Raw genomic sequence first — 57,043 nt, forward strand, 5'->3', positions numbered from 1 at the left:
GGGGGGGGGCCTGGTGAACTGACGAAGAGAGAGACGCTCACGGGCCACCAGGGCCGCCCCGCCGATCTGCTCTCCCGGCTCGATTTCCTGATCCTCGACAAATTCGGCGCGGCGGGATCAGCAGGGCGTATTCATGCCACACAGGACGCGGGAGCTTCTCGTCCGGCAACGAACGGCCCCGATCAATGCGCTTGGCGCCCATCTTGCCGAATACGGGATCGCCACGGCCGCTGAGCCTGGGTGGTGCGAATGCCCGATCCTGACCGCCGCGCCCCTGGCGCGTCAGGCCGCGGAGCCGCCGAAGCTCCTTCTGCCGCATGGGGAATAGCCTGAGCGCGTCCTGTTGCGGCAGGTCGCAGGGGGGCATTTCGTTGCCGTTCGCGACGCGTCCGAGCTCATGGCCTAGCGGCTGGGGCAGGCGGCGCCACAATTGGTCAGTTCAGATCGCCCTGCCACCCGATATCACTTCGGGCGCGGTGGACGCTCGCGCCGAGACCTGCCCGGCCGGGCCGCTTTCGAGAATGCGGTGAAGCGTCCGCGTCAGGTGGCCGAGGTCGCTCCGTCCCAGTTCGCGCTCGAGATGCGCGTGCAGGTCCGTCTCGATCGAGGACAGGTCCATGAAGACCTGTGCGCCCTTTTGCGCCGTGTAGAGCAGAACCTTGCGGCGGTCGTTGCTGTCGGGAGCCCGATAGACCAACGAGGAGGTGACCATCCGGTCGACGATCTTGGTCAGGGTCGGCGCGTCGACGAACAGCGCGGCGGCGAGACTGCCCATCGAGCGCCCGTCGCTTTGATGCAGCGCCTCGAGGATGCGATACTGCTCGACCGACAGGCCAGCCGCCTTTACGCGTTGGGCGATGAAGTCCTCGACGCAGCGATGAACGCCACGGATCAGATTCGAAAGGTGCATCACTGGCCTCCGAGCAAATCACTTTCCCATTCAATAATTGAAATTCGCATAATTGCCAACTGTCGCTGGATCAAGCGATACCGCTCAATATTTCAGCAGGTAGGTCAATAACTGTGTCCTGCATGCTTTCCGGCCCAGTTCGGCTTTCCTTTTCGCGGGCTCCTCACGGACCTTTTATCTGAATGGCATCGCGCGCAGGGGAAGCCCACCCTTCCTCGTCCACCTGAAGACCGGACTCGAAGGGGTCGCGCGAGGATGGAGTGTGAGACCCTTGAACACGGTGCAGATCAGCCTCCTGATCCAGCAAACCGGGCCCGCCGGCATCTGGTCGCCATCCGCCGAGGCCTGCGCGCGCCTCGCGGTGAGCGAGATCAACCGTCAGAGCGGCATCCTCAGGCAGCACGTCGAGCTGGTCGTCGAGGATGCGGGCACCACCGATGCCGACGCCCGGGCCGCCGCCCGCCGCGCGATCCGCAACGGGGCGCAGGGGATCGTCGGCATGCTTCCGAGCTATGCCCGCCACGCGGTCGCGGCTTCGACCTTCAACGTGGTCCCTTTCATCTACACGCCGCAATACGAGGGCATCGCCCCCGAGGCGCAGACCATCACCACCGGAGAGACGGCCGAAGAATTGCTGGCGCCGGGGCTGCGCTGGCTGTCCGATCATCGCAACGCGCGCCGCTACTTCCTGTGCGGCAGCGATTACGTCTGGCCGCGCACCAGCCTGTCGATCGCCCGCTCGATGATCCCGCGCGTCGGCGGCGAGGTGGTGGGCGAGGCCTACATGCCGGTCGGGACCGACGATTACGACTCCCTGATCGCGCGGATCAAGCGCGCCAAGCCTGATGTCGTGCTGCCCTATTTCCTCGGCGGCGACGGGATCGCGTTCAACCGCGCCTTCCACGAGGCCGGCCTCTGCCCGCACGTCCTGCGCTTCACCTCGGCGATCGACGAGACCATCGTCTACGGGCTGCCGCCTGAGGCGACCGAGAACCTCTTTGTCAGTTCGGGCTACTTCGCCTCGGTGCGTTCGCACAACAACGGCGCCTTCCTGGAACGCTACCACACCGCCTATGGCGATGCGCCGCCGCCGGTCAATTCCTTCGGCCAGTCCTGCTACGAAGGCATCTACAGTCTGGCCTCGCTGGTCGAGCGGGCCGAGGTCTTCGACGCGCGGGCGATTCACCGACTCGCGGGGCGCATCCAGCAGCAGCGCACGGCGCGGGGCTCCAAGTCGAAAGCGGTTGTCGGGGGGCGTCACCCGATCTTCCTCGCGCGACTGGATGGCTATGATTTCAAGCTCTTAGCCGTGTAAACAACAATACTTGACATTTCAATAATTGCGTAATCATCTAATATGGCACCCTGCCATAGGAGACCATGCAATGAAGTTGTCGCGTCGTAATTTCCTCAAGCGTTCCACCATCGCTTCCGCCACCGTCCTGGCGAGCCCCGTTGTCTTCCGCCAGTCCGCCTTCGCCTCGGACAAGCCGATCCTGCTGGGCAGCCTGCTCGACCTGTCGGGCGGCCTTGCGGCCTCGGGCGTGCCGATGAAATATGCCCTCGAACTGGCGGTGGAAGAGATCAACGCCGGCGGCGGCCTGCTGGGTCGTCCGGTCAAGATCGTCGGCTACGACACCCAGTCGAACATCCAGCTCTATTCGCAATATGCCCAGCAACTGGCGCTGAAGGACCGCGTTGACGTCGTCCACGGCGGCATCACCTCGGCCTCTCGCGAGGCGATCCGGCCGACCTTCGACCGCTACCGCCTGCTGTATTTCTACAACGTGCTCTACGAGGGCGGTGTCTGCGACCGCAACACCTTCTGCACCGGCACCACGCCGGCGCAGACCGTGCAGAAGCTGGTGCCCTACGCGATGGATCACGCCAAGGGCAAGACGGCCTACATCATCGCCGCCGACTACAACTACGGCCAGATCACCGCCAAGTGGATGACCAAATACGTCCAGGACAACGGCGGAAAGGTGCTGGAAACCGACTTCTTCCCGCTCGACGTGACCAACTTCGGCTCGGCGATCTCGAAGATCCAGGCGGCCAAGCCCGACCTGCTGCTCTCGGCGCTGGTCGGCGGCAACCACACCGCCTTCTACCGCCAGTGGGAATCGGCCGGCATGAAGGGCCAGATCCCGATCGCGTCGACCACCTTCGGCCTGGTCAACGAGCCCGAGACCCTGGCCCCGGCGGTCAGCAACGACATCGTCGGCGCCTACGGCTACTTCCAGGAACTGGACACGCCCGCGAGCACGAAGTTCGTCGAGGCGATCAAGAAGGCCCATCCCGACAGCCCCTACATCTCGGAACTCGCCTCGGCGACCTACGAGGGCGTCCATCTCTGGGCCGAGGGCGTGCGCAAGGCCGGCGACATTGACCGCATGAAGGTGATCGAGGCGCTCGAGGGCGGCGTTTCCTTCGAAGGCCCCAGCGGCATGGTCAGCCTCGACAAGGCCACCCACCACACCACGCGCAACGCCTACCTGGCGAAGGTGGCGGACAAGAAGTGGGACGTTCTGGAAACCTACAAGGACGTCGAGCCCTCTGACACGGCGAGCGTCTGCGACCTGGTCAAGAACCCCAACGACAACAAGCAATACGTCATCGAGCTGTAAGGCCGGTCGGCAAGGGCGGCCGCGCGACCGGCGCGGCCGCCCCTCCTTACGTCTCAGACACGCGCGAACAAGGGGCTTCCCGCAATGGACATCTACATCATACTCGGGCTCAACGTCCTCAACGGCGTCGCCTCTCTCTTCCTGCTCTGCGTCGGGCTGGCGATCATTTTCGGGATGATGAAGATCGTCAATCTCGCCCATGGCGAGTTCATCATGCTGGGCGCCTACGCCACCGTGATCGCCACCAATGCAGGCGTGAACATCTGGATCTCGATGCTGGTGATCTCGCCGCTCTTCGTCGGCATCGTCGGACTGGTGATCGAGCGTTTCCTGATCCGCTACCTCTACGGCCGGTTGGTCGATTCCATGCTCGCCACCTGGGGCCTCAGCCTGCTGATCACCGGGATCGTCACGACGATCTTCGGCAACACCATCAAGGGCGTGCAGACGCCGATGGGCGGCTTCTCGGTCGGCTCCTACAGCTCGAGCTTCTATAACCTGTTCATCTTCGCCATGGCCCTCGTCGTGATCGCCATCGTCTTCGCGGTGATGCGCTTCACCCGGCTCGGGCTGATCGCGCGGGCGACGATGCAGAACCCGGCGATGTCGGCCGCGCTGGGGATCAACCCCGACCGCGTCTACATGCTGACCTTCGCCGCCGGGGCGGCGCTGACGGGGCTGGCGGGCGGTCTTATCGCGCCGGTCGCGGGGATCACCCCGGGCATGGGCGCGGCCTATGTCGCCAAGGCCTTCATCACCGTCGTCGGCGGCGGGACCTCGATCCTCTCGGGCTCGCTGTCGGCCTCGTCGCTGTTCGGGTCGATCGACCAGATCGGCTCCTACCTGACGACGCCGGTCTACGGCCAGGTCATCGTCTTCACCACGGCGATCATCCTCATCCGCCTGCTGCCCCAAGGCATCTCGGGCCGCTTCTTCAAGGGGCAACTCTGATGACCAGGAACCTCTCCCTCCTTACGCAACTGGCCGCGCTGGCGGTCGTGATCGTCCTGATCGTCCTCGTGCCGAGCTATGTCGACCTGTTCACCGTGATGCAGATGACGCTGTTCGCCTCGATGGGGGTGCTGGCGCTGTCGCTGGCCTTCATCTGGGGCTTCGGCGGCATCCTGTCCTTCGGCCAGACCGCCTTCTTCGGGCTCGGAGCCTATGCCTACGCAGTGGCCGCGATCAACTACCAGGATTCGACGCCGGCGATCGCCCTCGCCGTGCTGGTGCCCGCGCTCTTCGCCATGGCGCTGGGGTACTTCACTTTCTACGGCCGGATCTCGGACGTCTATTTCGGCGTCATCACCCTGACCGTCACTCTGATCCTGTTCAACGTCGCCAACTCGACCTCGGGCCAGGAATACCACATCGGCACGGCGCAGCTGGGCGGCTTCAACGGCATTCCCGCGGTGCCGACCTTCAACATGCCCTTCGATCCCGCCAACCCGCTCTACCCCGAGCAGGGCTGGTACGTGACCGCCGGCGCGCTGGTCTTCGTCTACGGCCTGCTGCGGCTGGTGCTGGGCCGGCGCTTCGGCCGCGTCGTCGTCGCGGTGAAGGAGAACGAGACCCGCGCCTCGCTGCTGGGCTACGACCCGCGGCTGATCAAGCTGATCGCCTTTACCATCGGCGGCGCCGTCGCGGGACTGGCCGGCGCGCTCTACGTCAATTGGGGCGCCTTCGTCAGCCCCAACGTCTTCAGCCTGTCGCTGTCGGCCGAGATCATCATCTGGGTCACCGTCGGCGGGCTGGGCACGCTGCTCGGCCCGGTGATCGGCGCGGTGCTGATCCAGTACATCGTCGCCAGCATCGGCTCGCAGCAGGTGGTCAACGCCAACCTCGTCCTCGGCGCCGTGCTGCTGTTCTTCGTGCTGATGTTGCCAAAGGGCCTTCTGCCCTCGGCCCGTCACCTCGTCACCGAGGGGCTGCACCGTCTGCGCAAGCCCGACGCCGCCAAGATCGAGCCCACCGCGGCGCAACCCGCAGGGAGCAAGTGAGATGAGCGAGAACAACCCTCCCCTGATCCAGACCGAGAACCTGACCATGCGCTTCGGTGGCGTGGTCGCCAACGACAACATCAACTTCAGCCTGCGCGAGATGGAGCTGCGCTGCCTGATCGGGCCCAACGGAGCCGGCAAGAGCACCTTCTTCAAGTCGCTGACCGGCCAGCAGATCCCGACCTCCGGCTCGATCGCGTTCCGCGGCCAGCCGATCGCCGGCAAGCTGCCGCACGAGATCGCGCGCATGGGGATCGGCATCAAGACCCAGGTCCCCAACGTCTTCAACGGCCTCTCCGTGCGCGAGCATTTCTGGCTGGCGGCGCGACGCAAGTCGATGCCCAAGGAGCTGATCCACACCGTCGACGAGATCCTCGAGCTCACCCGCCTGGGCGACTACGCGGAAAGCATCGTCGGCACGCTGTCGCACGGGCAGCGGCAATGGGTCGAGATCGGCACCGTGCTGGCCGCCAAGCCCGAGCTGATCCTGCTCGACGAGCCGGCGGCGGGGATGACGGACGAGGAGACCTTCCGCACCGCCGACATCATCCGCGACATCAACCGCACCCGCGCGATCGTGGTCGTCGAGCACGACATGGAATTCATCCGCCAGATCGCCAAGACGGTAACCGTCTTCCACCAGGGCCGGGTTCTGATGGAAGACACGGTCGACGCCGTTCTCGCCGACCAGCGGGTGCGCGACATCTATCTCGGAAAGAAGGTGGCGGCATGAGCATGCTTCTCGAGGTCTCCGACCTGCGCGCCGGCTATGGCCGCATTCCCATCCTCGCCGGGGTCACCATGGCGATGGCCGAGGGCGAGTATCTGGGCATCCTGGGCCATAACGGCATGGGCAAGACGACGCTGCTGCGCAGCCTGATGGGGCAATTGCCCGCGACCGGCGGCACGGTGCGTTTCGCCGGCGCCGATGTCACCCGCAAGAAGACGCATGAACGCTCGCGCATGGGGCTGGGGCTGGTGCCGCAGGGGCGCGAGATCTTCCCCGAGCTGTCGGTCATGGACAACCTGCGCATGGGGCTCGCCGCTGCGCCGACCGAGGACCTCTCGGTGATCGACGCGGTAATCGAAGACTTCCCCCGGCTGACGCCGCTGCTCGACCGTCGCGGCGGGGCGCTGTCGGGCGGCGAGCAGCAATTGCTGGCGCTGGCGCGCTGCCTGTGCACCAAGCCCAGGCTGGTGTTGCTGGACGAACCGACCGAGGGCATCCAGCCCTCGATCATCGAGGAGATGATCGAAACGCTGCTGACACTTAAGAAACGCTGGTCGCTGTCGCTGGTGGTGGTCGAACAGAACCTCGAATTCATCACCTCGCTCTCCGACCGGATCCTGAAGATCCAGAAGGGGCGCATCACGGGCGAAACCAGCAGCGCAGAAATCCTGTCCGGGCAGGTCGGCATGGAAGCGATCTGACCCGGGGCCCGGTCGGGCCCGCTCCCCACCCGAAATTCAGACCTGAAGCAACCTAGTTTGATAGGAAAGGATACCTCATGGCTATCACCCGCCCCACTGTCGAGGACGTCGTCGACCTGGCGAAGTCGCTGCACATGACCATGTCGCCCGAAGAGGCCGCCGAGTATCACGCCCTGATGGGCGGCATGTTCGACATGTATGACGTGATCGACGCGCTGCCCAACCCGACGCCGCCGGTCAGCTATCCGCGCACCCCGGGCGCCAAGCCCGCCCCGGCCGACAACCCCTACAACGCCTGGGCCTGCAAGAGCGAGGTGACCGGTGCGGCCGAGGGCAAGCTCAAGGGCAAGACCGTGGTGCTGAAGGACAACGTGGCGCTGGCCGGTGTGCCGATGATGAACGGCTCGACCACGCTGGAAGGCTTCGTGCCCTCGGCCGACGCGACCATCGTGACCCGCATGCTCGACGCTGGCGCCACCATCGTCGGCAAGGCGACCTGCGAGCATTTCTGCCTGTCGGGCGGCAGCCACACCTCGGACCCCGCTCCGGTCCACAACCCGCGCAAGATGGGCTATTCGGCCGGCGGCTCGTCCTCGGGCAGCGCCGCGCTGGTGGCCGCGGGCGAGGTCGACATGGCGATCGGCGGCGACCAGGGCGGCTCGATCCGGATCCCGGCCTCCTATTGCGGCATCTACGGCATGAAGCCGACCCACGGGCTGGTGCCCTATACCGGCGTCATGCCGATCGAGAACACCATCGACCATACCGGCCCGATGACCGCTTCGGTCGCCGACAACGCGCTGCTGCTCGAGGTCATCGCCGGGGCTGACGGGCTCGACCCGCGCCAATACGCGCCGCAGACCGCGCCCTATACCGAGGCGCTGGACAAGGGCGTGAAGGGGCTGAAGATCGGCCTGCTCAAGGAAGGCTTCGAACTGCCCAACATGCAGGCTGCCGTGGCCGAAAAGGTGCGCGCGGGCGCCGACAAGCTCGCCGGCCTGGGCGCCGATGTCGCCGAGGTCTCGCTGCCCGAGCACCTGACCGCCATCGCCGCCTGGAACCCGGTCACGCTGGAAGGCTTCGTTGCCCAGATGATGCATGGCAACGGCATGGGCTTCAACTGGAAGGGCCAGTATGATGTCGGCCTGCTCGACGCCCACGCCGCCTGGCGCGAGAAGGCGGACGACCTGTCGGAGACGCTCAAGCTGTGCATGCTCGTCGGCCAATGGGGGCTGAGCCACTACCGCGGCCGCTACTACGCCAAGTCGCGCAACGTCGCGACCCAGGTCAAGGCCGCCTACGACGCGCTGTTCGGCGACTACGATCTGCTCTTGATGCCGACGCTGCCCTGCGTCTCGACCAAGCTGCCCGAGCCGGGCGCTCCGCTCGAGGAGATCGTCACCCGCGCCTTCGAGATGACCAACGCCACCAGCCCCTTCGACGTCACCGGCCACCCGGCGATGTCGATTCCCTGCGGCTTGGCCGACGGGCTGCCGGTGGGCCTGATGCTGGTCGCCCGTGACTACAACGAGGCCACGATCTACCAGGCCGCCAGCGCCTTCGAGGGACTGGGTGACTGGACGACCTTCTGAGTCGATGCCCGACAGGCGGCCCGGCACGACGCCGGGCCGCCGCCGTTTCGAACCGACCGGACAGGAGCCTGCGATGCTGACGATTACCGCGGTGATCCGCGCCACGAAGGGGGCCGAGCAGACCATGCGCGACGCGCTGCTGGAGGTTGCCGAGCATGTGCGTGCCAACGAGCCGGATACGATCGGCTTCCACATCTCGCAAGACCTCGAAGATCCGTCCGTCTTCACCACCTACGAACGCTTTGCCGATCAGGCTGCCATGGACCGGCACAACGGTTCGGAGGCGGTGGCGCGCTTCTTCGCCATCGCCCAGCCGATCCTCGATGGCGAAGTCGTGCTTGTGGCCGGTTCCGAGATTTCAGCCAAAACCTGACCGCCCGCGGCCAGCCACTTTTATTGGATGCGAAAGCCGGCGCCGCATCCGGCGCCGAGAAAGGACCGACATGAGCACGACATCCGAGAAACCCGCCCTGGCGCTTGGCGCGATGAGCGTCGCCGCGATCCGGGAAGGCCTCGCCAAGGGCAGCTTCACGGCGGAAATGCTGGCCGAAGCCGCGATCGCGCAGATGCACGCGCTGAACGGCACCTACAACGCCGTCATCTTCGAGAACGACGCCGCGCTCGAGACTGCGCGCGACATCGACCGGCGGCTTGCCGCGGGCGAGGCGGTCGGGCCGCTCGCCGGTGTGCCGGTGGTCATCAAGGATCCGATGGACATGGTCGGCTTTCCCACCACCGCGGGTTGGCGGCTGCTCTATTCCGGGACCGGTGGCGTCGATCTGATGCCCGAGCGCGACAGCCCGGTCGTCGCCCGGATGCGGGCCGCGGATGCCGTCATCATCGGCAAGACCAACGTCCCCGTGCTGAGTGCCTCGGGCACCCATGCCAATGACAGCTGGGCCGGCCCGACGATCAACCCGGTCGTCACCGACCGCGTGCCTGGCGCGTCGAGCGCGGGCAGCGCGGCCGCCGTCGCGACCCACATGGCCGTCATCGGGCTGGCCGAGGAGACCGGGGGCTCGATCCAGAACCCGGCCTCGGCGCAGGACCTCGTCGGGATCAAGCCGACGCTGGGCCTTGTCCCCAGCGCAGGGGTGGTGCCGCTGTCGGGCTATCGCGATGTCGTCGGGCCGGTGGCGCGTTGCGTCGCCGATGCCGCCGAATGCCTGACGGTTCTTGCCGGCTTCACGACCGAGGATCCCAAGACCATCGCCTCGGTCGACAAGATCCCGCGCGCCGGCTACGCGGCGGGGCTGAGCCCCGACGCGCTGCGCGGCAAGCGCCTTGGCCTCTACGGGCCGGGATGGCGGCCGAACGAACTGTCGCCCGAGGCCGCCGCGCTCTATGCGAGCGCCAAGGCGGAGCTCGAGGCGGCCGGGGCGATCCTTGTCGAGGATCCCTTCGCCGGCACAGGTTTCGCCGCGCTCCGCCAGGTGACGCCGGGCACGCCCCATTTCGACGGCCGCGGACTTGAATCTCTGCCCTATGACATGTCGCTCTATCTGCGGCGTCTGGGGCCCGACGCGGCGATCAAGACCTGGGACGAATTCGTCGAGGCGACCAAGGAAGAGGACGTGTTCGCCAAGGACGGCCCCCTTGGCTTCCTGCCCGCGCTGGCGGATTTCGGCCCTGCGCGCGCCGATCCCCTGACACCGCCTGCCTTGCCCGAGTTCATCGAACTCAAGCGCAGCTACCTGGAGCTGATCGACGAGGTCTTCGCGCGGCACGCGCTCGATGCGCTGGTCTTCCCGCAGATGTCGCAGGAACTGCCGGGGCTCCATTCCGGCGAGGTGCTGATGGACACCACGGTGGGCGAGATCAACATCGCGGGCATTCCCGGGGTGACGGTGCCGGCGGGCTACTACGCCTCCGGCGCCCCGTTTGAGTTGATCTTCCTCGGCAAGCAATGGAGCGAGGCTACGCTGGTCGGCCTGGCCTATGCCTACGAGCAGGCGACGCTGCACCGCCAGCCGGCGGTGGACTGACCCCGGGCACGGACGCCTGGCCGCGTCGGGGCGATCGCACGTCGAGCCTGTTCGCGGCCGGGAGGCGGTGCCGTGGTGGTGTCAGACAAATGCGAACGTGTCACCACAAGGGCAGTGACGCTGCCCCTTGTTCAGCGCAAAGGCCAGGCCACTCGGCAAGAGCGGCGGCGCGGGTAGTGCCCTTCGCCGTCGACATTCACCAACAGCTTGTCGAGATGCCAGCGCCACCGGCTGAACCGCATGCCCGCGCCCCGCCGCTTGCGGATCTCGGACGCGAATAGCGGCCCGAACCTGTTCCACCGGAACCGCACCGTCTATTGGCTGATGTCGATCCCACGCGCGTGCGGCAGATCCCCGATGTTTCGCAGCGAGAGCGGGAATCGGACTTGCATCATCACCGTCAGGCGAATGACTTCGGGCGACGCCTTGAAATGGCGGATCGGGGAGCGCAGTGCGATTGCCGGACACGACGGCGCCCCTTGGGGCGCTCGTTTCAGCCGTGCCTGGCGCGCGCGGTGGCGAGGGCCGAGAACCAGCGGCGACGGCGTCCCCGCCAGCTTGGCAGAAGGGGGGCGGTTTCCGCCGCACGGGAACGCCCAGCCTTGCCCCGAGCCCGGCGTCGCCGCTGATGCCCCCCGCGAGTTCGGCAAGCCCTGCCACGAGCCCAAACGCTCGGCCGGCCGCCAGGCGGGGTTCATTTCGTCAGGCTCGCGAACAGCTCGGGGAGCTTTTCGGGCAGCCGGCTCACATGCTCGACGATCGTGTAGTTGTTGGCGCCGAAGATGCGTTTGACATAGGCGTCGGCCTCGGGATCGAGGGTGAGGCAGTAGGTGAGGATACCCTTCGCGCGAAGGTCGTCGACCGCCTTGCGGGTGTCGTGGCGCAGGTGCTGGGGATCGCGCTCGTCGATGTCGGCGGGCGCGCCGTCGGTGACGAGGAGGATGAGCTTGCGCCGCTCGGGCTGGCGCAGGAGTTGGGCGCCGGCATGGCGCAGCGCCGCGCCCATCCGGGTCGACAGGCCGCCCTTCATCCCGTCGAGCCGCGCCTTGGCGTCATCGTCGAAGCGCTGACCGAAGTCCTTGAAGCGGGTGTAATGCACGTCATGGCGCCCATCCGAGGCGAAGCCGTGTATTGCATAGGGGTCGCCGATGCCCGAAATCGCGGTGGCGACCAGCGCCGCGGCCTCGCGGGTGAGGTCGAGCACGGTCTTGTCGCTGTCCGCCACCGGATCGTTGGTGCTTTCCGACAGGTCGAGCAGCACCGTCACTGCCAGATCGCGCGACTTGATGACGTTGCGCATGGTGATGCGCGGGTTCGGCTGCGCGCCCATGCGGATCGCGACCATGGCGTCGACGGCGGCGTTCAGGTCGATCTCGTCGCCGTCCTCCATGTTGCGCAGCCGTTGCACGCCGGCGGGGCTGAGCATGTCGATGATCTTGCGGATGCGGTGGGCGACGGGCTTGTGCTCGGCCAGGATCGTCTCGACCGTCGCCGGATCGCCGCGGCGCGCGCGGCGCTCGTAGACCGTCGCCCAGTCGGGGCGGTAGAGCTGGAGTTGATAGTCCCATTCGGGATAGTGGACGGGCGGCGAGATCGGCTCCTTGCCCCACATGTCGTTGAAGCTGGTGCTGGCCTCGCCGGCATCCTCATAGGGCATGAACTCGTCGCGGCAGACCCAGATCTCCTGGGCGTCGTCGCCGGCGAGCTCGGCATCGACCTCCTGCGCCATCTCCAGCACCGAGACATATTTGCGCAGCTGGCGCTGGCTGGCGGGGACATACCCCTCGCTGCTGTCCCAGTCGAATTCCTCGAAAGCCCAGACGAAACGGTTGTCGTCGCGATAGGGGATGCGCAGCGTATTGAGGACGCGAAGGCTCGGCACCTCGCGGCGCGCGGCAAGGATGTGGTAGAGGTCGAGCCCCAGATGCCAGGAGACCCCGTTGTCCTCGGCCCGGTCGGCGATCCCGGCATGGAAGCGCGCGCCCAGAGCGTCGAGCTCGGCATCGCCGGTGGCGGCGCCGGGATCGGCCAGCAGCCGGGCGAAGCGTTCGAGCTGCAGGACTGTCGGATGCTCGACCGCACCCGCGTGCTCAATCGCCAGCAGCCGGCCCCAGAGCTTGGCCAGCCCGGGGAAGTCGCGTGCCGCCAGCCACTCGACGCGGGCGTCTTCGATCAGGCCGATGAAGACCATTTGCGCCGGGCTGAGCTGTTCGGCAGAAATCGCGGCCGCGGCATAGTGCAGATGCGCGGCCTGATGGGCGGCCATCGCGCGGTAGATCTCGGCCCCCGCGACGCCGGCGATGTCGTCCACCGCATCGGGCAGGTGCATCACGTGATGCTCGACATAGGGGCGGAACCCCTCGTAATCGGCGGCGGCGGGGCGCAGGAAGAAGTCTCGCCCCCAGAGCGCGCGCAGGTAGAAGTTGAGCTTGCGCTGGCTGTCGATGAACAGCGTGCCGCGCCGCTCCTGCTGCAGCATCCGGCGGGCGTCGGGGCTTTCGAGCGCGAAATATCGGCTCAGGTTGGGCAGGTCGCGCCGATAGGCATCGGCGCCGAAATTGGCCCAGCGGCGCAGGCCCGACAGGGTCAGCTTGGACAGCAGTTCGTCGATCTGGCCCAGCATCGGGCGCAGCCCGCGCGCGGCCTTGGCCGACAGCTGGTGGATCAGGCCGAGATAGCCGCGCAGCAGCTCCGGGTCGCCCAGCCGGCGCGCTGCCGTCGGCAGCGAGGAGAACAGCAGCGCGATCACCTCGCCCGAGGTCATCGAGCTCAGCTTCATCGCCGCGCCGGCGCAGTCGCGGATCACGTCCTCGCCGCATTCGCGCACCACCGCCGGCATGTTCTCGAGCCAGGCCAGCACGAGGTCGTGGCCGCGGCCGAGATTGCACAGCCCTCTGGCCGCCTCCATGTAATCCGCCAGCCCGGCCGGACTCATCACCCGCACCGCCTCCCGGAAGGACGGTTCGAGCGTGTCGAGGACCTCGGGCGGCGCCTTGGCGAAGCAGGCGCGGTAGTCGTCAAGATCGAGGGGCATGCCGCGCTCCGTCGCTAGCAGACGAAAAAGGTCTCCACCGCCGCCTGCAGCGTCTGGCGCATGTCGGGATCGTCGGTGAGCGGCGTGACCAGCGTCATCTGGCAGGCGGCCTCGGGGGCGACGCCCTGGGCGATCATGTGGCCGGCATAGACCAGCAGGCGGGTCGAGATTCCCTCGTCGAGCCCGTGACCCTTGAGGTTGCGGGTGCGGTGGGCGACCTGGACCAGCTTGTTGGCGGTCTCGGTTGCGACCCCGGTCTCGTGGGCCAGGATCTCGGCCTCCAGCTTCGCTTCGGGATAGTCGAAATCGAGCGCCGCGAAGCGTTGCTTGGTCGACTGCTTGAGGTCCTTCATCAGCGATTGGTAGCCGGGGTTGTAGGAGATCACAAGCTGGAAGTCGGGATGGGCCTCGATCACCTCGCCCTTCTTGTCCAGCGGCAGCATGCGGCGGTGATCGGTCAGCGGGTGGATGACAACGGTGGTATCCTGACGCGCCTCGACCACCTCATCGAGATAGCAGATCGCGCCGATCCGGGCGGCGGTGGCCAGCGGCCCGTCCTGCCAGCGGGTGCCGTCGCGGTCGAGCAGGAACCGGCCGACGAGGTCCGAGGCGGTCATGTCCTCGTTGCAGGCGACGGTGATCAGCGGCCGGCCCAGCTTCCACGCCATGTATTCGACGAAGCGGGACTTGCCGCAGCCCGTCGGGCCTTTCAGCATCACCGGCACGCGCCGGGCATAGGCGGCCTCGTAGAGCGCCACTTCCGAGCCGACGACCCGGTAATGGGGCTCGGTCTTGACCTCGAATTGCTGGATATCGTGCTTGACCATGTTTTCCTCCCCGGTGTCCGCAGCCGGCCCGCGCGGGCGGGCCGGGCGCTCGCGTTCAGACCGGCTTGCCGCGGTGGATCACCATCTCGGCGCCTTTCGACTGGGCGTAGTTGTCGTAGCCGACCAGCCGGACGTGATTGGCCGGATGCGCCTTGTGGCAGGCTTCGGCCTCGGACAGGATGCGGTCGACATCGGTCTCGCCGAACATCGGCAGCTTCCACATGTACCAGTAATGGCTCATCGCGTTCTCCGGCTCGGTATGTTCGACCGCCGGGTTCCAGCCTTTCGAGACGATGTATTCCACCTGCTTGCGGATCTGGTCGGCATCCATCGCCGGCAGGTAGGAGAAAGTCTCGAACTTGCGGCTGGCGACGTCGCCCAGCGACGATTTGTAGTCCTGCATCTCGCTCATTGTGCGGGTCCTTTCCAAATTCGGGTTGGCGGGCCCCCGGGTGCGCCCCGGGGGCGGGGAAGAAGGGATCAGCGGTGTTGCACGTCGAGCTTGTCGACGGTGTCGAACTCGAACTTGATCTCCTTCCAGGTCTCCATCGCGGTGGCGAGCTCGGGGCTCGACCTGGCGGCCTTGGTCAGGATGTCCTTGCCTTCCTTTTCGAGCACCCGGCCCTGGTTGCGGGCCTCGACGCAGGCTTCCAGCGCCACCCGGTTGGCGGCGGCGCCGGCGGCGTTGCCCCAGGGATGGCCGAGCGTGCCGCCGCCGAATTGCAGCACCGCGTTGTCGCCGAAGATCGTCACCAGCGCCGGCATGTGCCAGACATGGATGCCGCCCGAGGCGACGGCGAAGGCGCCGGGCATCGCGCCCCAGTCCTGGTCGAAGAAGATCCCGCGCGAGCGGTCCTCCTTGACGTGGCGCTCGCGCAGCAGGTCGATCCAGCCCAGCGTCGAGGCGCGGTCGCCCTCGAGCTTGCCGACCACGGTGCCGGTATGCAGGTGGTCGCCGCCCGACAGCCGCAGCATCTTGGTCAGCACCCGGAAATGGATGCCGTGATTGGGGTTGCGGTCGATCACCGTGTGCATGGCGCGGTGGATATGCAGCAGCATGCCGTTGTCGCGGCACCAGTTGGCGAGGCCGGTATTAGCGGTGAAGCCGCCGGTCAGGTAGTCGTGCATGATGATCGGCGCGCCCAGCTCCTTGGCGTATTCTGCGCGCTTGTACATCTCCTCGGGCGTCGGCGCGGTGACGTTGAGGTAATGGCCCTTGCGCTCGCCGGTCTCGGCCTCGGCCTTCTGGATCGCCTCCATCACGAAGTCGAACCGCTGGCGCCAGCGCATGAAGGGCTGCGAGTTGACGTTCTCGTCGTCCTTGGTGAAGTCGAGCCCGCCACGCAGGCCCTCGTAACAGGCCCGGCCGTAGTTCTTGGCGCTCAGCCCCAGCTTGGGCTTGATCGTGCAGCCCAGCAGCGGGCGGCCGTACTTGTTCATCACGTCGCGCTCGACCTGGATGCCGTTCGGCGGGCCGCCGCAGGTCATCACATAGGCGAGCGGGATGCGCACGTCCTCCAGCCGCAACGCCCGCACCGCCTTGAAGCCGAAGACGTTGCCGACCAGAGAGGTCAGCACGTTGACCACCGAGCCTTCCTCGAACAGGTCGATCGGGTAGGCGATGAAGGCGTAGAAGGCCTCGTCATTGCCGGGCACGTCCTCGATCGCGTAGGCGCGGCCCTTGTAATATTCCAGATCGGTCAGCAGGTCGGTCCAGACCGTCGTCCAGGTGCCGGTCGAGCTTTCGGCGGCGACGGCCGCGGCGGCCTCCTCGCGCGGGACGCCCTCCTGCGGGATGACCTTGAAACAGGCCAGGAAGTCGGTGGCCCGGGGGGTGTATTCGGGCATCCAGTAGGTTTCGCGATATTCCTTCACCCCGGCGGTGTAAGTCCTGCTGTGGTCTTTCGGCATCTGAGTGGCTCCTCCCTCATCGGCATGCGTTGAGAGAGTCGTAATTGACCGGTGAAATAGAGAAAACTAAATTGTTTTTATCAAAGCTATAGGGGTTTATTTATGGCAAAGCTCATCCTGCCGACCGTGCAGCAGATGCGGCTGTTCGAGGCGGTGGCGCGGCATGGAAGCGTTACCCGGGCGGCCGAGGAGGTTCACCTCACGCAGCCCTCGGTCTCGATGCAGGTCAAGGCGCTCGAGGAAAAGATCGGCATGTCGCTGACCGAGCAGGTCGGCAAGACGCTGCACCTGACCCGTGCGGGGCAGGAGGTGGCGCAGGCCGGCCGCGACATTCTCGACCGGCTGGCCGAGATGGAGACCGCGCTCGAAGACCTGCATGGCGCGGTGGCGGGGCCGCTGTCGGTGGCCGTCGTCTCGACGGCGAAATATTTCCTGCCGCAACTCCTTGGCCGCTTCAAGCGGCGCTTTCCCGAGGTGGCGCCGCGGCTGACGATCACCAACCGCGAGACCGTGCTGGCGCGGCTGGCCGAGAACCGCGACGACCTCTACATAATGGGCCTCCCGCCGCAGGAGGACGCGGTGGTCGCCGAGCCTTTCCTGGAAAACGTGATCGTCTTCGTCGCCCGGCCGGACCATCCGCTGGCGGGGCGCAAGGCGATTCCGCTGGCCCGGATCGCCGAGGAGAACGTGATCCGCCGCGAGCCGGGATCGGGCACCCGCCAGGCGGTGGAAAAGCTCTGCCGCTCGGTCCGGGTGAGCCTTGAGACCCATATGGAGTTCGACGACAGCGAGGCGATCAAGCAGGGGGTGATCTCGGGACTCGGGATCGCCTATCTCTCGCTGCACTCGCTGCGGCTGGAACTGGCGGCGGGCGAGCTCGCGGTGCTGGATGTCGAGGGCTTCCCGCTGCGCCGGCGCTGGTATGCCGCCCATCGCCGGGGCAAGCGGCTGTCGAATGCGGCGCAGGCGTTTCTGGACTACCTTCTTGTCGAGGGCGAGCAGGAAGTCGCCAAGTCGAACCCGTCCCCTGCCGGGGCGTCGCCGCGCGAGATGGGCGGTCTTGCCGGAGAGGCCGCCCGGGGGTGAGCCTTCGCCGCTGAACTGGTCGCGGCAGGCGGGACTGTCCGCCGCGCTGGGCTGCAACGCCTTGCAGGCTTCGCCGCCCTTGGCGTGGCCGCGGTCTTCCTGGTCCTGTCCGGCGACGCCCAAACCATGCCTTGCATGTCCGTGCCGCTCGCAAGCCGGCGCTCCCGAACCGGCTCGCGCATCGCCTCGCCGCGGCCGGGGTTGGGCCGGCCCCTGCCGTCCCGCACCCGCGTCATCCTCGACGAGATCGCCGCCGCCGGGATCGCGCGCGACGATGGCCGCCTCCCGGAGCTGCCGGCGCGGCGATCCTTTCCAGCCCCCCCAACAGTCCTTCCGGGCCAGGGCAGGGCGCGGTTTGTCTCTGCCTCCCCCGGGCCTAGCTGCCGTCTCGCGGAGGGGGGGACACGCCGACATAGCGTGCCCGCGGACGGATCAGCCCGTCCTCGTCGCGCTGCTCCAGCGCGTGGGCGATCCATCCCGCCGTCCGGCCGATCGCGAACAGCGCCAGCGCCGCGCCCCGCGGCAGGGCCAGCGCGCGCCGGATCGCGACCAGTGCGAAGTCGAGATTGGGATGGCGTCCGGCGCTTTCGGCCATGGTCGCGACCAGCGTCTCGCGCCCGGGCTCCGGCGGCAGCAGGCCGAGCAGGGCCCGCGCCCGGGGATCGCCGTCGGGATAGAGGCGATGGCCGAAGCCGGGCACGCCGTCGCCGCGCCGGAACCGGGTCTCGATCAGGCCCGCCACGTCGGCCGGGGCGGAGATCTCGTCCATCAGCGCCTCGACGAGGCTGGTCGTGCCGCCATGCAGCGGCCCGCCCAGGGCCGAGAGCCCGGCGCTCAGGCAGGCCCCGAGCGAGGCGCCGGTCGAGGCCACCACCCGGACCGCGAAGGCCGAGGCGTTGAGTTCGTGATCCGCCGCCAGCACCAGCGCCCGGCGCAGGAGTTCGGCGCCCTGCCGGTCCACGCCCCAGACCTGCGCCAGCCTCTCGTGGGTCGGCATGGCCTGCGGCGGGCTCGCCGTGGCCGCCCCGGTCATCGCGCGCAAAAACTCCGCCGCGCCGGGCCAGAGCCAGCGGCTCTCGCGCTGCCAGGCAATCGCCCGCCCCGCGGCGACCAGCGGCAGCAGCATCTGGCAGCGTTCGCTCAGCGGCAGTTCCGCGGCCCGGGCAAGCAGCGCCTCGTCCCAGGCGGTCCCGGCCTCGGCCATGTCCTTCCCCGCCGCGAACGGATCGGCCTCGCCACAGTCCCAGAGCAGCCGCGCCGTCTCTTCCAGCGTCGCGTGTTCGGCCCATTGCGCCGCATCGTGGCCGCGGTAGTAGAGCCGCCCGCCCTCGATCAGCGTGATCGCCGAGGACAGCACCGGCAGCCCCCAGTCGAGCGTCGCCGCGGCGACCTCGCGCGGGCGGCGCCCGACGGTCTTGCGCCTGGCCAGCGTGGCGATGTCCCCGGCGCTGTAGAGCCGCCGCCGGGGATCGTCCGGGGCAGGGGCCGTGCGGACCAGTCCCCGGCTGACATAGGCGTAAAGCGTGGCGCGGCTGACGCCGAGGGTTTCGGCGGCGGCCTCGGCGTCGAGGAACGGGGAACTGTCGGTCATGGATTTACATTGATTGATTGAATCAAGATTGACGATATATCTTGAAACGCCATCCTCCGCGCTGTCAACCACGAGGATTGCACGAGGATTGCCATGACCGACCAAGCCATTTCCCCCGCGCACAGCACGCCCGGCCTCGACGATGTCATTGCCGCGGAAACCGTTCTCAGCCATGTCGACGGCGCCGCCGGAGAGCTCATCATCCGCGGGCACGCGCTCGACAGCCTGGCCGACTGGCGCTTCGAATCCGTTCTCGCCCTGCTCTGGGCGGGGCTCGCCCCCGAGGCGATGGAGGCCGAGGCGATCCGCGCCGCCCTCGGCCCGGCGCGGGCGCAGGCCTTCGCGCTGATGCAGCCGCTGCTGCCGGCGACGGACGGGCTGTCGCAGGTCGAGGCGCTGCGGCTTCTGCTGTCGGCGCTCGCCGACGGTGCGGAAACGCCCCACCACCTGCTTGCCACCGCCGCCGTGCCGGTCTTCGCCGCCGCGATTGCCCGCCGTCGCGCGGGCGAGGCCGCGGTCGCGCCCGACCCGTCGCTGGGCCAGGCGGCGGATTTCCTGCGCATGCTGCACGGCGTGCCGGCCGCGCCCGAGCAGGTGCAGGCACTCGACAGCTACCTCGTCACCGTCGCCGATCACGGGCTCAACGCCTCGACCTTCGCCGCGCGGGTGATCGCCTCGACCCGGGCGGGGATGTTCTCGTCGGTGATCGGCGCGCTCTGCGCCCTGAAAGGCCCGCTGCATGGTGGCGCCCCGGGGCCGGTCCTCGACATGCTCGACGCGATCGGGACCGAGGACAACATCCGCCCCTGGCTCGCGGCGGCGCTGGCGCGGGGCGAGCGGCTGATGGGGTTCGGCCACCGCATCTACCGGGTGCGCGACCCGCGGGCCGACGTGCTCAAGGGCGCCGTCGCCCGGCTGCGCGACGGGGCGGGGCGCATCCGCTTCGCCGAGGCGGTCGAGGCCGAGGCGCTGGCCCAGCTGGCCGAGAAGAAGCCGCTGCGGCCGCTGCAGACCAATGTCGAATTCTTCACCGCGCTGGTACTGGAGGCGGTGGGCTTCCCGCGCGCCAGCTTCACCAATGTCTTCGCCGCGGGCCGGATGGCGGGCTGGACGGCGCATGTGATGGAGCAGGAACTGGCCGGTCGCCTGATCCGCCCCAAGTCGCGCTATGTCGGCCCGGTCCCGGAAGTCGCCGCCTGACCGCGCGACGGGCCTTGCCACCAGCGCCTCGCGGGGAGACCCGCGAGGCCGCGAACGGTCCTGCTCAGGCCGTGTCGCCCGCCGTGATGGTCCGCAGGATCGAGACCACGCGCCGCTTGAAGGTCTCGCGGTCGGCACCGTCCAGGGCGTCGAACTCGAGCACCTGGAAGGCGATCCCCAGCCCGGCCAGGAACGCCGCCGCCAGCACGACGCCCTCGCGCCCGCCGGAATCGCGCCGCCCCCGCAGCGGATCGAGGAATTCGGTATTGGCGACCTGCCGCAGCGCCGCCATCGCCTCGGGGCTGGCGACCGAGTGGAGCAGGATGCTGAGCCCGGCCCCGAGCTTGCCCGGCACGGCCGCGCGCCGGGCCAGAAGCATCTCGGCCATCGTCGCGGCGAGGTCGTCGCAGTCGCGCAGAACCTCCATGTCGGCGCGGATCGCGCTGCGGAACGCCTCGTTGAACAGCTCGAGCTTCGAGCCGAAGCTGCGATGGGCCTGGGCGACGTCGACACCGGCCCGGGCCGCGATCTCGCGCAGCCCCACCGTCTCATAGCTGTTCTGCGCGAAAGCCTCGCAGGCCGCCGCCAGGATGCGCTGACGCGAGGGCAGGCGGGAGGTGCTGGCAGGTTGGCTGGTCATGTCCGTCATCTTGTGTCTTGCAATGCGCGCCGCGAACGGGGCAATCAACAGCTGTTGACGGCAGAATACACCGATTTTCCGAACCTCTTGTCAATTTGAAGGAATGTCGCAATGGCCCGGCCGAGCAGCAAATGGGGACTGGTCGGCCTGGCGGCGGTCATCGTCGTCGCGGCCAAGGCGGCCGGGCGGATCGGCAGGTTCCTGGTCAAGGAACGCGAGGTCGTCCATGCCGGCCAGCCGCTGGCCGAGCTCGACAGCCGCCAGGTCGGCGTCGCGCTGGTCCAGGCCCGGGCCGAGCGCAAGCGGGCGGTGCTGGCGGTCGACACGGCGAAGAACCGGGTCCGGCAGGCCGAGGCCGAGCAGCGCGCGGCGGCGGCGGCGGCCGAGGAGGCCCAGGCCGCCAACGACGTCGCCCGGAAGCAATACGAGCGCACGGCCAAGCTGGCCGAGAACAGCACCGCCTCGCAGGCGACGCTGGATGCCGCCCGCGCCCGGGCGCTGAGCGCCAAGGCCGCGAGCGCGGCGCGCGGCGGATACGGGACAGCCGTGTCGAGGTGCTGGGCGGCGACATGGCGGATGCCGGCCATCGCGGCCGGATCGGGCCGCGCATCGCCTATATGCCGCAGGGGCTGGGCCGCAACCTCTATGCCTCGCTCTCGTTGCGCGAGAATGTCTATTTCTTCGGCCGTCTCTTCGGCCAGGACGACGCGGAGCGCCGCCGCCGCATCGACGCGCTGCTCACCGCCACCGGGCTCGCCCCCTTCGCCGGCCGGCCGGCTGGCAAGCTGTCGGGCGGGATGAAGCAGAAGCCGGGGCTGTGCTGCGCCCTGATCCACGACCCGGATCTGCTGATCCTCGACGAGCCGACCACCGGCGTCGACCCGCTGTCGCGGCGCCAGTTCTGGGAGCTGGTCGCGCGGCTGCGCGCCACCCGTCCGGGGATGAGCGTCATCGTCGCCACCGCGCTGCCGGCGATGGTGCCGGCGGTGCAGCTCTCCGGCCTGGTCGACCCGGTCTCGTCGCTCGAGATCATGCTGTCCAAGGTCGGGTCGATGGGGCTGGTGGTGGTGGCGACCGCCGCCTCGCTGGTCTTCGTCGTCGAGGGCGTGCTGCAGGTGCCGGTCGCGGGGGCGCTGCCGCTCTACCTGTTCGGCACCGCGCTCGAGCTCTTCGCCGTCACTTCGCTGGGGATCATGCTGGCGACGCTGGCCGGGTCGATGCCGCAATTCGGGCTGCTCCTGGTGATGGTGCTGCTGCCGCTGCAGGTGCTGTCGGGCACCCTGACCCCGCGCGAGAGCATGCCCCGCTTCATCCGCGACCTGATGCTGCTGGCGCCCGACATCCATTTCGCCGCCTTCTCCGAGGCGGTGCTGTTCCGCGGTGCCGGCCTCGCCATCGTCTGGCCGCAACTGCTGGCCATGGCGGTGATCGGCGCCGCGCTGTTCCTGATCGCGCTGGGCCGGTTCCGGGCGTTCCTGAGCTGGAGCGGCCCGTGCCGGCCCGTGCCGGCCCGGGAGGGTCCGGGAGGGCGCGGCGCGCGGCCGCTCCCCTTGACCCTGCGGAAGCCCCGCAGGCAATTCATGCCGCCGATCGGGGCTTCGCCCGCAGGCGCGGGGCAGACGCCCCGGGCGGTCAGGGGGCGTCTGAATATTCCTTGCGCAGCTCGCGCTTGAGGATCTTGCCGGCGGTGTTGCGCGGCAGATCCTCGCGGAAGATCACCCGCTTGGGGATCTTGAACGGCGCCAGCGTTTCCCGGGCGTGGAGCAGCAGTTCCTCTTCCACCACCGCATTGCCGTCGCGCAGCACGACGACGGCGGTGACCGCCTCGATCCATTTCTCGTGCGGCAGGGCGATGACCGCCACCTCCGAAACCGCGGGATGGCTGAACAGCGCCTCCTCGACCTCGCGGCTGGCGACATTGGTGCCGCCGGTGACGATGATGTCCTTCACCCGGTCGACGATGGTCAGGTAGCCCTCTTCGTCGACGACGCCGACATCGCCGGAGTGGAACCAGCCGCCGGCGAAGGCCTCGGCGGTCTCCTCGGGCTTGCCCCAGTAGCCCAGCATCAGATGCGGCGAGCGGTGGACGATCTCGCCATGCGCGCCCGGGGCGACGTCGTTCATCGCCTCGTCCACCACCCGGGTCTCGACATTGAGCACCGGCCGGCCGGCCGAGGCCGGGCGCGCGTCGTGCTCCTCGGGCCGCAGCACGGTGGCGAGCGGGGCGATCTCGCTCTGGCCATAGCAGTTGAAGGGCTGGATGCCGGGCAGCCGCGCGCGCAGCTCCTGCAGCACCGGCACCGGCATGATCGAGGCGCCGTAGAACACCTGTTTCAGCGACGACAGATCGCGCTTGTCGAAATCGGGCGAGCGCAGCAGGCTGATCCACACCGTCGGCGGCGCGAAGAACGAGGTGATGCGGTGCTCCTCGATCAGCTTGAGGCAGAGCTCGGGCTGGGGCGCCTCGATCAGCACCGTGCTGGCACCGACCAGCAGCTGCGGCATGACGAAGACATGCATCTGCGCCGAATGGTAGAGCGGCAGCGCGGCCAGCGCCCGGTCGTCGGGGCCGAAGCCGAGCTCGTGGATGCAGCTCATGTATTCCGCGGTCAGGCCACGATGGGTCATCATCGCGCCCTTGGGCGCGGCGGTGGTGCCCGAGGTATAGAGCAACTGGGCGACGTCGGTATCGTCGGTGGTGCTGTCGATCGGCGGGCCGTCCGCGCCGCCGAGCGCGATGGCGAGGACATCGAAGCCGTCGCCGCCATGGAAGGTGCCGGTCATGACGAAACCGTGGTCGGTGCCGAGCGCCTCGTGCACCTTGTCCCCAAGCGGCAGATCGAAGATCAGCGCCCGGGCGCCGGACTGGTCGACGATGTAATGCAGTTCGTGGTCGGTCAGCGCGTAGTTGATCGGCACGTGGATCAGGCCGATCCGCGTCGCCGCCAGCCAGAGCAGCAGATAGGCGTCCGAGTTGCGGCCGTAGGCGCCGATGCGGTCGCCCGGCTCCAGCCCCGCCGCGGCCAGCGCGGTGGCGACCCGGTTCACGGCGCGGTCGAGCCCGGCGAAGCTCCAGCTGCGGTCGGCGAAGGTCAGCGCCGGGCGCTCGCCATGGCGCAGCGCGGCCCGGCGCACCGCGTCGGAAATCGTGTTGCGGCGGGCGCGGGCGCCAAGCCCGGCGGCCTCGGGATGTCCGGTCGTCATGGCTCCTCCTTCCATGTCCGGGGGGAACGCCCTTTGGCCATGGGGCGGCCCGGGCGCTTGTCTGTCAGCAACTCTAACATCGGCCTTGAGCCGGACAACGTCCTCCGCGGGCTTCCGTGGCGTCAGCGGGGGAACGGCACGACATGAGACGCGTGCCCCGGCCGCCGCTCATATCGACGAGATCTTGAGCAGTTTCTCTATCTCGCCGATGACGCCGCGCCGGAACAGCAGCACGCAGGCGATGAAGGTGGCGCCGATCACCACCTGGACCCAGGAGCCGATCGAGCTCAGCACCTGCTGCAGCGCGACCACGATGAAGGCGCCGACGACCGGCCCGAAGATCGTCCCGAGCCCGCCGAGCAGGGTCATCAGGATGACCTCGCCCGACATCTGCCAATGGGCGTCGGTCAGCGAGGCGAACTGGAAGACGATGCACTTGGTCGAGCCGGCGAGGCCCGAGAGCGCGGCCGACAGCACGAAGGCGATCAGCTTGTAGCGGTCGACATTGTAGCCCAGAGACAGCGCCCGCGGCTCGTTCTCGCGCACCGCTTGCAGCACCTGGCCGAAGGGCGAGTGGATGATGCGGTAGATGAACAGGAAGCCGGCCATGAAGATCGCGGCGACGAAGTAATACATCGCCAGCGGCCGGTTGAGGTCGATGAAGCCGAGAAGATGGCCGCGCGGGATGCCCTGCAGCCCGTTCTCGCCGCCGGTGAAGGGCAGTTGCAGGGCGAAGAAATAGACGATCTGGGCCAGCGCCAGGGTGATCATCGCGAAATAGATCCCCTGCCGGCGGATCGCCAGCGCGCCGACCACGTAGCCCAGCACCGCGGCGAAGGCGGTGCCGGTCAGGATGCCGAGCAGCGGCGGGAAGCCCCAGACGGTCAGGGCGTGGCCGGCGACATAGGCGGCGCCGCCGAAGAAGGCGGCATGGCCGAAGGACAAGAGCCCGGTGAAGCCGATCAGCAGGTTGAAGGCGCAGGCGAAGAGCGCGAAGCACAGGAGCTGCATCACGAAGACCGGGTAGAGCACCGCCGGCGCCGCCAGCACGAAGCCCAGCAGCAGCAGCCAGAGCACGGTCTGGGTGACGCGGGTGCGGGCCAGGCTCCTGGCCGAGATGTGGTCGTCGAATTCGCCGATTTCGGAAACCGTCACTGCTCTTGCCCCCGTCCTATCGCGTGCGCCCGAAGAGTCCGGCCGGCCGCACCAGCAGCACGACCACCATCAGGAAGAAAATCACCGTGTTTGCCGCCGGCGCGTAGAAGACCTTGGTGATCCCCTCGATCAGCCCGAGCGCGAAGCCGGTCACCACCGCTCCCATTATCGAGCCCATGCCGCCGATCACCACCACCGCGAAGATGATGATGATCAGGTCCGCCCCCATCAGCGGGCTGACCGAGTAAATCGGCGCGGCGAGCACCCCGGCGAGGCCGGCGAGCCCCGAGCCGAAGCCGAAGGTCAGCGTCACCATCAGCGGCACGTTGATGCCGAAGGCCTTCACCAGTTCCGGATTCTCGGTCCCGGCCCGGAGCAGCGCGCCGATGCGGGTGCGCTCGATCACGTACCAGACCGCCAGGCAGACCGCGATCGAGAACAGGATCACGAACAGCCGGTATTTCGGGAACATCATGAAGCCGAGGTTCACCACCCCGCGCAGCGCGGCCGGCTGGCCCGGATAGGGCGTGCCGGAGGCGTTGAAGAAGTTGATGAACAGGCCCTGCAGCACCAGCGTCACGCCGAAGGTCAGCAGCAGGCTGTAGATCGGGTCGAGCCCGTAGAGCCAGCGCAGCATGAAGCGTTCCATCAGCATGCCGAAGCAGCCGACGATCAGCGGCACCAGCACCAGCGCCGGCCAGAAACCGATATGCAGCCATTCCATCCCGATCCAGACACCGAAATAGGAATAGAGGATCAGCGCCGTGAAGGCGCCGGTCATGTAGAGCGCGCCATGGGCGAAATTGACCACGTTCAGCAGGCCGAAGATGATCGCCAGCCCGAGGCTCAGCATGGCGTAGAACACGCCGTTGTTGAGCCCGAGCATGCCCTGCGCGAGTATCAGCCTGATCATCGGATCCATGTTGCGCCCCGTTCTCCTGGCCTGCCGTTTCGGTTTCCTGCCGCCATCCGCCGCCTCACACGCTGAGGTAATGGTTGAGCCGGTCCATGCTGGCCTCGACCTCCGCGCCCTCGATCCGGTCGATCACCTTGCCATGCTCGATGACGTAGTGGCGATCGGCCAGCGGCGCCGCGAAGCGGAAGTTCTGCTCGACCAGCACGATCGTGTAGCCCTTGTCCTTGAGCCGGCGGATCGCGGAGCCCAGCGCCTTGACGATGACCGGCGCCAGCCCCTCGGTGATCTCGTCGAGCAGCAGCAGCCGGGCGCCGGTGCGCAGGATGCGCGCCATCGCCAGCATCTGCTGCTCGCCGCCCGACAGCCGGGTGCCCATCCGCCCCTGCACCTCGCGCAGGTTGGGAAACATGGCGAAGATCTCGTCGAGGCTCATGCCGCCTTCGCCGACCGCCGGCGGCAGCATCAGGTTCTCGCCCACCGTCAGGCTGGCGAAGATGCCGCGCTCCTCGGGGCAATAGCCGATGCGGCCGAGCGGCGCGATCCGGTGCGCCGGCTTGGAGATGAACTCCTCGCCGCCGATCTCGATCGAGCCGGTGCGGCGGTCGACCATGCCCATGATGGCGCGCAGCGTCGTCGTCCGTCCGGCGCCGTTGCGGCCGAGCAGGGTGATCAGCTCGCCCTCGTTCAGCTCAAGGTCGAGGCCGTGCAGGATGTGGGATTCGCCATACCAGGCGTGCAGGTCGCGGATCCGCAGCAGCGGCGGCGCGGCCGCGGTGGCGGCCGGGGAGGAGGCGGGGGAGGAGGCGGGGGAGGAGGCGGTCGTCGTCCGGGTCATGCGCTGGCCTCCTCTGCGCTGACGCCCATATAGGCCTCCATCACCGCCGGGTCCTTCGATACCGTCTCGTAGGGGCCTTCGGCGAGCACCTCGCCGCGGTTGAGCACGGTGATGGCGTCGGCGAGCTTCGCCACCACGCCCAGGTTGTGCTCGACCATGACGATGGTGCGGCCGGCCGAGACCTTCTTTATCAGATCGGTGACCGCGCCGACATCCTCGGTCCCCATGCCCTGGGTCGGCTCGTCGAGCAGCATCAGTTCGGGTTCGAGCGCCAGCGTCGTCGCGATCTCGAGCGCCCGCTTGCGACCATAGGGCATCTCGACCGCGCGGCGCTGGGCGAAGCCCTGCAGTCCGACCTGGCCGAGACGCTCCATCGCCTCCCGGTCGAGCGACTGCAGCACCTTGCGCGAACGCCAGAAGTGATAGCTGACGCCCAGCCGCCGCTGCAGCGCCAGGCGCACGTTCTCGAGCGCGGTGAGATGCGGGAAGACGGCGGAGATCTGGAACGAGCGGACGATGCCGTGATTGGCGATCTCGGCGGGCTTCCAATGGGTGATGTCGGTGCCGTTGTAGACGATCCGGCCGGCGGTCGGGGCGTGGAACTTTGTCAGCAGGTTGAAGACCGTGGTCTTGCCGGCGCCGTTCGGCCCGATGATCGCGTGGATCGTGCCGCGCGCGATCTTCAGGTCGACGCCGCGGACGGCGAGAAAGCCGCCGAAGTCGACCTGCAGATCATGGGTTTCGAGAATGTAGTCGCTCATGCCGGCATCCAAAGGGGGCAGGGGCGGAAGACCCGCCCCTCGAGAGGGGGGAGGCGGCGGAGGGTCCCGCCGCCTCCGCGGTGTTACTTGACCAGCGGGCAGCCGCCGTCGGCAAGGGAGAAAAAGGCGTCCTTGCCCGGGATCTCGCGCACCACCTCGGCCACGTCCCAGGGCCCGTCCTTGGGCGACTGCACCTTCAGCAGGTACATGTCGTGGACCAGAAGGCCGTCCTTGCGGATCGTCCCGCCGTGGGCGAAGAAGTCGTCGATCTTCATCTTGCCGAGTTCGGCGCGCACGGCGTCGGGATCGTCGGTGCCGGCCGCCTTGATCGCCTTCAGATAGGCCATGGTCAGCGAATAGTCGGCCGCGTGCGGGAAGGTCGGCGCCGCGCCGTTCGAGAACTTCTCGTATTCCGCCTTCCACTTGCGCGAGGCGTCGTCGTGGTTCCAGTACCAGGCCGAGGTGAATTGCAGCCCCTTGGCGATATCGGTGCCGAGGCTCTTGACGTCGGAGATCAGCACCAGCATCCCGGCAAGCTGCTGGCCGCCCTCGACGATGCCGAACTCATGCGCCTGCTTGACCGCGTTGACGGTGTCCTGGCCGGCATTGGCGAGCCCGATCACCTGCGCCCCCGAGGATTGCGCCTGCAGCAGGTAGGACGAGAAGTCGGTCGTCGCCAGCGGCACGTCGGAAGAGCCGACCACCTTGCCGCCGAGCGACTTGACCACCGAGGCGGTGTTGTCCTGCAGCGAATGGCCGAAGGCATAGTCGGCGGTGATGAAATACCAGCTCTTGCCGCCGTTCTTGACGATCGCGGTGGCGGTGCCGACCGGCAGGGCGTGGGTGTCGTAGCCGTAGTGGATGCCGTATTTCGTGCAGTCCTTGCCGGTCAGCGCGGTGGTCGCGGCGCCGGTGGCCATGGTGATGACCTTCTTCTCGGAGGCGAGCTTCTGCACCGCCAGCGCCACCGCCGAGTTGGTCAGGTCGGTGATCATGTCGACGTGATCCTCGTCGATCCACTTGCGCGCGGTCGACGAGGCGACATCGGCCTTGTTCTGGTGGTCGGCCGAGATCACCTCGATCGGCTTGCCAAGCACCGTGCCGCCGAAGTCGCGCACCGCCATCTTCACCGCAGCGACGGCGCCGTCGCCGCTGAAGCCGGTCGAATAGACGCCGGACATGTCGCCCAGCACGCCGATCTTGACGACCCCGTCCGAAACGCCGCCCGACCAGGCGACACCGGAAGACAGCGCGAGCGCCGCCGCCGTCATTCCCAGAGTTCCGATGAACTTCATTTCAGTTCCTCCCTTGCTAACGCCGTCTCCACGGCTCGTGTCTCCCGCAGGCCCCCGTCGCGGCTGGGGGCTGTCGGGTGCGATCCTGTTAAATCGGGCCCCGCGAGTCACCGGTCCTGCCGACGCTTCGGAGCGATCTCGCGAGCATTTGATGGCGGCCGAAACGCTCCGGCCCGCGCCGCCCCCCCCCGGCGGAGACGGCCCGATGCTGCCGCAAGCCGGGCTGCCACGCCGCGTCGAAGACGGGCTCTCCCTGTCCCGCCCGGCCGAGCGTCCTCGCCCTTGCCGGGCCCGGGGCGTCCTGTCCGATGCATGCGAGAAGGCTCACTGTCCGGCCTTCCGCCGCGACATGAAAACGCGGCACGGATGACTTGACATCGCGGCAGTTCCTCCCCAGCTCTCCCACGCTGCCGAAGCTATGCGATTACTTCCGCATGTCTATGCTATTGATTGCCCAACGGTTGTGCGGATATGCTCATGTCCGATGGCTTTCGACTGGAACGACCTGCGCTATTTTCTCTCGGTGGCCCGCACCGGCCGCCTGACGGCGGCCGCCCAGCGGATGCGCACCGATCACGCCACGGTCAGCCGCCGGGTAAAGGCGCTCGAGGAGCAGCTCGGCGCCGCCCTGTTCACCCGCTCGCCCCGCGGCTATGCGCTGAGCGAGCAGGGCGAGGCGCTGCTGCGCCATGCCGAGGCGATCGAAAGCACCGCGGCGCAGATCCAGAACGACATCGCCGGCGAGCGTTTCTCGCTCAGCGGCGCCGTCCGCATCGGGGCGCCGGACGGCTTCGGCGCCTTCTTCCTGGCGCCGCGGCTGGGGCAACTGGCCGAGCAGCATCCCGAGCTTGCTCTGCAACTCGTCGCGACGCCGCGGATCTTCAGCCTGTCCAAGCGCGAGGCCGATATCGCGATCGTCCTGTCGCGGCCGGAACGGGGCCGGCTGTTCTCGCGGCTGCTGACCGAATACAGCCTGCACCTGTATGCGTCGCGCGACTATCTCGCGGCGCAGCCGCCGGTGCGGAGCAAGGAGGACCTGAGGCAGCACTTGCAGATCGGCTACATCCCCGACCTGATCTACACGCCCGAACTCGATTACCTTTCCGGCCTGATGGCCGATCTGCAGCCGCAGTTCTCCAGCACCAACCTGTTCGCGCAGATGCGGGCGGCCGCGGCCGGCACCGGCATCTGCATCCTGCCCGATTTCATGGCGCAGCATGTCCCGGCGCTGGTTCCGGTCCTGCCCGACAGCGTCGAGATCCGGCGGACGTTCTGGTTGGTGGCCCACGAGGATTCCCGGGACGCGGCGCGGGTGCAGGCCGTCATCCGCTTCGTCGTCGAGCAGGTGGAACTCGCCAAGGGCGATTTCCTGCCCGGTCCCGGAACGGCGCCGGCGTCTGCCGGCACCGAGCTTTCGGGGCGCGCCGGCTGACCATGCCGCCGCCCCGCCTCAGAGCGATGCCGCCGCGCGTGACGCCTGGTCGTAGAGGCCGGAGAGGCTGCGCAGCACCGCGGCGACATGGCTGAGTTCGTCGAAGTCGCGCCCGCCCGCCCTGGCCGCCTCAAGAAGGCAGGCGCGCCGCAGCTTGCCGTAGCGTTCGCAAAGATCGGCCCCCTCCGCGGTGGTCTGGTAGAACATCTCCTTGCCCATCTTGCGCCCCTCGACGAGCCCGGCCTTCACCAGCTTCTTCAGCGCGTAGTTCACCGTATGCGTGTCGTCGATGTTGAGCATGAAGGCGATGTCGATCAGCCGCTTTTCCTTGGTGCGGTGATTGACGTTGTGCAGGATCAGGATGTCGAGCGGATTGAAGTCCTTGTGCCCCAGCGCCGCCATGCAATGGATCATCCAGCGCGAGAAGGCGTTGTTGGCCATCGTCAGCGCGTATTCCAGCTCGCTCATCTGCCAGCCGGGGCCGCCCTCGGCGAGATGGGCGGAGGAGACGATGGCGGTGTCGGGCGTCTTCGGGGTCGAGGGCATGGCGGGCTCCTTGCAGGGGGCCTCCACTATAGCCGTCCATGCGCCTGATGTGCAAGAAACGCGCGCGTTTCGCTTGTGAAATGCGGTCGTTACCGCCCGCATTCTTCCGTTCCTGCGGTCACATGTGGTTCGGCAGGTAGGTCGCGATGCCGGGGAAGACGACGACCAGCGCCAGCGCCACAAGCATCAGCAGGAAGAAGGGCAGCGCGGCCCGGGCGACCGTCAGGATGTTCCGCCCGGTCAGCGCCTGCAGCACGAACAGGTTGAAGCCCACCGGCGGCGTGATCTGGCTCATCTCCACCACGATCACCACGAAGATGCCGAACCACATCGTGTCGATCCCGGCCTTCTCGACCATCGGCATGATGACGGAGGTGGTCAGCACCACGACCGAGATCCCGTCAAGGAAGCATCCCATGACGATGAAGAAGACGGTCAGCGCGGCCAGCAGCGCATAGGGCGACAGGTTCAGCCCGCCGATCCATTCCGCCAGCAGCGAGGGGATGCCGGTGAAGCCCATGGCGACGGTCAGGAAGGCCGCGCCGGCCAGGATGAAGGCGATCATGCACGAGGTCATCGTCGCGCTCATCAGCCCCTCGGTGAAGCTTTGCCGGTCGAGCGAGCCCGAAAGCCAGGACAGCAGAAGCGCCAGCGCCACGCCGACGGCGGCCGCGTCGGTGGGGGAGGCGATGCCCGCGTAGATCGAGCCGATGACCCCCGCGATCAGCAGCACGATCGGGATCAGCCGGCGCGAGCGGCGCAGCTTCTCCGCGAAGGACAGCCCTTCTCCCGTCTCGGTCGGCAGCTTGTCCTTGTTGAGCAGGCCCCAGATCACGACGTAGCCGACGAAGAGCGCGACCAGCAGCAGCCCCGGCAGGATGCCGGCGATGAAGAGGCGGGCGATGGATTGCTCGGTCGCCGCGCCGTAGACGATGAGGATGATCGAGGGCGGGATCAGGAGGCCCAGCGTGGCCGAGCCCGCCAGGGTGCCGATCATCATCCGCTCGGGGTAGCCGCGGCGCTTGAGCTCCGGGATCGACAGCTTGCCGATGGTCGCGGCCGTCGCCGCGGAAGAGCCGGAGACGGCGGCGAAGATGCCCGAGCCGAAGATGTTGACATGCAGCAGTCGGCCCGGCAGCCGCTCCATCCAAGGGGCGAGGCCCGTGAACATGTCCTCCGACAGGCGCGAGCGGAACAGGATCTCGCCCATCCAGATGAACAGCGGCAGCGCCGCCAGCGCCCAGGAATTCGAGTTGCCCCAGATCGTGGTCGCCATGACCGTGCCGAGGGGCGAGGAGGTGCCCATGGTCATCGCCGCGATGCCGACGCCCATCAGCGAGAAGGCGACCCAGAGCCCGAGGCCCAGCATCAGGAACAGGATGGCGAGCAGGATCGCCGAGATGGTCAGGATCGACATGCGTTTTACTCGCTCAGCAGGCTTTCGTCCTTGCCCTCGAAGCTGGGCGCGCGGCCCGCGAGGAGCTGGAGGAGGTCATCCACGAGGGCAATGGCCAGGATCGTCAGCCCGAGCGCCAGCGGCGTCTGCGGGATCCAGATCGGCACCGGCACCATGCCCGGGGACATGTCGCCGTAGGACCAGCTGTCGTGGACGTAGAGGATCATGTGCCAGGCGGCGAAACCGGTCATTCCGGCCGCGGCCGCCAGCACCAGCGCCTCGACCGCCCGGCGCAGGGCGCGCGGCATGAACTGGATCGCCAGCGTCACACGGATATGACCGCCGCCGCGCAGGGTGTAGGCCAGCGCCAGGAAGGTCGAGGCGGCAAGGAAGTAGCCGGTGAATTCGGCATAGGACGGGATCGTCAGGCCCAGCGCGCCGAAGCCGAGCGCCGCCATGACCTTGTCGGCGGCGTTCAGGCAGACCTGCGCCAGCACGACCGCGACGATCGCCACGATGAAGAAGGCGGCCAGCCCGCCGCTCAGCCGGTAGAGCGCGTCCAGGAGCTTGCGCATCTCGATCTCCCCGGTTTGGGATGGGAAAGGGGCGGCCCCTTCGGAGCCGCCCGGTCGCTTACTTCTGGTAGGCTTCGAGAAGCGCCTTGCCCTCGGGGCCGGCCTTTTCCTTCCACTGCGCCAGCATCTTGACGCCGATCTCCTTCAGCCCCTGCTCCAGCTCGGGGGTCGGTTGCTCGACATGGATGCCATGGGCGGCGAGCGCCTTGGTCTGCTCGACCGTCTCCTTCTTCGACATCTCCCAGCCGCGGGCCTGGGCCTTGGCGGCGGCGTCGAGAACGGCCTTCTGCTCCTCCTTCGACAGGTGGTCGAAGGCGCGCTTGTTGGCGACCACGATGTTCTTGGGCAGCCATGCCTGGATGTCGGTGTAGTAGCTCAGGTAGTCCCACGCCTTCGAGTTCACGCCGGTCGAGGGCGAGGTGATCATCGCCTCGACCCGGCCGGTGGAAAACGCTTGCGGGATGTCCGGCACCTCGACCTGCGTCGGCGCGGCGCCGGCGAGCTTGGCGAAGCTTTCGAGGGTCGCGTTGTAGGAGCGGAACTTGAGCCCCGCGAGATCCTTGACCGAGTGGACCGGCTTCTTGGTGTAGAGCCCCTGCGGCGGCCACGGCACGGCGTAGAGCACCATCATCCCCTGCTTCTCGAGCAGTTTCTCGACGATCGGCTTCTGCGCCTGCCACAGCTTTTCGGCCTGATCGTAGGAGGTGGCCAGGAACGGCAGCGAATCCGCGCCGAAGGCGGGGTTGTCGTTGTTCATGATCGACAGGAAGAACTCGCCGATCTGGACCTGCCCCGAACGCACCGCGCGCGGGATCTCGGGATGCTTGAAGAGCGATCCGGCCGAGTGGATCTTGATCGTCAGCTTGCCATCGGTCGCCTTGGCCACGTCGGCCGCGAAATCGCGGTCGTTCTTGGTGTGGAAGGTCGCGTCCGGATAGGGGGTCGGCATCTGCCAGGTGTCGGCCTGCCCCTGCGCGGCACAGGCAAGCGAGACGGCGAGGGCGCCGCCCAGGTTTTTCCAAAAGCCCATGATTTTCTCCCTGTTGGTTTGCACTATGACTATACGATGTCGTCTCATTGACAATTTGTCAACGTTTTACTAGCGTCCTGAGGCACGATGCGGCGCGGCTCGGGCTGGGCCGCGCGCACGGGATCACGGCAACACTCACGAGGCGGGAACGATGGCAGAGGATGCGGGCAAGGGCAAATGGCAGTTCTGGCTGGACCGGGGCGGGACCTTCACCGACATCGTCGCGCGGCGCCCGGATGGCGGGCTCTTGACCCACAAGCTGCTGTCGGAGAACCCCGAACGCTACGCTGACGCCGCCGTGCAGGGGATTCGCGATCTCCTCGGCCTGGCGGCGGATGCGCCGATCCCCCGGGGCATGATCGGCGCGGTGAAGATGGGCACCACGGTGGCCACCAACGCCCTTCTGGAACGCAAGGGCGAGCGAACGCTCTTCGTCACCAACCGGGGGCTCGGGGATCTGCCGCGCATCGGCTACCAGAGCAGGCCGGCGCTCTTCGATCTCGACATCCGTCTGCCCGAGACGCTGGCCGTGGAGGTGATCGAGGTTTCCGCCCGCCTCGCCCAGGACGGGACCGAGGTGGCGCCGCTCGACGAAACGGCGGTGGCCCGGGCGCTTGCCGAGGCCCATGCCAAGGGCTTCCGCGCGGTCGCGGTGGCGCTGATCCACGGCTACCGCTACCCGGAGCATGAGCAGCGCATCGGCGCGCTGGCGCGGGCGGCGGGCTTCACGCAAGTGTCGCTCAGCCATCAGGCGAGCCCGCTCATCAAGCTCGTGGCGCGGGGCGACACGACGGTGGTCGACGCCTATCTGTCGCCGATCCTGCGGCGCTACGTGGCGCAGGTGTCGGAGGCATTGCGCGCGGATGAGAACGGCTGCGAGCGGCTGATGTTCATGCAGTCGAACGGCGGGCTGACGGATGCGGCGCTTTTCCAGGGCAAGGACGCGATCCTGTCGGGCCCCGCAGGCGGCGTCGTCGGCATGGTGCGCACGGCCGAGGCGGCGGGCTTCGACCGCCTGATCGGCTTCGACATGGGCGGCACCTCGACCGATGTCTGCCATTACGCCGGGAGCTATGAGCGCAGCTTCGAGACGGAAACCGCGGGCGTCCGGGTGCGCGCGCCGATGATGAACATCCACACCGTGGCGGCGGGGGGCGGCTCGATCCTGACGTTCCGCGACGGGCGGCTGCAGGTCGGCCCCGAAAGCGCGGGCGCCAATCCCGGTCCCGCCAGCTATCGCCGCGGCGGCCCGCTGACCGTGACCGATTGCAACGTCGTGCTGGGCAAGATCCAGCCCGACCATTTCCCCGCCGTCTTCGGCCCGAACGGCGACGAGCGGCTGGATGTCGGGGCGCCGCGGGCGCTCTTCGCCCGGATGGCGCGGGACATCGCGGCAGAGACCGGCGACGCCGAGATGAGCGTCGAGGCCCTGGCCGAGGGCTTCCTGCGCATCGCGGTCGAGAACATGGCCAACGCGATCAAGAAGATCTCGGTCCAGCGCGGCTACGACGTCACCGAATACGCGATGAACTGCTTCGGCGGCGCGGGTGGTCAGCATGCCTGCCAGGTCGCCGATGTGCTGGGGATGACGACGATCTTCGTGCATCCCTTCGCGGGCGTCCTGTCGGCCTTCGGCATGGGGCTGGCCGATGTCCGGGCGATCCGCGAGCACCAGTTCTCGGGCCCGCTCGACGCGCCGGAAGCGGCGGCCGCGCTGGAGCGGATCGCGGCCGAGGCCTGCGCCGAGGTCACCGGACAGGGCATCGCGGCCGAGGCGGTGAGGATCCTGCGCACCGCCCATGTCCGCACCTCCGGCGGCCACCAGACGCTGCCGGTGCCCTTCGGCCCGGCCGCCGACATGGCGGAGGCCTTCGTCGAGGCCCACCGTCAGCGCTTCGGCTTCTCGCCCGCCGGCGACGACCTCGTCCTCGATCTGCTGACGGCAGAGGCCGTGGGCGCCACCGGAGCCGCGGTGACACTGCCCGATGCCGCGCCTTCCGCTGCCGCGCAGGGCGTTGCCCGGATGCACACCGGCGGCGCCTGGCAGGATGTGCCGCTGGTCGACCGCGCCGGCCTTGCCGCCGGGGCGACGGTGGACGGGCCGGCCATCATCACCGAACCGACCGGCACCAACGTGGTCGAGGCGGGCTGGCGGGCCGAGGCGCGGCCCGGCGGCAATCTCGTGCTCAGGCGGGTCGTGCCGATGGCCCGGCAGGAGGCGCTGGGGACCAAGGCGGATCCGATCATGCTGGAGGTCTTCAACAATCTCTTCATGTCGATCGCCGAGCAGATGGGGGCGACGCTCGCCAACACGGCCTATTCGGTGAATATCAAGGAACGGCTGGATTTCTCCTGCGCGATCTTCGACGCGGCCGGAGACCTTGTCGCCAACGCGCCGCATGTGCCGGTGCATCTGGGCTCGATGTCGGAAAGCGTCCGCGCGATCCTGCGCAAGAACGCGGGCAGGATCCGCCCCGGCGACGTCTTCATGATGAACAACCCCTTCGACGGCGGCACCCACCTGCCGGACGTCACGGTCATTTCCCCCGTCTTCGATGCGGCGGGGGAGGAGATCCTCTTCACCGTGGCCTCGCGGGGCCACCATGCCGATATCGGCGGCAAGACCCCGGGCTCGGCCCCGCCCGACAGCCGCCATATCGACGAGGAGGGTGTGCTGATCGACAATTTCCGCCTGATCGCGGAGGGCCGCCTGCGCGAGGCGGAAACCCGTGCCCTGCTTGCCTCGGGCCCCTTTCCCTGCCGCAACATCGACCAGAACATGGCCGACCTTGCGGCCCAGGTTGCCGCCAACGCGACCGGCGCGGCAGAGCTTCACCGCATCATCGGCCAGTTCGGGCAGGAGGTGGTGCAGGCCTACATGCGCCATGTTCAGGACAATGCCGAGGAAAGCGTGCGGCGGGTGATCGACGTGCTCTCGGACGGGGCGTTCACCTATCCGCTCGACAGCGGGGCAGAGCTGAAGGTGGCGATCCGGGTCGATCACGCGGCGCGGCGCGCGGTGGTGGATTTCGCCGGCTCGGCGCCGCAGGACGCGCTGAACTACAACGCGCCGCTGGCGATCTGCCGGGCGGTGGTGCTCTATGTCTTCCGCACGCTGGTGAGGGCCGATATCCCGATGAACGAGGGCTGCCTGAAGCCCATCGACATCCGGGTGCCCGAGGGCAGCATGATCAACCCGGCCTATCCGGCGGCGGTGATCTCGGGCAATACCGAGGTCAGCCAGGCGATTGCCGATACCCTCTACGGCGCGCTGGGCGTCATCGCCGGCAGCCAGGGCACGATGAACAATTTCGTCTACGGCAACGACGTCTATCAGAATTACGAGACGATCTGCGGCGGCACCGGCGCCGGTCCGGGCTTCGACGGGGCGAGCGCCGTGCACAGCCACATGACCAACACCCGCATGACCGATCCCGAGGTGCTGGAAACCCGCTTCCCGGTCCGGGTCGAGGAATTCCGCATCCGCCACGGCTCGGGCGGTGCCGGGCGACATCGCGGCGGCGACGGCATCGTGCGGCGGCTGCGCTTCCTCGAGCCGATGACGGCGACGGCCCTGTCCTCGCACCGGATCACCCGCGCCTTCGGCGTGGCCGGAGGGGCGCCCGGCGCGGCGGGCCGGAACGCGGTGGAACGCGCCGACGGGCGGGTCGAGGCGCTGCGGGGCAACGATGCCGCCGAGATGGGCGCGGGCGATGTCTTCGTGATGGAGACGCCGGGCGGCGGCGGCTACGGCGCGGCATAGCGGGCCGGCCCGGGCTGCATAGCGGGCCGGCAATGCCGCGCCCCGCATTGCTGCGCCGGGCGGCGAAGGTCCGGCGGGGCGAGGCCGGTCGGTGCCGACCTGCCACGCCTGCCGGCTGCAAGGGCGGTCTCGGCCGCGACCGCCCCTTCGCCGTCAGGCCCGCATCATCTGCGTGGTGACGCTGTTCAACTCGATCGCGCCGTCCTCGCCGGCGATGACCGTGCCGCCGAGATTGACGAAACGCCGGCCGAACAGGCAACTCGGCTCGAAGGCGAAGGTCATGCCGGCCCGGATCTCGACCTCGGCGCCGAAGGTCGGCACCTCGGCCGCGATGGCGTAGCGTTCCGCCCCCGGCAGGCGGTTGAAGCCGGCGCCGAAGCCGCAGACCAGCCCGAAAGGGTTGATCGAGTGGACCAGAGGGTGGACATTGTCGCCGCCCGCCGCCTTCAGCGGCGCCTGCATCGCCTCGACGAGCGCGCCGAAGGTGTTGCCGGGCCTCAGCGCGGCCAGACCGGCCTCGTAGGAGGCGCGCGCCACGGCCTCGGCCCGCAGGTAGTCCTCATGCACCTCGCCCACGGCCACGGTCACCTGGTGCTGGGTCTCGAGCATGCCGAGCGACGAGAAGATCTCGCCGATGACGATATCGCCGTCCTCGATCACGCGGGGCGCCTGCGGCCGGTAGTTCCAGCGCGGCGGGCCGAAGCTGACGATATCCTTGCCGGAACCGAGCAGGATTTCGGCGGTGAAGCCGACATTGCGCGAACAGGCCGCCATGACGGCGGAATAGAGCTCGGCCTCGGTGACGCCCGGCCGCGTCGCGTCGCGCAGGGCCTCGGCCATCGTCTCGCCGACATTCGCCGACCATCTCAGCACCTCGAGCTCTTCGGCGCTGCGCGCGGCGGTCAGGTCGAAGAAACGATCTCCGAGCTGGACGAAATCGGCCTCGGGGAAGCTGTCGAGCACCGTCTTCCACATATGGTAGGGGATCGCCCCGTCGAAGTAGAACGGCGGATAGGGATCGAGCCCGATCACGCCGACGCGCTTCTCGCCGATACCGACCTCCTTCATCAGCAGGCTCAGCAGCATGCCGTTCGGCGCGCCGGCATAGACGTTCTCGGGCCGGACCCAGACCTCTTCGCCGCGGTCGATGGCCTGCAGGTGGTCGTTGGCGGCCAGGGCGAAGGCCAGCACGCGGGGCGCGCCCGCGCGCGGGAACACGACGATGGCGCCGGGCCGGTCGTTGGTGAAGTAGGTGTCCATCGCGAAGGGCGCCGGGAAGGCGCCCTCGCGCGAGCCGAAGACGACGAGGCCTTCGAGATCCATCTCCTCCATCATCTGGCGGGCGATGGCCCAGCGCCGGTCGCGCTCGGCGAGAGAGAAGCCGGGGACGATCGCCTGTCCGGGGGCGGCCTGGATGTTCATGTCGGTATCCTCCTCGGGGTCACGCCAGCTTGGCGCCTTCGATCTGGGCCGAGCCGAGCGGCAGCTTGGCCTTGCCGCTGAACTGGTCGCCGCTGACGGTGCCGCTGACATGGGCCTTGAGGCGGCCGATCGGGGTCGGGATCCGGGTGTCGAAGGCGATCGCATCGCCGGTGACGGTGCCGCCCGAGAATTCGGTCGTGCCGAGCGGGTTGACGAGCGTGCCAGACAGCGACGCGCCCTCGGCCTTCAGGGTCATCTCGCCGTCCTGCACGCCCACCGGGGTATGGACCTTCACCTTGTAGGTTCCGTCGATCGTCATGAGGCTTCTCCTTCGTTTCGCTTGTTCGTGGGGAAATTGCGGCGTGCCGGCGCCGGCCACGCGGCCGTCCGAGCAATGGATTTCACGGCGGTTCCGGCCGTGGTTGAGCCGGGCGGGAAGGCCGAGGCGGGCCCTCCGCGGCGTGCGATTGCGGAAGGGGCGCAGCTCGGGGCCATCGTCACCGTCCTCCTTGGCCAAAGCGGGAATGGCGCCGGGGCCGCCCCTTGCGTGTTCGGCGATGTCGGGCATCGCGATGCGAAGCCGGAAGCAGGACGGGGGTGTCCCTTTTGGCTTTAGCGCGAACGTAGATCAAAAATGAATAGTCGTCAATAACGATGAAAAATCGTAAACGACATGGGGTCAGGTCGGCGCTGACGACCCCGGTCCCGTCTTCCAGCCCGCTGGCAAAGGGGCGCCCCCGGCCCCGGCATGCGCGCGGGGGCCGGGAAGCCGATCGGATCGGAAAGCAGGGAAGGTGGCGGCCGGAGCGAAGGCGAGGGCGACAGGCCGCAAGGAGGTTGCAGGCTGGTCGGGGCCGCCCTCCAAGACCGTCTTCATGCGGGCGGCGCGGCTGCGGTTCCGTCGCGCCGGCTGGCTTTGCCCGGCGCCGCGCCTTCCGGGCGAGCCCCATGAAGCCGCCGCAGGTTCCGGGGACAAGGCGGTGGACGGGGCGGCCCGGCGCCCCGGGTCTGGCCCCGCGCGGTGGGCCGGGCCCGCCGCCCTGTCAGGGCTTGCCGCGCAGCATCTCCTCGACCAGCCGTTGCACGTCCAGCGCCTCCTGCGGGGTCGCCAGCCGGTGCGGCCGGCCCGCGATGCACAGCAGCAGGTCGTCGAGCTGCGCCCGCAACGCGACGGCGCGGCGGTCCCCCGGCTCGGGGCCGACCGGGGTGAACGCGGCGCCTTGCGAGACGGATTCGTCCGAGAAGTTCGAGACCCGGTGGCTGGCCTTGCTGCCCTTGACGGTGAATTCCTGGCGGTCGGGCTGGGCGCCGCCGACCGAGGCCAGGATCGACACCGGCAGGCCCCGGGCGTTTTCCAGCCGGGCGAGCAGGGCGGTTTCGCACAGGGCCGGGTCGGCGGGGTAGGACGGCCGCGCCCAGACCACCGAGAGCGGGCCGAGAATGCGCTGGGTGAAGAACAGGAAATGCGACAGCACCTCCCGCGTCATGCCGCCCTCGGCGCGGAAGCGCAGCCAGTCGGCAGCCTGCTGCCAGGCGCGCGGCCAGGCGGCATAGGTGACGACCATGTCGACGCCGGCCAGATCGCCCATCTCGCCGGCCTGCGCGGCATGGGAGATATGGGCCAGCGCCTCGCCGGCGGCCTGGGTGAAGTTCACCGCCGCCGGCACGCCGCTGTCCCGCAGCCCGGCCACCAGCGCCGCGCTTTCGGCCTCGTCGACGCCGAGCGGCTTCTCCAGGAACACCGCCTTGCCGGCCGAAGCCGCGGCCAGGGCGTAGGCCTTGCGCGGCACCGGCGGGCAGGCGAGGTAGACCAGGTCGGCCCCGGCGATGGCCGCTTCCACCGAGCCCGCGACCCGCGCCCCGGGGGCGAGGTCCTGCGCCGCCGCGCAGGCTGCCGGGTCCGGGTCCCACAGCGCCACCGGATCGTAGCCTTCATGCGGCACCATGTGTTCGAGCATCCGCCGCCCCATGATCCCCAGCCCGATAACTGCCGTCTTCACCGCCATGTTCGCTCCTGTTCTCGTGCTTCCCTGCCTGGCCCGGCAGCGCCGGGCCGTCCATCGGCCATCGTGGTGCAGAGGCCAATAGCAGTTGGCGGCCGCACTGGACATAGGGGGCGCATTATAAGCGCCCGTAATAATCCTTCCCGTGGGTTTTATTGGGCAGGGCGGCAGCTCCTCGGCTAAGCCCGTCGCACCGTCCCGACGGAGCGCGGACCGGCGAAGGGGAGAGATCTGATGCAAGACCAGGCGAACAGGTTCGACTATGTCGTGATCGGCGCGGGGACGGCGGGCTGCCTGCTGGCCAACCGGCTGAGCCGCGATCCGGCAACCCGCGTGCTGCTGATCGAGGCGGGCAAGAAGGACACCTCGCCCTGGATCCACATCCCCGTCGGCTACCTTTACTGCATCGGCAATCCCCGCACCGACTGGATGTTCAACACCGAGCAGGAGCCGGGGCTGAACGGGCGCAGCCTGCGCTATCCGCGCGGCAAGACGCTGGGTGGCTGTTCCTCGATCAACGGCATGATCTACATGCGCGGCCAGGCGCGCGACTACGACGGCTGGGCCGAGGCGACGGGCGATCCCGAATGGCGCTGGGACAATGTCCTGCCCGCCTTCAAGGCGCACGAGGATCATTATCGGCTGGACGGCGGCGAGAACCCGGCCTCGCGCGGGAACCTGCGCTTTTCCGACCTGCACGGCCATGGCGGCGAATGGCGGGTGGAAAAGCAGCGCCTGCGCTGGGACGTGCTCGACAGTTTCGCCGAGGCCGCGGTCGAGGCCGGCGTGCCCCGGACCGACGATTTCAACACCGGTGACAACGAGGGCGTCGGCTATTTCGACGTCAACCAGCGCTCGGGCTGGCGCTGGAACGCCTCGAAGGCCTTCCTGCGCCCGGCCAAGGGGCGGCCGAACCTGACCGTCTGGACCGAGGCCCAGGTCGAGGCGCTGGAGCTGGAGCAGGACGGCACGGCCGGGCTGCGCTGCACCGGCGCCCGGCTGAACCGGGCCGGCGGCGCCGTCAGCGTGCGGGCGCGGCGCGAAGTCGTCCTCTGCGCCGGCGCCATCGGCACGCCGCAGATCCTGCAGCTGTCGGGGCTCGGCCCGGCCGAGGTGCTGCAGGCCAACGGCATCACGCCGAAGCGCGACATCCCCGGCATCGGCCGCAACCTGCAGGACCACCTGCAGATCCGCACCGTCTACAAGGTCGAGGGCACCCGCACGCTCAACCAGCTGGCGGCGACCCTGACCGGCCGGGCGATGTTCGGTCTGGAATACGCCCTGCGCCGCACCGGGCCGATGAGCATGTCGCCCAGCCAGCTCGGCGCCTTCACCCGTTCCGATGACAGCCGGACGCATCCGAACCTGCAATACCATGTCCAGCCGCTCAGCCTCGACGCCTTCGGCGAGCCGCTGCATACCTTCCCGGCGATCACCGCCAGCGTCTGCAACCTCAACCCGAGCTCGCGCGGCACGGTCGAGATTCGCTCGTCCCGGCCCGGCGACGCGCCGAAGATCGCGCCGAACTACCTGTCGACCGAGGATGACAGGCTGGTCGCGGCGCAGAGCCTGCGCCAGGTGCGCAGGATCATGGGCCAGCCGGCGATGGCGAAATACAACCCCGTCGAATGGAAGCCGGGGCCGCAATACCAGACCGACGAGGAACTGGCGCGGCTGGCCGGCGACATCGCCTCGACCATCTTCCACCCGACCGGGACGACGAAGATGGGCCGCGAGGACGACCCGATGGCGGTGGTCGACAGCCGGCTGCGGATGCGCGGCGTCAAGGGGTTGCGGATCGCCGATGCCGGGGTGATGCCGGCCATCACCTCGGGCAACACCAATTCGCCGACCTTGATGATCGCCGAGAAAGCGGCGAGCTTCATTCTGCAAGACGCCTGAGCCCCGGACGGAGACGCGCGATGTCCAGCACCCCCACCGCCAAGCTGCCCCTGCACAATGTCAAGGTGCTCGATTTCGGCCAGTACATCGCCGGTCCCGCGACGGCGATGATCCTGGGCGATCTGGGCGCCACGGTCGTGCATGTCGACCCGCCCGGCGGGACGATGTGGAAAAGCCCCGCCAACGCGACCCTCAACCGCAACAAGCTGATCGTCTCGCTCGATCTGAAATCCGAGGAGGGGCTGGAGCGCGCGCGCGAGCTGGTCGCCGAAGCCGACATCGTGATCGAGAATTTCCGCCCCGGCAAGATGGCGGCGCTGGGGCTCGATCCGGCCGAGCTGCGCAAGCAATACCCGGAGCTGATCACCGTCTCGATCCCCGGTTTCGCCTCGGCCGACGAGGAACGCCGCGAGCTGCGCGCCTATGAAAGCATCATCGCCGCCAGTTCCGGGGTCTTCACCGACATGGGGCTGAACCGGGTGCTGATGGGCGTCAACCCGTCGTTTTCGCCGCTGCCGCTGGCCTCGGCATATGGCGCGACGATCGCCGCCTCGGCCGCCGTGCTGGCGCTGCAGGCGCGCGAGCGTAACGGCCTGGGCGACCAGATCGAGGTGCCGTTGGCCTCGGCGGTGATGGAGGGGCTGTGCTACAACTCGATCCGGATCGAGAACCTGCCCGACCGCTACCTGACCCAGCGCGAGCGCGAGATCAGCCGGCGCCGGATCGAGGGGCTGCCGATGAATGTCAGCTACGAGGAGTTGCAGGAACTGCTCGACCCGTTCTACCGCAGCTACCTGTGCAAGGACGGGCGCATGTTCTACGTCGTCTGTCCCAGCCACAAGAACCACGCCCGGCGCTGCCTGCAGACGTTGGGCATCTACGACGAGCTGGTCGCCGAGGGGCTGAGCGAGGAGGACGACACCTACAAGCCGACCTCGGAATGGTCGTCCGACGTCTCGCTCGGGGTCTACCCGCTGCCGAAATTCTGGGCCGACAAGATCGCGGCGCGGATGAAGGAGGTGTTCCTCACCCGCACCGCCAAGGAATGGGAACGGATCTTCGGCCGCAACAAGTTCCCCGGCGCGCCGCAACGCTGGCTGCAGGAATGGATCAACGACGACCATGCCGAGACCTCGGGGCTGATGATCGATGTCGAGGACCCGGAATTCGGCACCATGATCCAGCCCGGCCCGGTCGCCTGGCTCGAGGAAAGCGGCGAGGCGGCGCTGTCGCCGACACCGCGCCGCTGGGTCGATTACAGCACCGCCCTGCACGCCTTCAAGCGCATCCGGACCAAGCTGCCCCGGGTCGCCGACCCCGCCGACCGCTCCGGCTGGCTGGAGGGGGTGCGCATCCTCGATCTGTGCAACGTCATCGCCGGGCCGCATTCGGTCAGCTACCTGACCCGCTTCGGCGCCGAGGTGATCAAGCTCGACCCGGCCTCGCCCCGATACGACGCCTGGAACACGGTCATCTTCGGCCTGTCGCATATGCGCGGCAAACGCTCGGCCCTGATCGAGATGACCACGCCGGAGGGGCGCGAGGCCTTCGACGAGCTGGTGCGTTCCGTCGACGTCATCGTCTGGAACGCGCCCGACAACCAGATCCGGGCGATGGGCCTCGATGCCGACAGCCTGGCGCGGATCAACCCCGACGCGGTGTTCTGCAAGCTCGACTGCTTCTCGGGGGTGCGGCGCGGGCCGCGCACCGATTACGTCGGCTACGACGACGTCGTGCAGGCGACGACAGGGATCATGCTGCGCTTCGGCGGCTCGATGAGCGAGCCCGAGGAGCACGCCCATGTCGGCACCATCGACGTCATGTGCGGCTTTGCCGGAACCGTCGCCATCGGTGCGGCGCTCTACCAGCAGCTCAAGGTCGGCGTCACCGGCCGGGCGCGCACCTCGCTTTGCGCCAATTCCGGGCTGCTGCAGGTGCCGTTCTGCTACGACTATACCGGCCGCGGCCTGTTCGACGAACCCTCGGGGCGCCACGTCAACGGTTACGACGCGCTGACGCGGTTCTACTACACCGCCTCGGGCGACTGGCTGCTGCTCTCGGCCTACGAGGGCGACGTCGAGAAGCTGGCGGCGGTGCCCGAATTTGCCGGCTTCGCGGAAGTGCCGCGGGAAGAGCGCGAGGCCTTCCTGTCCGAGATATTCGCCAACGACACCTCGGACTACTGGATCGGGACGCTGCGCGGCCACGACATCGCCGCCGCGGTCTGCGACAATATCGACGCGCTGCGGGCGAAACACACGCGCGAGCCGGACGGGACGCCGGGCATCGACCGGGGCAGCTATTCCTTCTCGGTCTGCGCCGATCACCCGTCGGGGCATGTGGTCACGCAGCTCGATTGCATCGGCGTCCGTCCGGCGCGGGGCCGCGTGATCCTGCCGAAGCCGGCCGAGAAATACGGCGCCTCGACGCGGCAGGTGCTGCGCGAGCTGGGCTATGACGACGCCCGCATCGACGAGATGATCGCGGCTGGCGCGATCAGCGAAAGCTGGTCGCGGGAATACCTGCCGAGCTAGCGCCCCCAGACGTCGTCGATCGCCTTCAGCGCCGCGGCGACGACCGGGTCCTCGGCGCGGGCGGCGAGGCAGAGGAAGCTCAGCTCGGTTTCCAGCGGCGGGTGATCGAGCATCACCACCGTGCCCGACTGCGCCTCGTGCAGGGCGATCGACTCGCGGCACAGGCTGAGCCCGACGCCGGTGCGCGCCATCGCCAGCATCGAGGATTCCTGGTCGACCTGCGCGACCACGTTCTGTTCCACCCCGCAGGCGGCGAAACGCCGGGCCAGCAGGCGGTTATGCACCGAGCTTGGCGGCGTGCCGACCCAGGGCAGGCGGGCAAGCTCGGCCCAGTCCATGTGGCGCGCCTTCTGCGCCAGCGCGGGCGGGGCGACGACGCGGTAGCCCAGCCGCGACAGCGGCCGGAGGTGATAGCGGCTTTCCGCGCCCTCGGGCAGATCGCCCAGGTAGAAGCCGACATCGAGCGCCCCGCGCGTGATCTGGTCGAGCACCTCGCCGCTGACGCCGTGGCGCAGCGAGGTCGACACCCCCGGCGCGGTTTCCAGCAGTCGTTGCAGCAGCGCGCCGAGGCGGGTGAATTCCGGGTCGATGATGGTGCCGATGCTCAGCTTGCCGCGCAGCTGGCTGCGCATCGTCCGCAAGAGCTGGTTGAAATCCTCGACCGAGGCCAGCACCAGCTCGGCCTTGACCGCCAACATCGCGCCGTCGGCGGTCAGGTCCATGCCGGTGGCGCTGCGGCGGAACAGGGTCAGGTCGGTCAGCTCGGACAGCTTGCGCAGCTGGATGCTCAGCGCCGGCTGGGTGAGGTGCAGCAGCTCCGCCGCCCGCGTCACGTTGCCCTCGCGCGCGACGGCGACCAGGGCCCGCAGCAGCCGCAGGTCGTGGACCGCAAGGTTTTCGACCCCGCCGCTCATGGGCGCAGGCCCCGCACCGGCCGCGACGGATGGGGCTGGGCCGCGATTTCCGAATTTCCGCACATGAGGAACTCCCTGTTCCCGCTTTAGGAGCGCAGGAGGGATTCGGCCAGCCCGTGCTTCGTGCGCTGCGCCGGAGGGACGGGGCGGCGCGCGGGTCTCTAGGCGATCCCGCGGCAGAAGATCTCGATCGCCCGGTCGCGGCGGGCGGCGCGGGCGTTCCGGCGGTCGGAGGCCGGCCGGGTCGGGTCGAGCAGCGCGGCGACGGGGTTCTCGCACACCATGTCGCGCAGGATCTCGGCCGCCAGCGGGATGTCGTCGAGCGCCAACGCGCCGCGGTCGACCTCGCGTCTCAGTTCCTCCTCGATCCGCCCGGACAGTTCGCTGAAGCCGTTGTCGAGCAGGTGCCGGGCCAGCGCCGGCTGGCGCCGGGTCTCGGCGATGGCGGCACGGAGAATCTCCAGCGACCGGTCCTCGATCCCCGGCGCCCAGTGCATGGTCAGGATGATCCGCAGCCGCTCGGGCAGCGGCAGTGCCGCCTCGTCCGGTGCGAGCGGCCGGAACACCGAGGCCAGCATCCGCCGCAGGCAGGCGCCGATCAGCTCCTCGCGGCTGGCGAACAGCTCGTAAACGGTGCGCTTCGACATGCCGGCGGCGCGGGCGATGGCGCTCATGCTGATCCGGTCGACGCCCTGATCGGCCAGGAGCGCCTCGGTCGCGTCGAGCACCCGCGCGATCCGGGTGTCGGGATCGAGCTGGACCGGCCGGCCGCGACGGCGGCAGGGCACTTCGGCCCCCTCCGGGGGCGGCGAATGCGGATCGGTCATGCGCGTCTCCCTCCTCGCGCTCGGCGCGCGTCTCTACGCGCCTCGCCTTACAGCATTTCGCCGCTTTACAAAACCCACTGGTTTCCTTAATTCGGCAGCAGGCCGCCAATATGCGGCCGCGATTCCCGTGCCGCCCTCCGTCACCGCGGACTTGTCAGGAGTGCCCGACCATGCCGGCCCCAGCAATTTCCCTACGCAATCTCGTCCGTGCGGCCGCGCTGGCGCTGGGCGCAGCCAGCGCCGTTGCCGTCACGGGGGCGTCGGCGCAGCAGGCCGGGCGTCCGCCCGCCGCCGTCACCGTGGTGACGCTGAAACAGGCCTCGGTGACGCTGACCTCGGCGCTGCCCGGCCGGGTGGCGGCCTCGGCGGTGGCCGAGGTCCGGCCGCAGGTCAACGGCATCGTCACCGAGCGGTTGTTCAAGGAGGGCAGTCCGGTGCAGGAGGGCCAGCCACTCTACCGGATCGACGACGCGACTTATCAGGCGCAGGTGGCGGCGGCCGAGGCCAGCGTCGCCCAGGCCAGGGCGCAGCTGCGCCAGGCCCAGTCCGAGGCCGACCGGCAGAAGACCCTGATGGGACGCAGCGTGGTCAGCCAGCAGAACCTCGATGACGCGCTGGTCGCGCGCGACGTCGCCGCGGCGGCGGTGCAGGTGGCCGAGGCCAACCTGCGCAAGGCCAAGATCGACCTCGACCACACCACGATCCGGGCCCAGCTCTCGGGCACCATCGGCCTGAGCCAGACCACCAAGGGCGCGCTGGTGACCTCGGGCCAGGCGACGGCGCTGGCGGTGATCCGCACCCTCGATCCGGTCTATGTCGACGTCACCCAGTCCGCCGCCGACCTCGTGCGCTGGCGCCGCAACCTGGCCGCGGGCACCGCCGGGGCGGGCGACATGGCCACCGCGCCGGTGACGCTCAAGCTGGCCGATGGCACGGTCTATGCCGAGAAGGGTCACCTGTCGGCGGCCGAGCCCCATGTCGACGAACTGACCGGCGTCGTCGTGCTGCGGCTGGAATTTCCCAATCCCGACGGGCTGTTGCTGCCCGGAATGTATGTGCAGGTCGAGATGCCGCAGGGCCGGGCCGAGAATGTCGTGCTGGTGCCGCAGGAGGCCGTCAGTCGCGACCGGCGCGGCGAGCCGGTGGCGATGGTGGTCACTGCCGAAAACAAGGTCGAACAGCGCCAGCTGCACGTGCTGCGCGACAGCGGCGCGAACTGGGTGGTCGATGCGGGCGTCAAGCCCGGCGACCGGGTGATCGTCGCCGGGCTGCAGAAGATCGCGCCGGGCGCCACGGTGAAACCCGAGGAACGCAAGGCCGCCGACACCACCGGGGCCGCGGCCCCGTCCGGCAACTGATCGAGCCGCGGGGAGCACGCGCATGGCACGTTTCTTCATCGACCGGCCGGTCTTTGCCTGGGTGATCTCGATCCTGATCATGGGGATCGGGCTGTTGTCGATCTCGACCCTGCCGGTTGCGCAATATCCGCAGATCGCGCCGCCGGCGGTGCGCGTCACCGCCAGCTATCCCGGCGCCTCGGCCGAGACCGTCGCCAACACCGTCACCCAGGTCATCGAACAGCAGATGACCGGGCTCGACGGGCTGCGCTACATGAGCTCCAGCTCGACCTCGGCCGGGCGGGCGACCGTGACCCTGACCTTCGACACCGGCACCGACCCCGACATCGCCCAGGTCCAGGTCCAGAACAAGCTCGCCGGGGCGACGGCGCTGCTGCCCGAGGCGGTCCAGCGCCAGGGCGTGCGGGTCGAGAAGACCTCGTCCGGCTTCCTGATGGTCGTCGCGCTGATCTCGGACAATCCCGACCTGACCCAGGTCGACCTGTCGGATTACATGAAGACCCACATGTCCGACACGCTCAGCCGGGTGAAGGGCGTCGGCGGCGTCCAGGCCTTCGGCGCCCAATACGCGATGCGGATCTGGCTCGACCCGTCCAAGCTGGCGGCCTACCAGTTGACCCCCTCCGACGTGGTCGCCGCCGTCTCGGCCCAGAACGCCCAGATCTCGGCCGGGTCCTTCGGCAGCCTGCCGACTGTCAAGGGCCAGCAGCTCAACGCCACCATCACCGCGCAGTCGCTCTTGCGCACGCCGCAGGATTTCGAGCAGATCGTGCTGCGGGCCGAGACCGATGGCGGCCTGGTCCGGCTCAAGGACGTCGCCAAGGTCGAGATCGGGGCCGAGAACTACTCGACCATCGCCCGCTTCAACGGCAAGCCGGCGGCCGGCCTGGCGATCCAGCTCGCCTCGGGCGCCAACGCGCTCGACACCGCGACGCGGGTGCGGGCGCAGGTCGAGGAGATGGCGCAGTATTTCCCCGAGGGCGTGCATTACGTCGTGCCCTACGACACCACGCCCTTCGTCCGCATTTCGATCGAGGAGGTGGTGCGGACCTTGGTCGAGGCGATCGGCCTCGTCTTCCTCGTCATGCTGCTGTTCCTGCAGAACTTCCGCGCCACGCTGATCCCGACGCTGGCGGTGCCGGTGGTGCTGCTCGGCACGTTCGGCATCCTCGCCGTCGCCGGCTTCACCATCAACACGCTGACCATGCTGGCGATGGTGCTGGCGATCGGCCTGCTCGTCGATGACGCCATCGTGGTCGTGGAGAACGTCGAGCGGATCATGGAGGAGGAGGGCCTGCCGCCGCGCGAGGCGACGCGCAAGTCGATGGGGCAGATCACCGGCGCGCTGATCGGCGTGGCGCTGGTGCTTTCGGCGGTCTTCGTGCCGATGGCCTTCTTCGGCGGCTCGACCGGGGTGATCTACCAGCAGTTCTCGATCACCATCGTCTCGGCGATGCTGCTCTCGGTCGTCGTCGCGCTGACCCTGACGCCGGCGCTTTGTGCCACGCTCCTGCGCCGCAAGGACGCCCATCACAGCCGCCGCGGCGTCTTCGGCTGGTTCAACCGCGGCTTCGGCGGGCTGACCAGGGGCTATGGCGCCACCGTCGGCTATGTCATCAAGCGGCCGTTGCGGGTCGGGGTGATCTATCTCGCGCTCGGCCTCGGCATGGGCTGGATGTTCGTCCAGACCCCGACCGGCTTTCTGCCCGACGAGGATCAGGGCGTGCTGATGACGCTGATCCAGGCCCCGACCGGCGCCACCGCCGAGCGGACGCTGAAGGTGGTGCAGCAGGTCGAGGGCTATTTCAACAGCGCCGAGAAGGACAATGTCGAGTCGGTCTTCGGCGTCGTCGGCTTCAGCTTCGCCGGGCAGGGCCAGAACATGGGCCTGACCTTCGTCCGGCTCAAGGACTGGTCCGAGCGGACCCGGCCCGACCAGAACGTCAAGGCCATCGCCGGCCGGGCCTTCGGCGCGCTGAGCCGGATCAAGGACGCGATGGTGTTCCCGATCGTGCCGCCGGCGGTGATCTCTCTCGGCAACGTCTCGGGTTTCGACTTCTACCTCCAGGCCCAGGGCGGCCAGAGCCACGAGCAACTCCTGGCCGCGCGCAACCAACTTCTCGGCATGCTGGCGCAGGACCCGAAAATCGCCTCGGCCCGGCCTTCGGGGCTCGAGGACGCGGCCCAGTTCGACCTCAATATCGACTGGCGCCGGGCCGGGGCCTACGGCATCACCCCGAGCCAGGTGGCGAACACGCTGTCGATCGCCTGGGCCGGTTCCTACGTCAACGATTTCAACGACAACGGCCGGATCAAGCGGGTCTACGTCCAGGGCGAGCCCTCGGCCCGGGCGGTGCCGTCGGACCTGCAGAAATGGCGCGTCCGCAACGCCTCGGGCGGCCTCGTCCCGTTCTCGAACTTCACCACGGCGAGCTGGAAATACGGCCCCCAGGGGCTCGACCGCTACAACGGCGTCGCGGCGATGCATATCCAGGGCAGCCCGGCCTCGGGCGTTTCCTCGGGCGAGGCGATGGCCGAGGTCAAGCGGCTGGCGGCGCAACTGCCCGGCAGCTACCGCGTCGCCTGGACCGGCATCTCGCTGGAGGAACAGCAATCGGGCGGCAAGGCGCCGCTGCTCTACGGGCTGTCGTTGGCGGCGATCTTCCTCTGCCTCGCGGCACTTTACGAAAGCTGGGCGATCCCCTTCGCGGTGATGCTGGCGATGCCGATCGGCGTGCTGGGCGCGCTCCTGGGCGCCTGGCTGGGCGGCTTCGACAACGGCGTCTTCTTCCAGGTCGGGCTGCTGACCGTGATCGGCCTGACCGGCAAGAACGCGATCCTGATCGTCGAATTCGCCCGCGACCGGATGCAGGCGGGCGAGGGCGTGTTCGAGGCGGTGCGCGTGGCAGCAGTCCAGCGTTTCCGGCCGATCATCATGACCTCGATGGCGTTCTCGCTGGGCGTGCTGCCGCTGGTGCTGAGCACCGGTGCGGGTTCCGGCGGGCGCCGGGCGATCGGCGCCGGGGTGCTGGGCGGCACCATCGCCGCCACGGTGCTGGGGGTGATCTTCGTGCCGCTGTTCTTCGCCACAATCCGCCGGATCTTCGCCCGCCGCGCCGGCGGCTGATGGGCGGCGTTTCGCTGTTCTCCGGCGTCGGGTGGCCGGGTCAGCTCTCGACCGGCAGGCCGCGGATGACGCAGACCTCGTGGTAGAGCGGCGCCTCCGGCTCGGCGTCGATCCGCGCCTGGGCCTCGCAGGCCGAGAGCGGCTTCCTGCCCTCGGGATCGGCGAAGAACTCGCAGCTGAAATCCGCCTCGAACTCGGTGCCGCGCAGCGCCTTTTCCAGCGCGACGAAGAACGAGATGTCGGTGCCGGCATCCTGGCGCACGACCTGCGAATGCAGCTTCTCGGGCTCGTAGCCGTTGGCCTCGAAGAACGAGAACAGGATCGCGCTGCCGACCCGGCTGCCGAAGTTGAGCACCACCTCGGCTTCCGGCGCGCTGGCCCGCAGCCGGCGCAGCAGCGCCTCGTTCAGCCCCAGCCCGACCGAGTTGAACGGGTAGTCGTCGAACTCGGCCCAGGGGTAGTAATGGGCGATGTGATCGTCGCTGCGCTCGTCGGCGCCCTCGGCCAGGTCGGCACGCTGGGCCTCGCGGAAGGCGGCGAGGCGCAGGTCGGTCGGATCGCCGACCTGGGGCAGGCAACCGACCACGACATCGCTGCGCTTGATCTCGGCCAGCGCCTCGGGCGTGTCGATCAGGCTGACCGAGCCGTGGATGGGGTGGAAGCGGTCGGCCTCCTGCGGGGCGAGGCTGCGGACATTGCGCGCGGCCAGTTCGGCCAGGCGCGGGTCGAGGTCGCTGCCCGAGACGCTTTCGGCGCCGCAGATATGCAGCATGAAGGCGACGTTGGTGCCGGTGCCGATGCCGACCTCGTAGATCCGTCGGCCCCGCAGCCCGGCCCGTTCGAGGCCTTTCTGGAAGGTCTCGGTCCAGGGGTCTGTCGGGTCGAAGGCGAAGCTGGGGGTTTCCGGGGTCAGGGCGCTGTCGTCCTCGATGCGGTCCGGGCGGGGATCCAGGGGCGCGGTCATGTGTCTTCCTCTTTCTCGGCCGTCAGGCGGGCCTTTGGCGGTCGGGTTTGGTGCGGTCGGATGGGCGGCGGTCAGTCGACCAGCAGCACCTCCTGCACGGCGCCGCGCAGGCAATGGTCCGAGCGCATCGCGGCGGCATAGCCACCGGCGTTGATCAGGGCGATGACGTCACCGTCCTGCGGCGGCGGCAGCGGGTGATCCTCGGCCCACTTGTCCAGCGCCTCGTTGACGTTGCCGACCACGGTATAGCGCCGGGCCGGGCCGTCGCGCGGCACCGCCGGCACCGGCTCGCAGGGCAGGCCGTAGAAGGCCGGCTCCATCGCCAGGTTGAAACCGGCGTCGAGGCCGAGGAACGCGACCTCCTTGCGTCGCTCGGCATAGGTGACCGAGGTCAGCAGGATGCCGGCATCCTTGGCGATGAAATCGCCCGGCTCGACCGCGACGCTGAGACCGCTGTCGCCATAGGCCGCGGCGACGGTCGCCGCCCAGCGGTCGAGGTCGAGCGGCCGGTCGCTGGCGCGATGCGGCACGCCCAGCCCGCCGCCGATATTCACCTCGGTCAGGTCGGGCAGCCGGGCGATGAAGTCCCGGCTGGCCGCCAGCACCCGTTCGAGCTGGTCGAGCTCGCGGTCGAGATAGCCGCAACCGGCATGGAAATGGACCCGGGTGATCCGCAGCCCGTGCTCGCGCGCGATCTCGATCGCCTCGGGCAGGCGGTCGAGATAGATGCCGAACTTGGTCGCTTCGAGGCCGCTGTATTGCAGCATGTCGTTGCCGCCGTAGCCGATGCCCCGGTCGGGATTGATCCGCAGCCCGACATCGCGGCCCGGGCAGGCGCGGCCGAAGCGGCGTAGCGCGGCCAGCGAGTCGAAGTTGATCCGCAGGGTGTCGAAGCGGGACAGCACGTCGATATCGGCGGCGCTGAGCGAGGTGCCGGTGAACGAGATCTCGTCCTCGCGGAAGCCGCAGGCCAACGCGTGCATCAACTCGCCGGGCGAGCAGATATCGGCGCCGCAGAGGCCCTGCGCGGCGAGGTAGGACAGCAGTTGCGGGGTGCGGTTGGCCTTGATCGCGTAATAGACGCGGTGGTCGAGCCCGGCGCCGTCGAGCGCGGCATGCAGCCGGCGCAGGTTGTCGGCGACGCGGGGGGCGCGGATCACGTAGGCCGGTGTGCCGACCTTGCGCGCCAGGCTGTCGAGGTCGCAGCTGCCCAGATGCAGTCGGCCGTGGCGGTGGCACAGGTCGTCGCGTTGCCACCAGGGGGGCGTAGTGTCGGGGTCTTCCGTCTCGGGCGCGGCCCGGGCGATATCGGCGCTGTCAGGCATGGGGCCGCCGGGACGTCGGTCGCTCGGTCGTTCCGGTCATCGCGGCGGCCAGGCCCGGCACGACATCGGGCGCGACGCCCCCGGCGACATGCAGCAGCCGGACCGCGCCGCAATCGTCGCCCAGGCAATCCGCGACCAGGCTGCCGTCGCAGCAGCTGTGGTCGATGACGACGTCGAGCGGCAGGCTGTCGGCGCGGCCGGTCATCGCCTGCTTGATGCGCAGTACCGTCAGCGGGGCGGACAGCCCGCGGCAATCCATGAAGGTCAGGGTCTGGCTCATGTTCTCTCCTCTGTTTCGCAGCCGTGTTCGGCCCTCCCCCAGGGGGGCTCTGTGGTCCGGTCTTGCGCCGGTTTGCCTTGCGCAGGCCCTGACGCATCGCGACGGGCCCGGAAGGGGCGGGCTAGCCGATGGTGCCGGCCCGAAGATCCTGCGTCGCGCGGTCGAGCGCCGCGCCGAGGATCGCGACGATGCGGTCGATGTCTTCGCGGGTGATGACCAGCGGCGGGGACAGGATGCACAGGTTCTCGTAGGGCCGGACCAGCAGCCCGGCCTCCTGGCAATACTGGTCGACCCGCTGCGCCAGCGCCATGTTGCGCGCGGTCGGCCCGGCCTCTTCGCCGGTCCAGCATTCGACGCAGGCCATCAGGTGATCGCCGCGCACGGTGTAGACGATGGACTTGTCGGTCAGCGCCCGCAGCCGGTCGATGAAATAGGGCCCGACCTCGCGGACATGGCCGCAGATGTCCTCGCGCTGCATGATCTCGATATTGGCGATCGCGGTGGCGCAGGCGACGGGGTGGCCCGAATAGGTGAAGCCGTTCGAGAAGACCGGCTTGTCCTTCGGCGCCGCCGCGCTGATCGCGTCGGAGATGCGGTCCGAGATCAGCACCGCGCCCAGCGGCTGGTAGCCCGAGGTCAGGCCCTTGGCGGTGATGATCATGTCGGGGGCGAGGCCGAAGCGGACCTCCGAGGCGAAGAAGTGCCCCAGCCGGCCGAAGCCGGTGACGACCTCGTCCGAGATATAGAGGATGTCGTGCTTGCGGCAGAGGTCGAGCGTCGCCTTCTGGTAGCCCTCGGGCGGCGTCAGCACCCCGCCCGAGGCGAGGATCGGCTCGGCGATGAAGCAGGCGATGTTCTCGGCCCCGATGCGGGCGATCTCGGCCTCCATCTCGTCCAGCAACTGCCGCAGACGTTCCTCGGCGCTGATTTCCGAGATGTCAGGATCGTAGCCGGGGCTCGACAGGTGATGGACGAAATCGGCCTCGTAGTGGAAATGGGTCCGGTCGGCGGCCTTGCCCGACAGCGACTGCGTCAGGTAGGTGCCGCCGTGATAGGCATTGATCCGCGACAGGACGTGGAACTTCTCGGGCCGGCCCTGCGCGGCGAAGAAGTAATGCGCGGTGCGGATCGCGGATTCGACGGCCGTCGAGCCGCCGGTGGTGAAATGCACCCGGTTGATGTCGCCCGGCGCCAGTTCTGCGAGCATCTCGGCCAGCCGCGTCGCCGGCTCGCTGGTGATGTCGCCGAAGGGGGTGTAATAGGCCATCTGCCGGGCCTGTTCGGCCATCGCCTCGGCCAGTTCCTCGCGACCGTAGCCCAGCGTCATGCACCACATGCCGCCGATCGCGTCGAGATAGCTTCGCCCGTCAGCATCCTTGACCCGGACGCCGCCAGCTTCGCTGATGACCAGCGATCCGGCCTGGCCTAGGGCGCTGAGATCGGCCCAGGGATGCAGCACGTGCCGGGCATCCGCTGCGATCAGGGATTGATGGTCCCGCCGATTGGAATGATCGACGACGGTTTCGGCAAGATTGACCAACGGGTCGCACCCTCCTTGTTCTTTCGCAGCCTGCGGCGGGCATGGTCCCGCGACGCCCCGGCCTTCGGCGCGAAGCGTAGCCCTGCCCGGGGCCCGGAGACCGAAGCAGGTGAAGCTGTCTTGTTTGATCCGCCGGCCCGGGCACCCTCATGGCGCGCGCGCTGGCCTGGCCCGACGGGCCGAGGCGGAGTGATTGATGCGCCCGGCAGGGGCCGGCGCTGCTGCCAACCTAATAAAGACCGTGAGCGGAATTCAAGAAAGGTCCGCGGGGAAACTATTACGGAAACTTCAAATTCGCCCGGCCGGGCGGGTGAGGAATGCCCGTTAGGTGAGCGGACTGCGCAAGATATAGGCCCGTCGCAGCGAATCGCCCCGTGAAAGCTCCCGTTTCCGGGGCGAGGGGCCGGGTATCGCGCTGCCAGCGCGGGCAAGCGAACAGGTATGGTGGGCGGCGCGTCCTGCCCGGGCCTGCACGAAGCGGACGCAGACCCGTGTTCGGATTTGCCGCGGCGCGCCGGGGGTCAGCCGGGCTCGCTGCCGGGCTGCGGCCCGCCGGCGGCCCCTTCGCGGGTGGCCTTGCGGACGTTGTAGAAGGCGTATCCCACCCCGCCGAAAAGCAGCACATGCGCAACGATGAGCCCCAAGCCGATCACGAAGCCTGCCGTCATTTTCCTGGTCCTTCTTCCAACTCATAGCCGGCCCGGCGTCATCGCCGGGGGCAGGTCTCTCCCTAAGCAGACCGGGGCAGGGGCGGGAAAGGGTGGCGGGCCGTGAAAATTCGTCGCAAGGCGGGCGCGGACGGTTTCGCCCGGCTCCCGCGATTGTGCGTTGCCCTGTCACCGCAAGCGCCCAGAATGGCTGCATAAGCGGGGTGGCGGCGGCGATTTCGCCCGTTTCGGGGCCCTGGGCTGGCCGCGAGAAAGGCGGGCCTGGGACCTGCCGCGTCGCGGCAAAGTGAAGGGGGCGTGATCGGATGGCGCGGCGGCGAAATAGTTTGCTGTCAAACTAATATCGTCCTATCGTTCGCCCGGGAGGGCCGCCGACCGGCGGCACCGGCAGGCACCGGACCACGGAGAAGGACGGATCGGCACGATGGGACGGCCGG

At 68.6% G+C, this 57,043-nt stretch carries 45 protein-coding genes and 4 pseudogenes; 20 read left to right on the plus strand and 29 right to left on the minus strand.

Annotation, left to right across the window (positions count from 1 at the left end):
- Positions 1 to 115: 115 nt before the first annotated feature.
- Positions 116 to 238: pseudogene (locus tag ACFOES_RS03035) on the plus strand (IS110 family transposase); the annotation flags it as partial.
- Between the two features lie 201 nt (positions 239 to 439).
- Here ACFOES_RS03035 and ACFOES_RS03040 read toward each other — a convergent pair.
- Positions 440 to 910, minus strand: a complete 471-nt coding sequence (locus ACFOES_RS03040; protein ID WP_377831695.1) for a MarR family winged helix-turn-helix transcriptional regulator — start codon at positions 908 to 910, stop codon at positions 440 to 442.
- A gap of 262 nt (positions 911 to 1,172) precedes the next feature.
- Between ACFOES_RS03040 and ACFOES_RS03045 the strand changes: the two genes are divergently transcribed.
- The 9 genes from ACFOES_RS03045 (at position 1,173) to ACFOES_RS03085 (ending at position 10,545) form a co-directional block, all read left to right on the plus strand.
- Complete coding sequence (locus tag ACFOES_RS03045; RefSeq protein ID WP_377831696.1) at positions 1,173 to 2,225, plus strand: substrate-binding domain-containing protein; 1,053 nt, start codon at positions 1,173 to 1,175, stop codon at positions 2,223 to 2,225.
- Positions 2,226 to 2,295: 70 nt separating this feature from the next.
- Positions 2,296 to 3,537: an urea ABC transporter substrate-binding protein gene (locus tag ACFOES_RS03050; RefSeq protein ID WP_377831697.1), complete on the plus strand. Its 1,242-nt coding sequence runs from the start codon at positions 2,296 to 2,298 to the stop codon at positions 3,535 to 3,537.
- Between the two features lie 84 nt (positions 3,538 to 3,621).
- Positions 3,622 to 4,488 carry a branched-chain amino acid ABC transporter permease gene (locus ACFOES_RS03055; RefSeq protein ID WP_377831698.1) on the plus strand — a complete coding sequence of 289 codons (867 nt, stop codon included), beginning with the start codon at positions 3,622 to 3,624 and terminating at the stop codon, positions 4,486 to 4,488.
- Positions 4,488 to 5,537 carry an ABC transporter permease subunit gene (locus tag ACFOES_RS03060; protein WP_377831699.1) on the plus strand — a complete coding sequence of 350 codons (1,050 nt, stop codon included), beginning with the start codon at positions 4,488 to 4,490 and terminating at the stop codon, positions 5,535 to 5,537. Before ACFOES_RS03055 ends, ACFOES_RS03060 begins: the two co-directional genes overlap by 1 nt.
- A gap of 1 nt (position 5,538) precedes the next feature.
- Positions 5,539 to 6,270 carry an ATP-binding cassette domain-containing protein gene (locus ACFOES_RS03065; protein WP_377831700.1) on the plus strand — a complete coding sequence of 244 codons (732 nt, stop codon included), beginning with the start codon at positions 5,539 to 5,541 and terminating at the stop codon, positions 6,268 to 6,270.
- Positions 6,267 to 6,968 carry an ABC transporter ATP-binding protein gene (locus tag ACFOES_RS03070; RefSeq protein WP_377831701.1) on the plus strand — a complete coding sequence of 234 codons (702 nt, stop codon included), beginning with the start codon at positions 6,267 to 6,269 and terminating at the stop codon, positions 6,966 to 6,968. The genes ACFOES_RS03065 and ACFOES_RS03070 overlap by 4 nt, the downstream gene beginning before the upstream one ends.
- 77 nt (positions 6,969 to 7,045) lie before the next feature.
- Positions 7,046 to 8,560, plus strand: a complete 1,515-nt coding sequence (locus tag ACFOES_RS03075; protein ID WP_377831702.1) for an amidase — start codon at positions 7,046 to 7,048, stop codon at positions 8,558 to 8,560.
- 73 nt (positions 8,561 to 8,633) lie between these two features.
- Positions 8,634 to 8,933 carry a putative quinol monooxygenase gene (locus ACFOES_RS03080; RefSeq protein ID WP_377831703.1) on the plus strand — a complete coding sequence of 100 codons (300 nt, stop codon included), beginning with the start codon at positions 8,634 to 8,636 and terminating at the stop codon, positions 8,931 to 8,933.
- A gap of 70 nt (positions 8,934 to 9,003) precedes the next feature.
- Positions 9,004 to 10,545, plus strand: a complete 1,542-nt coding sequence (locus tag ACFOES_RS03085; RefSeq protein ID WP_377831705.1) for an amidase — start codon at positions 9,004 to 9,006, stop codon at positions 10,543 to 10,545.
- 173 nt (positions 10,546 to 10,718) lie between these two features.
- Here ACFOES_RS03085 and ACFOES_RS03090 read toward each other — a convergent pair.
- The 5 genes and pseudogenes from ACFOES_RS03090 to ACFOES_RS03110 all read right to left on the minus strand — a co-directional run.
- A pseudogene (locus ACFOES_RS03090) lies at positions 10,719 to 11,003 on the minus strand (IS6 family transposase); the annotation flags it as partial.
- Positions 11,004 to 11,239: 236 nt separating this feature from the next.
- The gene (locus ACFOES_RS03095) at positions 11,240 to 13,579 is read right to left on the minus strand and encodes a nitric oxide reductase activation protein NorD (protein WP_377831706.1); all 2,340 of its coding nucleotides are present in this window, start codon (positions 13,577 to 13,579) and stop codon (positions 11,240 to 11,242) included.
- Positions 13,580 to 13,593: 14 nt separating this feature from the next.
- Entirely contained in the window at positions 13,594 to 14,406 is an 813-nt protein-coding gene (locus ACFOES_RS03100; protein WP_377831707.1) for a CbbQ/NirQ/NorQ/GpvN family protein, read from the minus strand.
- A 55-nt stretch (positions 14,407 to 14,461) separates the two neighbouring features.
- Entirely contained in the window at positions 14,462 to 14,818 is a 357-nt protein-coding gene (locus ACFOES_RS03105; RefSeq protein ID WP_377831708.1) for a ribulose bisphosphate carboxylase small subunit, read from the minus strand.
- A gap of 68 nt (positions 14,819 to 14,886) precedes the next feature.
- The gene (locus ACFOES_RS03110) at positions 14,887 to 16,317 is read right to left on the minus strand and encodes a form I ribulose bisphosphate carboxylase large subunit (RefSeq protein WP_377831709.1); all 1,431 of its coding nucleotides are present in this window, start codon (positions 16,315 to 16,317) and stop codon (positions 14,887 to 14,889) included.
- A 102-nt stretch (positions 16,318 to 16,419) separates the two neighbouring features.
- Between ACFOES_RS03110 and ACFOES_RS03115 the strand changes: the two genes are divergently transcribed.
- Positions 16,420 to 17,403: a LysR family transcriptional regulator gene (locus ACFOES_RS03115; protein WP_377831710.1), complete on the plus strand. Its 984-nt coding sequence runs from the start codon at positions 16,420 to 16,422 to the stop codon at positions 17,401 to 17,403.
- Between the two features lie 376 nt (positions 17,404 to 17,779).
- Here the strand turns inward: ACFOES_RS03115 and ACFOES_RS03120 are convergent, their stop codons facing one another.
- Positions 17,780 to 18,994: a citrate/2-methylcitrate synthase gene (locus ACFOES_RS03120; RefSeq protein WP_377831711.1), complete on the minus strand. Its 1,215-nt coding sequence runs from the start codon at positions 18,992 to 18,994 to the stop codon at positions 17,780 to 17,782.
- Positions 18,995 to 19,087: 93 nt separating this feature from the next.
- Between ACFOES_RS03120 and ACFOES_RS03125 the strand changes: the two genes are divergently transcribed.
- Complete coding sequence (locus ACFOES_RS03125; RefSeq protein ID WP_377831713.1) at positions 19,088 to 20,194, plus strand: citrate synthase; 1,107 nt, start codon at positions 19,088 to 19,090, stop codon at positions 20,192 to 20,194.
- A gap of 64 nt (positions 20,195 to 20,258) precedes the next feature.
- Here the strand turns inward: ACFOES_RS03125 and ACFOES_RS03130 are convergent, their stop codons facing one another.
- Both ACFOES_RS03130 and ACFOES_RS03135 read right to left on the minus strand, forming a co-directional pair.
- Complete coding sequence (locus ACFOES_RS03130) at positions 20,259 to 20,834, minus strand: TetR/AcrR family transcriptional regulator (protein ID WP_377831715.1); 576 nt, start codon at positions 20,832 to 20,834, stop codon at positions 20,259 to 20,261.
- Positions 20,835 to 20,878: 44 nt separating this feature from the next.
- A complete protein-coding gene (locus ACFOES_RS03135) occupies positions 20,879 to 21,421 on the minus strand; it encodes a hypothetical protein (protein WP_377833026.1) in 543 nt (180 codons plus the stop codon).
- Here ACFOES_RS03135 and ACFOES_RS03140 point away from each other — a divergent pair.
- Positions 21,356 to 21,799 (plus strand): annotated as a pseudogene (locus ACFOES_RS03140) (ATP-binding cassette domain-containing protein); the annotation flags it as partial. The gene ACFOES_RS03135 and the pseudogene ACFOES_RS03140 overlap by 66 nt on opposite strands.
- 48 nt (positions 21,800 to 21,847) lie before the next feature.
- Positions 21,848 to 22,507 (plus strand): annotated as a pseudogene (locus ACFOES_RS03145) (ABC transporter permease); the annotation flags it as partial.
- On the opposite strand, the gene ACFOES_RS03150 reads toward ACFOES_RS03145, so the two are convergent.
- The 6 genes from ACFOES_RS03150 to ACFOES_RS03175 form a co-directional block, all read right to left on the minus strand.
- A complete protein-coding gene (locus ACFOES_RS03150; RefSeq protein WP_377831716.1) occupies positions 22,467 to 24,038 on the minus strand; it encodes an acyl-CoA synthetase in 1,572 nt (523 codons plus the stop codon). The pseudogene ACFOES_RS03145 and the gene ACFOES_RS03150 sit on opposite strands and share 41 nt — an antisense overlap.
- Positions 24,039 to 24,206: 168 nt before the next feature.
- The gene (locus ACFOES_RS03155) at positions 24,207 to 25,142 is read right to left on the minus strand and encodes a branched-chain amino acid ABC transporter permease (RefSeq protein WP_377832994.1); all 936 of its coding nucleotides are present in this window, start codon (positions 25,140 to 25,142) and stop codon (positions 24,207 to 24,209) included.
- A gap of 67 nt (positions 25,143 to 25,209) precedes the next feature.
- Positions 25,210 to 26,106 carry a branched-chain amino acid ABC transporter permease gene (locus ACFOES_RS03160; RefSeq protein ID WP_377831717.1) on the minus strand — a complete coding sequence of 299 codons (897 nt, stop codon included), beginning with the start codon at positions 26,104 to 26,106 and terminating at the stop codon, positions 25,210 to 25,212.
- Between the two features lie 64 nt (positions 26,107 to 26,170).
- A complete protein-coding gene (locus ACFOES_RS03165) occupies positions 26,171 to 26,944 on the minus strand; it encodes an ABC transporter ATP-binding protein (RefSeq protein ID WP_377831719.1) in 774 nt (257 codons plus the stop codon).
- Entirely contained in the window at positions 26,941 to 27,705 is a 765-nt protein-coding gene (locus ACFOES_RS03170) for an ABC transporter ATP-binding protein (protein ID WP_377831721.1), read from the minus strand. The genes ACFOES_RS03165 and ACFOES_RS03170 overlap by 4 nt, the downstream gene beginning before the upstream one ends.
- 83 nt (positions 27,706 to 27,788) lie before the next feature.
- Positions 27,789 to 29,000 (minus strand): ABC transporter substrate-binding protein, encoded by a 1,212-nt coding sequence (locus tag ACFOES_RS03175; protein WP_377831722.1) that lies wholly within the window; start codon positions 28,998 to 29,000, stop codon positions 27,789 to 27,791.
- A gap of 484 nt (positions 29,001 to 29,484) precedes the next feature.
- Between ACFOES_RS03175 and ACFOES_RS03180 the strand changes: the two genes are divergently transcribed.
- Positions 29,485 to 30,432 carry a LysR family transcriptional regulator gene (locus tag ACFOES_RS03180; RefSeq protein ID WP_377831723.1) on the plus strand — a complete coding sequence of 316 codons (948 nt, stop codon included), beginning with the start codon at positions 29,485 to 29,487 and terminating at the stop codon, positions 30,430 to 30,432.
- 18 nt (positions 30,433 to 30,450) lie between these two features.
- On the opposite strand, the gene ACFOES_RS03185 is transcribed toward ACFOES_RS03180, so the two are convergent.
- The 4 genes from ACFOES_RS03185 to ACFOES_RS03200 all read right to left on the minus strand — a co-directional run bounded on the left by ACFOES_RS03185 (position 30,451) and on the right by ACFOES_RS03200 (position 33,979).
- Positions 30,451 to 30,978, minus strand: coding sequence for a winged helix DNA-binding protein (locus tag ACFOES_RS03185; protein ID WP_377831724.1), 528 nt, complete (start codon positions 30,976 to 30,978; stop codon positions 30,451 to 30,453).
- A gap of 118 nt (positions 30,979 to 31,096) precedes the next feature.
- Positions 31,097 to 32,395 (minus strand): TRAP transporter large permease, encoded by a 1,299-nt coding sequence (locus tag ACFOES_RS03190; protein WP_377831725.1) that lies wholly within the window; start codon positions 32,393 to 32,395, stop codon positions 31,097 to 31,099.
- Between the two features lie 5 nt (positions 32,396 to 32,400).
- Complete coding sequence (locus ACFOES_RS03195; RefSeq protein WP_377831726.1) at positions 32,401 to 32,949, minus strand: TRAP transporter small permease; 549 nt, start codon at positions 32,947 to 32,949, stop codon at positions 32,401 to 32,403.
- A 58-nt stretch (positions 32,950 to 33,007) separates the two neighbouring features.
- Positions 33,008 to 33,979: a TRAP transporter substrate-binding protein gene (locus tag ACFOES_RS03200; protein ID WP_377831727.1), complete on the minus strand. Its 972-nt coding sequence runs from the start codon at positions 33,977 to 33,979 to the stop codon at positions 33,008 to 33,010.
- A 151-nt stretch (positions 33,980 to 34,130) separates the two neighbouring features.
- On the opposite strand from ACFOES_RS03200, the gene ACFOES_RS03205 reads away from it, so the two are divergent.
- Entirely contained in the window at positions 34,131 to 37,742 is a 3,612-nt protein-coding gene (locus ACFOES_RS03205) for a hydantoinase B/oxoprolinase family protein (RefSeq protein WP_377831728.1), read from the plus strand.
- Between the two features lie 153 nt (positions 37,743 to 37,895).
- Here ACFOES_RS03205 and ACFOES_RS03210 read toward each other — a convergent pair whose 3' ends face one another.
- The 3 genes from ACFOES_RS03210 to ACFOES_RS03220 form a co-directional block, all read right to left on the minus strand.
- Complete coding sequence (locus tag ACFOES_RS03210; RefSeq protein WP_377831729.1) at positions 37,896 to 39,164, minus strand: M24 family metallopeptidase; 1,269 nt, start codon at positions 39,162 to 39,164, stop codon at positions 37,896 to 37,898.
- Positions 39,165 to 39,183: 19 nt separating this feature from the next.
- Positions 39,184 to 39,483 carry a hypothetical protein gene (locus ACFOES_RS03215; protein WP_377831730.1) on the minus strand — a complete coding sequence of 100 codons (300 nt, stop codon included), beginning with the start codon at positions 39,481 to 39,483 and terminating at the stop codon, positions 39,184 to 39,186.
- A gap of 724 nt (positions 39,484 to 40,207) precedes the next feature.
- Positions 40,208 to 41,170, minus strand: a complete 963-nt coding sequence (locus tag ACFOES_RS03220) for a Gfo/Idh/MocA family protein (protein ID WP_377831731.1) — start codon at positions 41,168 to 41,170, stop codon at positions 40,208 to 40,210.
- Positions 41,171 to 41,401: 231 nt separating this feature from the next.
- On the opposite strand from ACFOES_RS03220, the gene ACFOES_RS03225 reads away from it, so the two are divergent.
- Both ACFOES_RS03225 and ACFOES_RS03230 read left to right on the plus strand, forming a co-directional pair.
- Positions 41,402 to 43,069: a GMC family oxidoreductase gene (locus tag ACFOES_RS03225; RefSeq protein ID WP_377831732.1), complete on the plus strand. Its 1,668-nt coding sequence runs from the start codon at positions 41,402 to 41,404 to the stop codon at positions 43,067 to 43,069.
- Positions 43,070 to 43,089: 20 nt separating this feature from the next.
- Entirely contained in the window at positions 43,090 to 45,603 is a 2,514-nt protein-coding gene (locus tag ACFOES_RS03230; RefSeq protein WP_377831733.1) for a CoA transferase, read from the plus strand.
- Here the strand turns inward: ACFOES_RS03230 and ACFOES_RS03235 are convergent.
- Positions 45,600 to 46,517, minus strand: coding sequence for a LysR family transcriptional regulator (locus ACFOES_RS03235; protein WP_377831734.1), 918 nt, complete (start codon positions 46,515 to 46,517; stop codon positions 45,600 to 45,602). The genes ACFOES_RS03230 and ACFOES_RS03235 overlap by 4 nt on opposite strands.
- A 161-nt stretch (positions 46,518 to 46,678) precedes the next feature.
- Positions 46,679 to 47,344, minus strand: coding sequence for a TetR/AcrR family transcriptional regulator (locus ACFOES_RS03240; RefSeq protein ID WP_377831735.1), 666 nt, complete (start codon positions 47,342 to 47,344; stop codon positions 46,679 to 46,681).
- Positions 47,345 to 47,514: 170 nt separating this feature from the next.
- Here ACFOES_RS03240 and ACFOES_RS03245 point away from each other — a divergent pair, with 170 nt between their 5' ends.
- Positions 47,515 to 48,702: an efflux RND transporter periplasmic adaptor subunit gene (locus ACFOES_RS03245; RefSeq protein WP_377831736.1), complete on the plus strand. Its 1,188-nt coding sequence runs from the start codon at positions 47,515 to 47,517 to the stop codon at positions 48,700 to 48,702.
- A 22-nt stretch (positions 48,703 to 48,724) separates the two neighbouring features.
- Positions 48,725 to 51,829, plus strand: a complete 3,105-nt coding sequence (locus ACFOES_RS03250) for an efflux RND transporter permease subunit (RefSeq protein WP_377831738.1) — start codon at positions 48,725 to 48,727, stop codon at positions 51,827 to 51,829.
- A 40-nt stretch (positions 51,830 to 51,869) separates the two neighbouring features.
- Here ACFOES_RS03250 and ACFOES_RS03255 read toward each other — a convergent pair whose 3' ends face one another.
- From ACFOES_RS03255 to ACFOES_RS03275, 5 genes are all read right to left on the minus strand, one after another.
- Entirely contained in the window at positions 51,870 to 52,793 is a 924-nt protein-coding gene (locus ACFOES_RS03255; protein ID WP_377831739.1) for a hypothetical protein, read from the minus strand.
- A 71-nt stretch (positions 52,794 to 52,864) separates the two neighbouring features.
- Positions 52,865 to 54,118: a diaminopimelate decarboxylase gene (locus ACFOES_RS03260; protein WP_377831740.1), complete on the minus strand. Its 1,254-nt coding sequence runs from the start codon at positions 54,116 to 54,118 to the stop codon at positions 52,865 to 52,867.
- Entirely contained in the window at positions 54,111 to 54,398 is a 288-nt protein-coding gene (locus ACFOES_RS03265) for a hypothetical protein (RefSeq protein ID WP_377831741.1), read from the minus strand. The genes ACFOES_RS03260 and ACFOES_RS03265 overlap by 8 nt, the downstream gene beginning before the upstream one ends.
- 121 nt (positions 54,399 to 54,519) lie before the next feature.
- Positions 54,520 to 55,938, minus strand: coding sequence for an aminotransferase (locus tag ACFOES_RS03270; protein ID WP_377831742.1), 1,419 nt, complete (start codon positions 55,936 to 55,938; stop codon positions 54,520 to 54,522).
- Between the two features lie 521 nt (positions 55,939 to 56,459).
- On the minus strand, positions 56,460 to 56,606 hold the full coding sequence (locus ACFOES_RS03275; RefSeq protein ID WP_377831743.1) for a hypothetical protein: 147 nt from the start codon (positions 56,604 to 56,606) through the stop codon (positions 56,460 to 56,462).
- Between the last annotated feature and the right edge of the window lie 437 nt (positions 56,607 to 57,043).

This window comes from Acidimangrovimonas pyrenivorans (assembly GCF_042643245.1).
Lineage (GTDB): Bacteria > Pseudomonadota > Alphaproteobacteria > Rhodobacterales > Rhodobacteraceae > Acidimangrovimonas > Acidimangrovimonas pyrenivorans.

Coding starts and splice junctions, on each gene's coding strand:
- ACFOES_RS03040 (WP_377831695.1), bottom strand. CDS start 910: ATGCACCTTTCGAATCTGATCCGTGGCGTTCATCGCTGCGTCGAGGAC.
- ACFOES_RS03050 (WP_377831697.1), top strand. CDS start 2,296: ATGAAGTTGTCGCGTCGTAATTTCCTCAAGCGTTCCACCATCGCTTCC.
- ACFOES_RS03055 (WP_377831698.1), top strand. CDS start 3,622: ATGGACATCTACATCATACTCGGGCTCAACGTCCTCAACGGCGTCGCC.
- ACFOES_RS03060 (WP_377831699.1), top strand. CDS start 4,488: ATGACCAGGAACCTCTCCCTCCTTACGCAACTGGCCGCGCTGGCGGTC.
- ACFOES_RS03065 (WP_377831700.1), top strand. CDS start 5,539: ATGAGCGAGAACAACCCTCCCCTGATCCAGACCGAGAACCTGACCATG.
- ACFOES_RS03070 (WP_377831701.1), top strand. CDS start 6,267: ATGAGCATGCTTCTCGAGGTCTCCGACCTGCGCGCCGGCTATGGCCGC.
- ACFOES_RS03075 (WP_377831702.1), top strand. CDS start 7,046: ATGGCTATCACCCGCCCCACTGTCGAGGACGTCGTCGACCTGGCGAAG.
- ACFOES_RS03080 (WP_377831703.1), top strand. CDS start 8,634: ATGCTGACGATTACCGCGGTGATCCGCGCCACGAAGGGGGCCGAGCAG.
- ACFOES_RS03085 (WP_377831705.1), top strand. CDS start 9,004: ATGAGCACGACATCCGAGAAACCCGCCCTGGCGCTTGGCGCGATGAGC.
- ACFOES_RS03095 (WP_377831706.1), bottom strand. CDS start 13,579: ATGCCCCTCGATCTTGACGACTACCGCGCCTGCTTCGCCAAGGCGCCG.
- ACFOES_RS03100 (WP_377831707.1), bottom strand. CDS start 14,406: ATGGTCAAGCACGATATCCAGCAATTCGAGGTCAAGACCGAGCCCCAT.
- ACFOES_RS03105 (WP_377831708.1), bottom strand. CDS start 14,818: ATGAGCGAGATGCAGGACTACAAATCGTCGCTGGGCGACGTCGCCAGC.
- ACFOES_RS03110 (WP_377831709.1), bottom strand. CDS start 16,317: ATGCCGAAAGACCACAGCAGGACTTACACCGCCGGGGTGAAGGAATAT.
- ACFOES_RS03115 (WP_377831710.1), top strand. CDS start 16,420: ATGGCAAAGCTCATCCTGCCGACCGTGCAGCAGATGCGGCTGTTCGAG.
- ACFOES_RS03120 (WP_377831711.1), bottom strand. CDS start 18,994: ATGACCGACAGTTCCCCGTTCCTCGACGCCGAGGCCGCCGCCGAAACC.
- ACFOES_RS03125 (WP_377831713.1), top strand. CDS start 19,088: ATGACCGACCAAGCCATTTCCCCCGCGCACAGCACGCCCGGCCTCGAC.
- ACFOES_RS03130 (WP_377831715.1), bottom strand. CDS start 20,834: ATGACCAGCCAACCTGCCAGCACCTCCCGCCTGCCCTCGCGTCAGCGC.
- ACFOES_RS03135 (WP_377833026.1), bottom strand. CDS start 21,421: ATGGCCGGCATCCGCCATGTCGCCGCCCAGCACCTCGACACGGCTGTC.
- ACFOES_RS03150 (WP_377831716.1), bottom strand. CDS start 24,038: ATGACGACCGGACATCCCGAGGCCGCCGGGCTTGGCGCCCGCGCCCGC.
- ACFOES_RS03160 (WP_377831717.1), bottom strand. CDS start 26,106: ATGATCAGGCTGATACTCGCGCAGGGCATGCTCGGGCTCAACAACGGC.
- ACFOES_RS03165 (WP_377831719.1), bottom strand. CDS start 26,944: ATGACCCGGACGACGACCGCCTCCTCCCCCGCCTCCTCCCCCGCCTCC.
- ACFOES_RS03170 (WP_377831721.1), bottom strand. CDS start 27,705: ATGAGCGACTACATTCTCGAAACCCATGATCTGCAGGTCGACTTCGGC.
- ACFOES_RS03175 (WP_377831722.1), bottom strand. CDS start 29,000: ATGAAGTTCATCGGAACTCTGGGAATGACGGCGGCGGCGCTCGCGCTG.
- ACFOES_RS03180 (WP_377831723.1), top strand. CDS start 29,485: ATGGCTTTCGACTGGAACGACCTGCGCTATTTTCTCTCGGTGGCCCGC.
- ACFOES_RS03185 (WP_377831724.1), bottom strand. CDS start 30,978: ATGCCCTCGACCCCGAAGACGCCCGACACCGCCATCGTCTCCTCCGCC.
- ACFOES_RS03190 (WP_377831725.1), bottom strand. CDS start 32,395: ATGTCGATCCTGACCATCTCGGCGATCCTGCTCGCCATCCTGTTCCTG.
- ACFOES_RS03195 (WP_377831726.1), bottom strand. CDS start 32,949: ATGCGCAAGCTCCTGGACGCGCTCTACCGGCTGAGCGGCGGGCTGGCC.
- ACFOES_RS03200 (WP_377831727.1), bottom strand. CDS start 33,979: ATGGGCTTTTGGAAAAACCTGGGCGGCGCCCTCGCCGTCTCGCTTGCC.
- ACFOES_RS03205 (WP_377831728.1), top strand. CDS start 34,131: ATGGCAGAGGATGCGGGCAAGGGCAAATGGCAGTTCTGGCTGGACCGG.
- ACFOES_RS03210 (WP_377831729.1), bottom strand. CDS start 39,164: ATGAACATCCAGGCCGCCCCCGGACAGGCGATCGTCCCCGGCTTCTCT.
- ACFOES_RS03215 (WP_377831730.1), bottom strand. CDS start 39,483: ATGACGATCGACGGAACCTACAAGGTGAAGGTCCATACCCCGGTGGGC.
- ACFOES_RS03220 (WP_377831731.1), bottom strand. CDS start 41,170: ATGGCGGTGAAGACGGCAGTTATCGGGCTGGGGATCATGGGGCGGCGG.
- ACFOES_RS03225 (WP_377831732.1), top strand. CDS start 41,402: ATGCAAGACCAGGCGAACAGGTTCGACTATGTCGTGATCGGCGCGGGG.
- ACFOES_RS03230 (WP_377831733.1), top strand. CDS start 43,090: ATGTCCAGCACCCCCACCGCCAAGCTGCCCCTGCACAATGTCAAGGTG.
- ACFOES_RS03235 (WP_377831734.1), bottom strand. CDS start 46,517: ATGAGCGGCGGGGTCGAAAACCTTGCGGTCCACGACCTGCGGCTGCTG.
- ACFOES_RS03240 (WP_377831735.1), bottom strand. CDS start 47,344: ATGACCGATCCGCATTCGCCGCCCCCGGAGGGGGCCGAAGTGCCCTGC.
- ACFOES_RS03245 (WP_377831736.1), top strand. CDS start 47,515: ATGCCGGCCCCAGCAATTTCCCTACGCAATCTCGTCCGTGCGGCCGCG.
- ACFOES_RS03250 (WP_377831738.1), top strand. CDS start 48,725: ATGGCACGTTTCTTCATCGACCGGCCGGTCTTTGCCTGGGTGATCTCG.
- ACFOES_RS03255 (WP_377831739.1), bottom strand. CDS start 52,793: ATGACCGCGCCCCTGGATCCCCGCCCGGACCGCATCGAGGACGACAGC.
- ACFOES_RS03260 (WP_377831740.1), bottom strand. CDS start 54,118: ATGCCTGACAGCGCCGATATCGCCCGGGCCGCGCCCGAGACGGAAGAC.
- ACFOES_RS03265 (WP_377831741.1), bottom strand. CDS start 54,398: ATGAGCCAGACCCTGACCTTCATGGATTGCCGCGGGCTGTCCGCCCCG.
- ACFOES_RS03275 (WP_377831743.1), bottom strand. CDS start 56,606: ATGACGGCAGGCTTCGTGATCGGCTTGGGGCTCATCGTTGCGCATGTG.